Here is a 41,368-nt window from a genome sequence, read left to right as displayed (position 1 = left end):
CGCGGCCGGTCGGCTGACCGCAGGACGTGATCGTCCAGATGGACATAGAGTGCGGTCAGAAGGGCGTCCAGGTTTGTCTTCACACACTGATCATGGGCGCCCTTCGTCATGCCCGCAGCGGTTCAGAAAACCCCCATCAACGATCTAGGGCATGCCCGGCTTCTGCAGTTCCTTGCGGTAGATCCAGAACAGCATCCGCTGGCCGGGGCGTTCGGTGATGCCCCAGATGCGGTCGCCTCCCGAGTACGGGTCGAACGCCAGGGACTCCCCGCCGATCGGCCCGACCACGTGGAACGGCGCGTTCCCGTCGCCGTCGCGATCGCTGTAGACGCTGCCGGGCGAGGCGCCGTTGGACACGTCGTAGTAGAGGGTGTCGCCAGTCCCGCTGTGGTACACGGCGGCTCCCTGGACGTGGGTGAGGTTCGTCCCGAACACGGTCGTCGAGGTCACCCGTCCCGACCCGTCGGTCTTCAGCGACCCGTCGGCGTTGAGGGGCCAGCGCACCGCGCGCATGGGCTTGGCGGACGTCACCCCGCCCTCGATCTTGTACTCCGCGGTGAGCAGGCTCGCGGGCGAGGTCGTCGGGTCGTAGGTGACGGTGCTGAAGCACAGGTCCTTGTCCCTGGCGGACGGCACCACGTCCCAGGCCGGGCAGGCCCCGGCGTTCTCGGGCCTGTACATGCCGGTCTGGAACAGGGCGTACTTCTCGTTGTGCGCGTAGAACCGGCCGTCGGCGCCCACGCCCAGGATGTTCTGGCCCGTCGCCACCCGGTAGGTGCGACGGACGTCGTACACGCGCAGACCGGACGTGTCGGCGGTGTAGAGGAAGTTCCCGGCCAGCGCGACGCCGCCCTGGTGCTGCTTGGCGTCGTCGACGCCCTTGACCGAGACGGTCCCGGCCGGGGAGTTGGCGGGCGAGACCTCCTGGACGGCGAGCTTCCCGCCGGCGGTCACCGTGGGGATGGCCAGCGTGACCGGCTGGTAGACGCCCTTGGCGTCCACTCGGGGGCGGGGCCCCACCGTGACGCGCGACCCGTCCGTCACCCAGTCGGACCCCGACTTGTGCCGGTGGTACCAGCTGAGCGCCACGCCGTCGAGCTGCGCCGTCCGGCTGATGGCGACGCCCTGTGGGATCCAGTACTGGCTGCTCTTGTCACCGTTGTCGAAGCACCACGCGCCGAGCGTCACCTTCGCGTCGACGGCCTTGACCGCGTCGTTGGAACCGCAGCCGCTCTTCCAGGTGAGACCGTTCGCCGCGCCGGCCGCCGCCGCCGCGAGGTCCTTCTGCCGCGTCATGCCGCGCGCCGGGTCCGCGGCCATGGCGTCGAGCTGCCTCAGTGCCTCCGCCGAGACGGGGGCGGCCTTCAGGGTGAACGACACTCCGGGCAGCGGCGCGGTGTCGCCGGGGGCGGCGGCCGCGGCGACGGCCGAGACCGCCAGGTCGCGCGTCGCCCCGGACGGCGGGGCCAGCGCCACGGCGACGGCGAGCGAGGCGGCGCCCGCGCCGAGGCCGATCGCGGCCGTTCTTCCGCGGGCGGCCTTTCCGCGGCTCGGCGTCCTTAGGCGGGGGGACATGGAGTCCTTTCCGTGGAGGCGGGCAGGAAGTAGGACAGAACGGAGATGTTAGACACCACATGATCATCTGTCAGAGCGTTGTGAAAGGTTCCTGATTCCGCCCGCCGCCCCTCCGCCCGCGCCGGGCGTGGCGCACGTCACTTTGCGGTTCGTTTCCCACCCCAGGGGAATGTCTTAGCCGGGCCATAGGTTGCGCAATGCGGGCGAGCTTGCGAGGTGACCGGGACATGTACGAGGCAGTCACGGCACCGGTCCGTCCCCCGGCCGAAGCCGACCCGTTCCCGCTCCGGGAGGAGCCCGACGAGCAGGCCCCGCGGCGCCCGTGGTGGCGGCGCAAGGCCGGCCTGATCCTCCAGTGGGCCCTGGTCCTCGGCGCCCTCGCCGCACTCCCCCTCTACCGCGACGAGCTCCCCGACCTCGGCGCCATCTTTACGGCCGTGTCGCACGCCGACCCGGGCTGGCTGGCCGTGGTCGTGCTGGCCGTGGCGGGCTCGATGGGCGCGTTCGCCCGGCTGCAGCGCCGGCTGCTGCGCGTCGGCGGGCTGCGGATGCCGCTGCGCCGCGCGTTCGCGATCACCTACGCGGGCAACGCCCTGTCCACGACGCTGCCGGCGGGGCCGGCGGTGAGCGTCGTCTACACGTTCCGGCAGTTCCGCCGCGCCGGCGCCTCGGCGCAGCTCGCCACCGCGGTGATCCTGGCCGGCGGCGTGATCACCACCTCGGCCTACTCCCTGATCGGCCTCGTGGCGCTGGTGGCCGACCCGCACGCCCGCGGTATCGCGCTGCTGGCCCTCGCCGTCCCGCTGGTCCTGGCCGTCCTGCTGGTGCCCGCACTGCGGTGGCGCCCACTCCGCGCCCTGCTGACGGCGCCGCTGCGCCGCGGCTACCGGGCCGCGCTCGCCAACCCCAGGATCGCCCCGTACGCGGAGCGGCTGGCCGGCGTCCGCGACATCCTGCGCCCGACCCTGCGCGACTGGGCCGCGCTCATCGCGCTGGCCCTGCTGAACTGGGTGTTCGACATCCTGGCGCTGCTGTCGGCGGCGCACGCGGTCGGCATCCAGGTGGCCCCGAACGGCGTCGCCCTCACCTACTTCGCCGCCCAGGCGGCGGGCAGCCTGCTCCCGCTGCTGCCCGGCGGCCTCGGCGCCATCGAGGGCAGCATGGCCGCCTCTCTGGTCGCGTTCGGCGCGACGCTGTCGCCCGCCGCCGCGGCCGTCGGCCTCTACCGGCTCGTGTCCTACTGGGCCGTCGTCGCGGTGGGCTGGATCGCCTGGGCCGCGCTGCACGAGGGGCCGCGCGTCCCGGCCCGCGCCAAGGCGCGGCTGGCCGGTACCGGCCGCCTGATCGTCGACGGCATGTCCACGGTGGCGTTCCTCACGCCCTATGCCGCCGTCCCGTCCCAGACCCCCGCCGAGGCGCCGCGCCCGTAGGCTCCGCCTCCGTCCGGAGACCGACGACCCGGCGGGACCTTCGACCGAGATCGCCCTCCCGGGGAATCAGGGCCCCGCGACAAGGGCTTTAGTGGTCGTCGACGTACCCCCGCCACGGAACGGACCACCATGCACGGATCGCCCGACCGCTCGTCCGGACCCTCGGCGACCGGCCCCGGCCCGGCCGCGTTCCGCTCGGTGCTGAGCAGGTTCGCGACCGGCGTGGTCGCCGTCACCGCCATCGACTCCGCCTCGGGCCTCCCCGCGGGCCTGGCCGTGAACTCGTTCACGTCCGTCTCCCTCGACCCGCCCCTCGTGGCGTTCTGCGTGGCGCACACGAGCAGGACGTGGCCGATCCTGCGCGCCTCGGACCGCTTCTGCGTCAACATCCTCGCCGCGCCGCAACTGGAGGTCTCCGAGCAGCTCGCCTTCGGCAGCGGCCCCGACAAGTTCACCGGCGTCGACTGGACGCACGGCCCCGGCGGCGCCCCCCTGATCGACGGCGCCCTGGCGTGGATCGAGTGCTCGGTGGAGCAGGAGCACACCGCCGGCGACCACCTGCTCGTCGTCGCCCGCGTCCACGACCTCGCCGAGCACCGCGACGGCGATCCCCTGGTCTTCTACCGGAGCGGCTACGGCGCCTTCACGCGCTTCACACCGTCTCGGGGGCTCTGAGACGGGCCAGCACCTGGACGGGGTCGGCCAGGACCTCGGCGAAGGCGAACTCGGCCGCTCCCACCAGGGTGGTGTCGTCGCCCAGGGCGGCCGTGCGGAGCTTCACCTTCTCCCTGGGGGCGGCGAGGGCGCTGGTCGCGAGGACGCTGCGGATCTGGGCGGCGGCGCCCAGGTAGATGTCGCGGAGCGTGCCGCCGAAGATGACCAGGCCCGGGTTGAAGACGTTGACGAGGTTGGCGACGCCGAGACCGAGCCAGGTGCCGACGCGGTGCAGCGCCTCCCGGGCCGTGATGTCGCCGGCGTCGGCGGCGGCGACGATGTCGCGGACCGCGTCGCGCCCGGCCTGGCCGGGGATCTCCTCGCGGCCTGCGTGGGCCAGCAGCGTCCGCTCCCCCACCTCGGCCTCCAGGCAGCCCTTCGAGCCGCAGGCGCAGGGCCGGCCGTCGGGGTTGATGACCATGTGCCCGATCTCGCCGCCGAAGCCCTCGTCGCCGCCGAGCAGCCGGCCGTGCGCGATGATGCCGCCGCCGACGCCGACGTCGCCGTGCAGGTAGATGAGGTTGTCGCAGTTCACCCCCGCGCCGCGCTCGTGCTCGGCGAGGGCGCCGAGGTTGGCGTCGTTGCAGACCGAGACGGGGATGCCGAGGCCGAGGCGGCGGGACAGCGCGTCGCCGAGCCGTAGGTCGCCCACGTCCAGGTTCGGCCCGAACATGATCGTGTCGTCGGAGCGGCGGACGGTGCCGGGGAAGCCGAGGGCCGCCCCGACGCAGACGGCGTCGCGCTCGGCCTTGCGGACGAGGGACCGGGCGCCGGCCACCAGCACGCCCAGCAGGTCGCCCGGGTCGGCGTCGCGGGCACGGACGCCCTCCCGGCGGTCCAGCACGACGCCGCCGAGGCCGACGCGCGCGACGACGAGCCGGTCGACGCCGACCTCGAACGCCAGCACGTACACGCGGGTGGACTCGGGCCGCACCACCAGGGACGGGCGCCCGGCGCGGCGTCCCGGCCCGCGCGGCAGTTCCTCGCGCACCAGCCCGGCGGCGGTGAGGTCGGAGGTCAGCGCCATGATCGTGCTGCGGTTGAGGCCGAGGGACTCGGCGAGCACGGCCCGGGAGGCGGGGCCCCGCAGGTGCACGAAGCGCAGCAGCGTCCCGAGGTTGTGGCGCCGGATGTCCTCTTGTGACGGGCCCGCCTTCATCATCGGCGCAGCCCCAGCTCTCCGCTGGTCCCGGAGGTGATCAGCTCGACGACCTCCCGGTGGGTGACGTCGGCGGTGCGGACCTGGGCGACCATCCGGCCGAGGTAGAGGGCGGCGATCCGGTCGGAGACCGCGAACACGTCGTTCATGTTGTGCGAGATCAGCACGACGGCGAGGCCCTTGTCGGCGAGCCGCCGGACGATCTCCAGGACCTGCTGGGTCTGCGCGACGCCGAGCGCGGCGGCGGGCTCGTCCAGCACCACGAGCTTGCTGTCCCACAGGACGGCGCGGGCGATCGCCACCGTCTGCCGCTGCCCGCCCGACAGCGTCGAGATCCGCTGCCGGACCGAGCCCATCGTGCGGACGGCGAGCCCCGACAGTGTCGAGCGCGCCATCTCCTCCATGAGGGTCTCGTCCAGGGCGAGGCCGCGGCGCTCCTCGCGGCCGAGGAACAGGTTCTGGACGATGTCGAGGTTCTCGCAGAGCGCGAGGTCCTGGTGGACGATCTCGATGCCGAGGCGGGTGGCGTCGCGGGGGCCGCCGACCCGCACCGGCCGGCCCTCGAAGCGATACTCGCCCCGGTCGAACGGGTGGATGCCGCCGATGCACTTGACCAGGGTGGTCTTGCCGGCGCCGTTGTCGCCGACGAGCGCGGTGACCTCGCCGGGATAGGCGGAGAAGGCGACGTCCTGCAGCACCTTCACGGAGCCGAAGCTCTTGTCGATACCGCGCAGGTCCAGGACCGGCGTCACTGACATGCCGAGGGGCTCCCACCGTGCCGCACCGCCGCCGCGCGCCAGGCGGTCGTGATCAGTGAGGATATCAGCAGGATTGCCCGGCCCGATACCGCCGGAGGGCCGCTCTGGGCGGTCCTCCGGCCAGGCCGGGGAGCCGATGTCACGGGCCACCGGCTCCCCGGCCTCCCCGGCCCGGTTCACGGCGTCACCGCGCCCACGCGGTCACCGTCCAGTGCTGGAGCGGCGTCGCCGCGCCAGGGCGTCGATGCTCGCGGCGAGCAGCAGCACGACCCCGGTGATGAGGTAGCTCAGGTAGGCCTTGGTGCCGAGCAGCCCCAGCCCGTTGTCGATGAGCGCGATGACGAGGCCGCCGAGCACGGCGTCGCGGGCCTTGCCACGCCCGCCGAAGAGGCTCGTCCCGCCGATGACCGCGGCGCCCACCGCGTACAGCAGCGTGTTCCCGCCGCCCGCGTCGGTGGCGACCGAGTTGAGGCGGGACGCGGCGACGATGCCGCTGATCGCGGCCATCCCGGACGCGATCATGAAGACGGAGATCCGGATGCGGGTGACGTTGATGCCGGCCCGGCGGGCGGCCTCGGCGTTGCCGCCCACCGCGTAGATGTGCCGGCCGTAGGCGGTGCGGCCGAGTACGAACGTGCAGACCACGAGCAGGACACCGACGAGCAGCACGCCCCACGGGATCCCGCCGAGGTCGATCAGCGGGCTCGGGGCGCGGTCCAGGCTCAGCACGTAGGTGCTGATCAGGAGCGCGGCGGCGACGACGGCGCACTGGGCGATCACGAAGCCCAGCGGCTTGGAGTGCAGGTTGCGGAGGTGCTGGCGGCGCCAGCGCAGCAGCAGCGTCGCGGTGTAGCCGACGACGCAGGCGACCGCGAGCGTCCAGCCGAGCCAGACCGGCATGTTCTTGTTGGACAGCGCCACGACGAAGTCGTCGCGGACTGGCACCGTGCCGCCCTCGCCGATGAGCCGCAGCGTGATGCCCTGAAGGCCGAGGAAGAACGCGAGCGTCACCACGAACGAGGGGATGCGCAGGAAGGCGACGAGCCAGCCGATCGTGGTGCCGATGACGATGCCGATCGCCACGGAGCTGATCACCGCGACGTACCAGGGCTGTCCCGAGTCGACGATCAGTTTGGCCATCACGGCCGCGCAGACGCCGCTGGCCACGCCGGCCGACAGGTCGATCTCGCCCAACAGCAGGACGAAGACGAGCCCCATCGCGAGGATCGTGATCGGCAACGCCTGCGTGGACAGGTTGGCGATGTTGCCCTTGCTGAGGAACGTGTCGGGCTTCAGGATCGTGAACAGCACGACCAGGGAGATCAGGCCGAGGACGGCGGGCAGCGCGCCCAGCTCGCCGGCCCTGATCTTGTGCCAGTAGTCCAGCAGCGCGGACCGCGAATCGTGCCGGCGCCGGTCGGTCGAGAAATCCGAGTCCGCCAGCTTCATGGCGGTCTCCTTGCCATTGGGGAGGTCGGTGGACACCTGGCCCCCTTTCAGATGCTCTCGGCGGCGGTCTGCGGCGCGAGGCCGAGATCACCGGAACGGCCGGCGGTGATGAGCTCCACGACCTGGCCGTGGGTCACCTCGGAGCGAGCGACCTCCGCGGCGACCCGGCCGAGGTAGAGGGCGGTGATGCGGTCGGCCACCTCGAACACGTCGTTCATGTTGTGCGAGATGAGCACGACGGCGTGCCCGGTGTCGGCGAGGCGCCGGACGAGGTCGAGGACCTGCCGGGTCTGCGCGACGCCGAGCGCGGCGGTGGGCTCGTCAAGGATCACGACCTTGGACTCCCACAGCGCCGCCTTGGCGATGGCGACGGTCTGCCGCTGCCCGCCGGACAGGCTGGCCACCTGCTGCCGGACGGACTTGACGGTGCGGACCGACAGCCGGGCGAGGGTCTCCCGGGCCGCCTCCTCCATGGAAGGCTCGTCCAGCACGATGCCCTTGCGCCGCTCGCGGCCGAGGAACATGTTCTGCACGATGTCGAGGTTGTCGGCGAGCGCGAGGTCCTGGTAGACGACCTCGATCCCGAGGTCGGACGCGGTCCGCGGCCCGTCGATCGAGACGGGCCGGCCCTCGAACTCGATCCGTCCCGAGTCGATGGGGTGGATCCCGGCGATGCACTTGATCAGGGTCGACTTGCCGGCGCCGTTGTCGCCGACGAGGGCCATCACCTCGCCCAGCCGCACGGTGAAGTCCACGTCGTGCAGCACATGGACGGCGCCGAAGCTCTTGTTGAGCCCGGTCAGGCGGAGGACGGGATCTCCGTTTTCAGCCACGTGTTTCCTTCCACGGGTTCGAGCGTCATGCCCGTGGCGGGCCCCTGGCGTCCCGGGTTTCCGGGGACCCGGGGCGCCCTCAGCGGTGCGGGGCCCGCCACGAGGTCAGCGCGGGGCTCCTACTGGATGCCCGCGGTCTTGCACTTGGCCGCGAAGGAGCCCTTGCACAGGTCCTCCTTCTTGACGAAGCCGTCGTCGGTGACCTGCTTGACGTTGTCCTTGTAGACGCCGATCGGGGTCAGCAGCACCGAGGGGACGTCGCGCTTGCCCTCCGGGTCGTTCGTGGTCCCGTTGGTCTCGCCCTTCTCACCCTTGATGAGGGCCACGGCGAGCTTGGCGGCCGCGTCGGCCTCCTGCTTGACCGGCTTGTAGACCGTCATGCACTGGGTCTCGTCCAGGATGTTCTGCAGGCCCTGCAGGGTGGCGTCCTGGCCGGTGACGGCGACCTTGCCGGCCTGCTTGTTCTTCTTGAGGATCGAGATGACCGCGTTGCCGATGCCGTCGTTGGCGGCGAGCACACCGTCGATCTTGCCGTGCTGCTCGGTCCACATCTGCTCGAAGATCGTGGCGGCCTTCTCGGCCTTCCAGTCCGGGACGGGCTGCTCGGCGACCTTCTTGTAGGTGCTCGCCTGGTCGAGCACGTTGTGCGCGCCCTTGGCGAACAGCGTCGCGTTGTTGTCGGTCGGGGCGCCGTTGAGGTAGGCGATGTTGGCGCTCTTGTCGCCGAGGCACTTCTGCAGGCCCTTGCCGAGCTCCTCGCCGACCTTCACGTTGTCGAAGGAGACGTAGTAGTCGGCGACGCCGCCGAGGGTGAGCCGGTCGTAGTCGATGGTCTTGACGCCCTGCGCCTGCGCCTTGCGCTGGACGGCGGCCGCCGAGTTGGAGTCGATGCCGTCCACGACGAGGACCGTGACGCCGCTGGTGAGCATCTGGTCGGCGATCGTCTGGAAGCGCTGGGTCGAGCCTTCGGCGTTCTGGATGTCGTAGGCGACGCCGGCGGCCTTGAAGGCCTGCTCCAGGTACGGCCGGTCGAAGCTCTCGTACCGGACGGAGGAGGTGGTGTCGGGCAGGATCACGCCGACCTTGCCCTTCGAACCGGAACCGCTCTTGCTGTCGGAGTCGCCGTCCCCGCACGCGGTGAGGCTGAGCGCCGCCGCCGTCGTGACGGCCAGCAGGCTGAGGATCCCCTTGCGCATTGCCCGGGTCCTTTCTGGGGGTGGCCGCCGTGCCGCGGCCGGGGGGTGTAGCCGGTGCCGGTGAGCGAGATCACATGCTACCGACGGGAATGTTGTGTCCCGCAACTTATGTCGCGCTTGTCCGTCGCGCCAGACCTGAGACCGTGTTGATTTGTTGTCGGCGGTAACAATCACGTAACACGAGATCAACACGGGTGGAACACAAGGGGGCCGGAGGTGGGGGCGGGAAGGCGCCCGACGCCGCGCGGGCGCGCTCGCATGGGCCCAGGTCGGCGAAATGTTCCGCGGGTCAACATTCACCGCGGCCCGCGGTCACGGCATGGCTCACTCCGGCGGCACCGCACGCGCAGGGGCGGCGCCACCGCGATCCGAAGCGGCTCCGGGATCAGGCGGCTCCGGGATCAGGCGGCTCCAGGCTCGGGTTGTTCCGGGCTCGGGCTGTCCCGCGATCGGGTGGTCTCGGGCAGGGTCGGGCTCGGGCCCTGCCCGGGCCGCGCGGAGCCGGGCTCAGGCGGACAGGACGCGGGCGACGCGGTCGGCCGCGGCGGAGGCGTCGGCGGCGGGCGCGATGCGCTCGGCCCACGACCACCAGTACCACCAGCCGTCCGCGCCCTGCTCCGCCAGGATGTTCTCGGTCAGGGCGGCCGCTTCCGGATTCATCACGTGCAGGCTGGGCGACTGGCCGCGGGGCAGGGTGAGACGCACCCGGAGACCGCGCTTGACCAGCTCCTCGCCGAGTTCTTCCAGATATTCGATCCGCGTCTTCGAGGGCGCGGCTGTTCCCGTGTCGTCAGGCGTCATCCTTGTTTCCTCACGGACTCCGTGCGGCCCGACGTGCGATTCAGCCTCCCTCTTCACCCGCCCGCGCGCAAGCACCCCGGCCTGTCGGCGGGGAGGCGGACGGGGCGGGGCCGCGAGGGCGCACCGCGTTTCGGAGGTCGCCCGGACCCTATCCGGGATATCTTGCGCTTGGCAGATGAACCGGCAGATGGGGGCGACAATGACGGTGGGCGCGGGTGCCCAGCCAGGATCCGGGCCGTCCGCCGCACCGGCCGGCGGCGCGGCGCGGGGCGGGCGGACGTGGCACCGGTTCCACTACGCGGTCGGCGTGTTCGTCGTCGCCTACGGCGTGGCGAGCCTCGCGACCGCGGTGGCGCTGTGGGGCGACCGGCTGGACGAGGTGGAGGGCTACTTCGGGTCCGGGCCCGCCACGGGGATCCTCGTCTTCGTCAAGGCGGTCGAGGCGCTGCTCGTGCTCACCGCGGCGGCGGGGGTGGTGCTCCGCCGCGACCTGCTCCTGGTCCCGCCCGTCGCGGGGTGGATGGCCGGGTTCGCGATGTTCGCCGTCCTGGACGTCTTCACCGGCCGGTGGGGCGGTCTCGTCGAGCACCTGGCCTACCTGGCGGGGTTCGTCGTCCTGCTCTTCCTGTCCTACGGGCTTAGCGCGAAGGCCCAGCTCGCGGGCGCGCCGCAGGAGCCCGCGCCGGAGGGCTCCCCGCGCGGTCCGGGCGGGCTGACCCGGACGCAGGAGTTCGCGCTCCAGGCCATCAACCGGGCCGCGGCCCTCACCGGCCCGCGCCCGCGCCCGGAGAAGCGCGGCTGATCTTTCTTGGCAGAAGTTGCCCTTGGTGGCGGCCCCGGCCGGTGTCACGTTGTGGCTCATGAGAGCCCGAAAACTGGCACTGCCTGTGGTGATGGCGGTGTCCCTGGCGGCCCCGGCGTCGCTCGCCGCGCCCGCGGCCGCGCTGCCCGCCGCACCCGCGGCCGACTGCGACCCGACCCGGACCGCACCGGTCTACCGGGGCAAGGTCCCCTCCCCCGAACAGGTCCTCGGCTTCGACCTCGGTGAGCGGCCGGTCAGCGCCGCCGAGTCCGACACCTACCTGGAGACGGTCGCCGCCAAGAGCGAGCGCGTCGTGTCCGGGACGCTGGCCACCACCGCGCAGGGCCGTCCGCTGAAGTACGCGATCGCCGGACGGCCCGAACTGGTCTCCAAGGCGGGGCTGGCCAAGGTGCGGACGGAGGCCGGGCTCCTGCGCGACCCCCGCACCCCCGCCGCGCTCGCCAAGCGGATCACCGATCGCGGCGTCCCGATCCTGTGGGTCAGCGGCAACGTCCACGGCGACGAGCCGAGCGGCACGGACGCGGCGCTGCGGGTGCTGCGCGACCTCGGCGACCGCGCCGACTGCGCCGCGACCGGGATCCTCGCCAACGCGCTCGTGGTCGTCCTGCCGACGCAGAACCCGGACGGGCGCACGCTGGAGACGCGGCAGAACGCCTACGGCTTCGACATGAACCGGGACTGGTTCGCGCGCACGCAGCCGGAGACCGACGGCAAGCTCGCGATGCTGAACCAGTATCCGCCCGCGCTGTACATCGACGCGCACGAGATGGGCGGCGACTCCTACTTCTTCCCGCCGAACGCCGACCCGATCTACCACGAGACCCCCGAGCAGGCGGTCGGCTGGATCAACGACCTGTACGGCCCGGCGATGGCCGCCGAGTTCACGCGGCAGGGCATCGACTTCTTCAACCGCGACGTCTACGACCTCTTCTACCAGGGGTACGGCGACTCGGTGCCGACCAGCGCGTTCCACGCCGCCGGGATGACGTACGAGAAGGGCGACGAGAGCCCGTACCCGGACCGGGTGAAGGAGCAGTACCTCACCCAGTGGGTGTCGCTGTCGGCGGCGGCGCGCGGCCGGCACCGGATCCTCACCGAGTGGCGGCAGATGACGGTCGACGCCTACGAGCAGGGCAAGGCCGGGAAGCTCGAGCCCAACCAGGTCTACAACCCGCCGAACACGGTCGACCGGCAGGTGCCCGACCGGAAGGTGCGGAGCTACTTCCTGCGCGACGACGACCCGGCCAAGCGCGCGGAGACCGCCCTCATCGTGCGGCGGCTGCAGCGCATGGGCGTGCGCGTCGAGAGGCTGGCCAGGCCGCTGGCCGTGCCGGACTACAAGGCGTACGGGCGCCCTGAGGCCGCGACGACGCTGCCGGCGGGCACGTACTGGATCTCGATGGCGCAGGGCCAGAAGCACTGGATCCAGGCCATGCTGAACGAGGACTCCTACACGCCGTTCCCGTACTTCTACGACGTGACGGCGTGGAGCCTGCCACTGCTGGGCAACGTTTCCGGCGGGTCGTCCGGCGCCGTCCTGCACCCGCGGACCGTCCCGCTGCGGACGCTCCCGGCACCGCGTCCGGGGCACGAGGGTAAGGCGCCCAAGCTGGGCGTCCTCCAGCTGTCGGCCACGTCGTCGTCGGCGCGGCAGTCGGCCGGCTGGCTGAGGCACCGCCTCGACCGCGACTGGAAACTGCCGTTCACGCTGCTCACTCCGGCGGACGTCGCGGCGGGCAAGCTCAAGGGCGTCGAGGTCCTGGTCACGCCGAACGGCCCGGCCTCGTCCGCCTACACGGCCCTCGGCGACGCGGGGCGCGCCGCGCTCCAGCAGTGGACGCGGGACGGCGGCCGCTACATCGGCTGGCAGGGCGGCACGCAGCTCGCGGCGCGTCTCGGCCTGACGACCGCGACGCTCGCGGAGCCGACGTCCGACGTCCCCGGCACGCTGTTCCGCGTGAAGGTTGACAGGGCGAGCCCGCTGGCGAAGGGCGTCGGCGCGACGGCGTGGAACTTCACCTCCTACGACCCGGTCATGAGGGCGTCCAGCGGCGTCGTCGTGGCGTACCCGCAGGCGGACTCGCCCGACTGGTTCGTGTCCGGGTTCGAGCGGGGCGGGTCCGAACTGGGCGGCACGGCGGCGGTCGTTGACCAGCCCGTCGGGACGGGCCGGTCCGTGCTGTTCGCGGCCGAGCCCAACTTCCGCGCGTTCAGCGACGGGACGGCCAAGCTGCTCTACAACGCGATCCTCGGCCCCGACCCCGCGAAGGCCGCGGCGCCGCAGGCCACCGCGACCGCGAGGGCGGCCCAGGAGGCGGCGCAGCTTCCGTCGTACGAGTCGCCGATCCGCGTGTCGGTCAAGGCCGCGGACGCTGCCAAGACCGCGTCGCTGCTGCGGTCCGTCGGAGCGGCGTGGACGCGCAGCGGCGCCGGCGGCGTCGTCCACTACGTGATCGACAACCCGCGGGGCCTGCCGCTGGACCACCACCCGTTCGCCGGGCGCCTGCCGTCCCTGATCCGCAAGGCCGGGATCACACCGGTCGCGGTCACGCTTCCCTGACCGTTCCGCGCGGCGTGCCGGCCCGTCCGGCGCGCCGCGCCCTACCCTGCCCTGCGCCGCGCCCTATTTCCGGACCAGCCACGCGATCGCGGTCATCGTGCCGGGCGGGACCTCGGTGAAGCCGCCGTCCCGGACCGCGACCGCCGCCTTCTTCACGCACTCGCTCCACGGCACGTCCCGCGCCAGGTGGACGGGGGCGCCCGCCTCGACCCACGCCGCCACGTGCCTGCGGCGGCCCTGGCGGAGCAGCAGCTGGGCGGCGTGCCCGCACTGGGCGGCGGCCTTCCCCGTCGTCATCGTCACGTCAGGGTTGAGCGCGATCGCCGCGTACGGGGGCTCGGGCGGGGGCGCCGGCTCCTGCGCCTCGGCCAGTTCGAGGCCCGCGACCTGGAGCTTCGCCAGCTGGGGCGGGACGTCCGACACCGGTCCCGGCGGGAACGCCCGCACCTGCGCGCCCGCGTGCCGGACCGTGACGCCGGGCAGCGCCTCCGCCTCCGGCCACCGGACCCCGCGGGCCCGCCGCGTCACCTTCCTGATCCGGCGCGACTCCCACTCCCGGACGGCCTCCCGCCACTCCCCCTCGGGCTCGGCGGCGCGCGGGTCGGTCAGCAGCCGGACGACCGCGGTCGCCGCGGCCTCGCAGACCGCGCCGTGACTGGGCGGATCGGCCTTCTCGGCACGTACCACCAGTTGCATCGCCCACGGCGGATCGTCCAGGGGATCATAGTCGGGTCGCACGCGTGGAGTATTCCAAACCCCGTCCCGCTTCCCGGGAGCGGTAGTGGGTACTGCAACTCTTACCGTCCCCCGGACGTCGTTCAGGTACGGGAGGTCGCCGGTGACCAGTGGCGCATGGAGTGATTCCATACCGGGAGTCGGGACGTTCTTCGTCGGCATCGACGTCGCCCCCGGCCGCTACCGCTGCGAGGACGGCAAGGGCGGCTGGTGGGTGCGCTTCACCGGCCCCGGCGGAGGCGATCCCGTCGGCTCGTGGCCGCTGCCCGCCGGCCCCACCGAGATCGAGATCGCGCAGAGCGACTTCGCGTTCGAGACCCACGTCTCCACGTCCTGGCGGCGGATCGCGCCGCCGCGCGCCCCGGAGGACGGCGCCCCGGCCGAGCCGCGCCCCGTCGCCGACCCGGCGCTGCGCGCCGAGCTGGACACGATCGTCGCGCGCCGCAAGCCGCTGGTGTGGCTGGCGCCGCTGTCGGTGCTCGCCCTCGGCCTGGTCGGCTCCCCGCTGCTCGGCTCGCTGTGGCTGATCGGCCTCGGCATGCTGGCGGTGCTGGTCGCGCTCGGCACCCCGTCGGTCTCGCTGGACCTGCGGCGGGCCCGGGAGCTGGAGCGCCGCCGCGACCGCTACCTCGTCCCCGAGGACTTCGACGACGAGGGCCGCGTGCTGCTGGCGCGCGTCCAGGCGGCCGTCGACGCCGTCCGCGACTCCCAGGTCAACCGCGAGGGCCTGCTCGACGCGGTGGACAACGCCGTCACGCTGCCGCGCCAGGAATGGGAGATCGCGCAGGTCCTGGCGAAGCAGTCGAGGCTGCGCGCGGACCACGCCGAGATGGCCGAGACCGAGACGCTCCCGGAGGTGGAGGCGGCACTGCGGCCGCTGCGCGACAAGCTCGACACCTCGGTCGAGGCGGTGACGCGCCGCATCGAGGCCCTGGAGCGCTATGCGGAGCGCGCCAAGTCGGCCGACGAGGTCCTGCGCGCCCAGCGCCACCTGGAGGCGATCGCGGAGAAGGCGCACCAGTACGACGAACTGCTCGCCGACACCGTCCGCGACGACCTGGCCCTCCCCGCCATCGAGCGCCTGACCGAGCAGGGCGACGAACTCCTCCGAACCCTCCGCGAACGCCTCGCCCAGGCCGCCGAGGCAGGCGGAGAACTCCCGCCCCCCTCCTGAACCGCGGCCCCCGAGCCCCGTTCGCAAAGGCCCGATGGGTCGCTTGTCGAGATCGTGATCTTCCTGCGCCCACAGGCACCCGGAAAGGTGTCAAGATCACAACACAACTGAAACGGGCATGGACGGCGTTCCCTCCCCGCTGCGCCGCATGCCGCGACCAGGAGGTGTGGATGCGTCCACGTCGAACCATTCCGGTGCTGCTCGCCGCCCTGGCGGTGACGGTCCCGGCGTCCATCGCGGGGAGTGCGGGGACGGCGCTGGCCCAGGCGTCGATTCCGGCCCCCACCGTCACATCGGCCGACTACCCCGACGACGACGCCTGGCACGACGGTGTCGGGATCTACGGCGAGTTCACGATCGACGACCCCAGCGACCAGGCGGCGCGGTACTCGGTGTCCATCACCGGACAGCCGGGCCTGGATCTCGCCACCCGTGACGGCGCGCCCGTGACCGTGGCGATCGCCCCCCACCGCAGCGGGCCCGTCTACCTGACGGTCCAGTCCTTCGGCCCGGCGGGCGAGAACAGCCCGACGACGGACTACCTGTTCCTGGTGAAGGCGGGCAGCGCCCCGAAGGCCCACTGGAAACTCGACGAGCCCGCCGGGGCCCGCCAGTTCACGGCGGAGGCGCGGGAGGGCGACGACCCGGCCGTCGCGCAGGCGGCCGGAACGGTCTCCGCCGGCGCCGAGGGGCAGCTCGGGACGGCGGCGCACCTGGACGGCGGCCACGCCGACGCCGCGGCGCTCGTGGACACCGCCAAGAGCTTCACGGTGTCCGCCTGGGCCAGACCCGCGACGGATGGCGACTCCGTCGTCGTGGCGGCGACCGGTGAGGAGAAGAACGCGTTCTCACTCCAGTCGCGGGGCGGGCACTGGGCGTTCGTGAAGTCCGACGCGGACGCCCGCGGCGCGGCGATCAGGCAGGCCGTCGCGGAACAGCCCGTCTATCCCGGCACCTGGGCCCATCTGACCGGCTCCTACGACGCGACGCAGAAGAGGCTGCGGCTCTACGTGAACGGGGCCCTCGCGTCCGACGTCGCGTCCGGTGACCCGGCGTGGAGCGCGCAGGGCCCGCTGCGGCTCGGCGCCGGCGTCCGGCCCCGGGCGCACCCCTTCCTCGGTGATCTCGACGAGGTCCGGGTGTACGACCGGATCATCGTCCCGGCCGAGGCGGCGGCGCTCCCGAAACTCCCCAAGAAGGTGCACGGGCGCTGGAAGTTCAACGTCGACGGCGACGACGACTCCGCGCTCGGCAACGACATGGCGCTCCGGGGCGGGGCGGCGATCGACCCGAACGCCGGGTTCTACGGGTGGGCGTCTCCGGCCGGACTGAGGCTGGACGGCACGGCGGCGTACGCGGAGACCTCAGGGCCCGTCATCCGCACCGACCGGAGCTTCACCGTCTCCACCTGGGTGAACACGGAGCAGATGCCGACGAGGGCTTCGACCCTCCTCTCCCTCCCGGGGCGGAACATCAACCGCTTCGCACTCCGCTTCGTGCCGGGAGACGAGCCCGGTGCGCACACGTGGCAGTCGGCCATGGCCGACTCCGACGCCGCGGACGCGAAGGTCACCGTCGCCACGCACACGGTCTCCTCCCGGTGGTGGGATCACCTCGCCGTCGTCTATGACGCTCCCACCAGGACGATGACCTTGTACGTGAACGGTGAGCCCCAGGAGAACGGGTCGATCAAGGGCGGGGTCGGGGCGTTCGACGCTGGGGGCCCCCTCCAGGTCGGGCGTTCGGCGCTCGGCGACCCCGAGTACTGGCCGGGCGCCGTCGACGACGTCTGGGCGTTCCAGGGAGCGCTGGCGCAGCAGGACATCGCCACCCTCGCGGGCGGCGCCGAACTGGAGACCCCCGACCAGTTCGACTGAGGCCGCGCGAGCGGTGGCGGCTCTCCGGGGTCGCCACCGCTCGCCCGAGGACGGTCAGGCGGTGAGGGTGCGGACCTGGGTCAGGGACGTGAAGAGTTCGGCGCGCATGCCGGTCTCGCGGGCGGCGAGGACGTTGCGTTCGTTGTCGTCGAAGAAGAGGACGTCGGCGGGCTTGACGCCGAGGGTCTCGGCGCAGATCTCGTAGGCGCGGGGGTCGGGCTTGGCGACGCCGATGCGGCAGGAGTAGACGCGCGCGTCGAAGCGGGCGAGCCAGGCGCCGTGCCGGGCCTCGAAGCGGGGCACCAGGTCGCCGATGATGTTGGACAGCAGCCCGAGCGTGCGGCCCCGGTCGGCCAGCTCGCCGACCAGGGCGACCATCTCCTCGTCGACCTCGGTCCAGCTGTCGAGGTCGGCCTCGACCAGCGCGGGGACGTCGGGGAACGCGGTGCCGAGCAGGCCCGCGACGTCCGCCCAGTAGGACGCGCTCTCCTGGCCGGCGTCGTAGGCGGGGCGGCAGGCCCAGTAGGCGTCCCAGAACGCGGGGCCGGGGTCCCCGGCGGTCTCCTCGATGCGCCGCACCGCCTCGGGCGTCTGGGTGCGGGCGATCACTCCGTACAGGTCGAACACGATCACATCGGGCATGCCCCCGAGCCTAATCCGCCGCCGCCGCCGATCCCGGAACCGGCAGGTAGCAAGCGCTTGTTGCAACCCGTACGCTGGTCCGGCCGCCGAATCGAGCAAGCGGTTGGGCGACACGGCATAATGAGAGGGTGACGACCACGAGCGCCAAGTCCGGACGATCGAGAACCCGCGGCACCGGCGAGGACGCCCCCCGCCGCCGCGGCCGCGGAGCCCCCGCGCTGGCGTCCGAACGGCGCGCCCACCTGGTCAGGCTCGCTGCCGAACTGTTCGCCGAGAAGGGGTTCCAGGCCACCACCGTCCGCAACATCGCCGACGAGGCCGGCATCCTGTCCGGCAGCCTCTACCACCACTTCGACTCCAAGGAGTCGATCGTCGACGAGATCCTGTCCGGGTTCTTCACCGAGGTCATGGCCGCCTACCAGGCGGTGATCGACGAGAGCCTGAACCCGCGGGACACGATCGCCGGGCTCGTCCGCGTCGCGTTCGGCACCCTGGAGCCGCACCGGGCCGCGATCACGGTCATGCAGAACGACTGGAACTACCTGCGGGGCATGGACCGGTTCGCCTACCTGACCAAGTCCGAGGCCGAGATCGAGAAGATGTGGGTCACCACGCTCCAGGCGGGCCAGGCGGAAGGGCTGTTCCGTCCCGACCTCGACCCGAAGCTGACCTACCGGATGATCCGCGACACGGTCTGGGTGGCCGTCCGCTGGTTCCGGCCCGGCGGCCGCCTGAACGCCCAGGGGCTCGCCGAGCACTACCTCAAGGTGATGTTCGACGGCATCAACCTGCACTAGCCCGCACGCTCGGCCGCTCCGCCGCGACCGCCCGCGCGGGACGCGACGGCAGGATCCGCCGCAGCGGCCCGGGAAGCCACCAGTTCGCCTCGCCGAACAGCTCCATCAGGGCCGGGACGAGCACCAGCCGCACGACGGTCGCGTCGATCAGGATCGCGACGCCGAGGCCGAGCCCCATCTGCTTGACGGCGACGTCCGCGCCGAGGAGCACCGACAGGAAGACCATCACCATGATGGCCGCCGCCGCGGTGATCACGCGGGCGGTGCGGGACAGGCCGAGCGCGACGGCCTCGCGGGTGGCCACCCCCTCCTCGTAGATCTCGCGGACGCGGGACACCAGGAACACCTCGTAGTCCATGGACAGCCCGAACAGGATCGGGAACATCATCAGCGGCACCCACGTGGTGACGGGCATGTCCGTCGGAAACCCGAGCGCGCGCCCCGCCCAGCCCCACTGGACGACGGCCGTCAGCACCCCGTACGCGGACGCGATCGACAGCAGGTTCATGAGGGCGGCCTGCACCGCCACCGTGACCGACCGGACGAGCCCGACGAGCAGCAGCAGCGACAGGCCCACGACCACGGCGATCAGCAGCGGCAGCCGGGTGGAGACGCTCTCGGCGAAGTCGATCGAGGCGGCGTTCGGTCCGCCGACGTAGGCGCGGGCGCTCGTCCCGGCGACGGCGCCGGGGATGACGTCGTCGCGCAGCGTGTGGACGAGGTCGGACGTCCGCTCGTCGTGCGGGCCGGTCTTCGGGAACGCCATGACGATCGTGGCCTTCCCGTCCCGGCTGGGACGAGGCGGCTGGACGGCCGCGACGCCCGGCGTCCTCCCGACCGCGTCGGCGATCCGTCCCGCCTCAGCGAGCCCGCCGCCCTCGGTGACGACGATCAGCGGCGCGGCGGTCCCGGGCCCGAACCCCTCCGCCATGATCCGGCTCGCCTGGTAGCCGGAGTGGTCGTGCGGCTGGGTGCTGGAGTCCGGCAGGCTCAGCCGCATCGACAGCGCGGGCACGGCGAGGACCAGCAGGACGGCGGCCGCGCACAGGCCGGCGAGCACCGGGTGCGCCTGGACGACCCGCGCCCAGCGCTCGGCCAGCGGGCGGCGGGCCCGGCCGAGACCCGGGACGCGGAGCCGGTCGATGGCGTGCCCGGCGAAGCCGAGCAGCGCGGGCAGCAGCGTCACGGAGGCGAGCATCGTCATCAGCACGGCGACGCCGGCCGCGACCGCGACGCCGTTGAGCAGCTTCTGCTGCATGACGAACAGGCCCATCAGCGCGATCACCACGGTGGTGCCGGCGAACAGCACGGCCCGCCCGGCGGTGGTGACGGCGGTGACCGCCGCCTCCTCGGGGCCTGCGCCGGCGTGCATCTCCTCCCGGTGGCGGGTGACGATGAACAGCGCGTAGTCGATGCCGACGCCGAGCCCGATGAGCGCCGCGACGATGGGGCTGAACGCGGGCGCCGGCAGCAGGTGCCCGAGCAGCATGATCAGCGCGAGGCCGGTGCCGATGCCGAACAGCGCGGTCACGATCGGCAGGCCCATGGCGAGCACCGACCCGAACGCGATCAGCAGGATCACGACGGCGGCGAGCACGCCGATGCCCTCGGACGGGCCGCCGCCCGGCGTCTCGGCGGCGTCGACCGCCGATCCGCCGAGTTGGATCCGGACGGGTCCGGAGTCGGTGCGCACGTCGTCCAGGAGCGCGATCACGTCGTCCCGGGGCATGTCGTCGGACGAGATGTCGAGGCCGCCCGTCGCGAACGCCGTCCTCCCGTCCCGGGAGATCTGCCCGGGCGCCTCGTAGGGCGACGACACCGACGCGACATGCGGCGTCCTGCCGAGCCTGTCGATCGCCTGCTCGACCCGCGCCTTCACCCCCGGGTCCCGGAGGCCGCCCTCGGCGCGCACCGCCAGCGTGATGGAGTCGCCGCTGCGCTGCGGGAAGTGCTGCTCCAGCAGGTCCGACGCCTTCGCCGCGTCGGAGCCGCCGCCCGAGAAGTCGTTCAGGGGCTCGGCGGCGAAGCCGAATCCCAGCGCCATGACGGCGATCGTCCCGACGATCCAGCCCGCCACCGTCAGTCGCCGTCTCCGGTAGCAGAACCGGGCAAGTCTTGCGAGTCTCATGGGTACCGCCTCCGCGGACGCGCCTTCCGCGGTCGCGCCGCACCTGGGGATGTGCTGTCGCGCCCAGCGTCCTCTCCAGGTCGGGCCCCGGGCATCCGGCGGACGGCCTCACCCGTGGGCGCCCGCTACATCTGGCGGCGTACATCCGGCGCGGTATCCCATGGTTCGGCGCCCAGAAGGCCCATAGTGTGCTTAGTCACGATTTGCCGAGTAGGGGTGACGCTTTGGTCCGTGGGGACGCTGGTATGGGAGAGGTCTACGGGGGGAGGGCGGCATGACAGCTGACCAAGGGGCCGCCGGTCGCGACGAGCCCACGCCCGCGGCCCTGCGCGCGGCCACCGCGCGCACCCTTCAGGAGCAGTTCCCCGGCGTGCGGGTCTGGTACGGCGAGGCGACCGGGTCCTGGTGGGCGATGGTGCCGCTGCGCGAGGGCCCGCGGCTGCTGGAGGCGCCGTCCGCGCAGCAGCTCCGCGAAGAGATCATGAGTCTGCGCAGGTGGGGGTGACCTCGGCTCGCCGCCCGCCGGGAACGGGGCGCGATCCGTTCCCAGCGGGCGTCTCTGAGGAAACTAACCCGAAAAGTCTTTCAGCACAAGCGCTTGCTCGGTTTCAGTATCGGGCGGCCCGCCGGCGCCGCCGCCGCGCGCTCCGGCGGGCCGCCCCTTGAGCTGGAGCGTTGCATTCCGTACCGCTTACAACTCGTACTGGATGGACGCGCGCTCCGCCGTGATCGGCGTGATGTAGTCGTTGACCGTCGCCCGGTGCAGGGGGTTGTCGCGGTAGGCGAGGTAGGCGTCCCGGTCCGCGAAGTCCGCGACCACCGCGAAGTCGTATGCGCCGGGGTTGAGCCCCGCGTCCGCGCCCACGCTGTACTCCCGGATCTCCGGGATCGCGCCGGGCAGCCCGCGCAGCTTCGCCGCCACCTCGTCCTGCTGGCCGGTCGTCGTGCCTTCGATCCATCTGAACAGCGCTATGTGCCGGAAACCACTCATGGTCGGCACGCTACAGGCGCCCCACCCGTCTCAGACGTCACCGAGCTCCGCAGCCGTGACCGCGCCGAGTTCCCAGCACGCCTCCAGGTCGGCCTTGCTCGGCTCGCCCGTCACCACCACGTGCGGCTGGACGGCCTTCCACTTCAGCCCCGTGGTGATGGAGTCCAGGGCCCGCACGGCGCCGGTGGCGTCGTTGTTGCCGTGCAGGAAGGCCCCGAACGGGCGGCGGACCGTCTCCTCCAGGCACGGGTAGTAGATCTGGTCGAAGAAGTGCTTCAACGCCCCGGACAGGTAGCCGAGGTTGACCGGGGAGCCCAGGAGGTAGCCGTCCGCCTCCAGGACGTCCACGGCGGAGGCGGTCAGGGCCGCGCGCGACACGACCTCCACGCCCTCGATCTCGTCGGTCGACGCGCCGGCGCGCACCGCCTCGAACATCGCCTGGACGGACGGCGACGGCGTGTGGTGGACGAGCAGGAGCCTCTTCATCACTCCGAGGCTAGCGGTGTCCTACCGCCCCCGGCCGGGTATGGCCGAGTTGAAGCGCCCGGCCTGGGGATTCGGCCGTACGCTGATTTCAGGCCCCATAGGAACGACCGAACCCGGGAATGAGTTCCGGAAGATCTTGGTTGGGGGCTCAGCGGAGGTGTGCTTCGTGCTGACGGACGAGTCTTCCCGCAAGGGCGGGCCGGGGGCGCCGCCCCATGCGCGGCCCGTCTGGCCGCTCGCGCTGACCGCGGCCCTGGTCGCCGCGCTGATCGCGGTGCCCGCGTTCTCCGGATCCCCGCACGTCCTCGGACGGCTGTCGCAGCTCGTCACCGGGAGCCCGCTCAGGCCGGAGCACGCCGTCGTGCTGGCCCTCGCGCTCGCGCTGGTCGCCCGCGGCGTGCTGCTGCGGCGCCGCGCCGCCTGGTACGGCCTCGCCACGCTGGTGGTCCTCGGGCTGCTCGCCGTCGTGTCCGGCGACGACCCGCTGTGGCGGCTGCCCCTGCTCGCCGCCGTCCTCGGCGGGCTGTGGCTGGAGCGCGACCGCTTCCCGGTGCGCCCGCATCCCGAGCGCGTCCGCGCGGCCGTGAAGACCGGCGCGCTGCTGCTCGCCGCCGCGACCGCGGTGTCGCTGCTCTTCGGCGGGGTGTCGGTGCGGTCGGTCGGCGACGTCGCGAGCGGCCTCGGCGCCACCGGCGCGCCCATGGACGGGGCGTCCTGGCTGCCGGGCGTGCTCGGCCTCGCCGGCGCGGCGGGGCTGCTCGTGCTGGTCATCACCCTCCTGGCGCCCGACCCGGCGCCCCCGCCCGGCGACGAGGCCGAGCGCGTCCGCGTCGCGGGCCTCGTCCTGCATCCCGGCTCCGACACCCTCTCCCCGTTCGCGCTGCGGCGCGACAAGGCGTACGTGTTCAGCGCGGACGGCCGCGCCGCGATCGGCTACCGGGTCCTGTTCGGCATGGCGGTCGCGGGCGGCGACCCGGTCGGCGACCCCGCCTCGCACGCCGACGCCGTGCGGGCCTTCCTCGCGATGTGCCGGACGACGGGCTGGCGTCCGGCCGTCCTCGGCGCGAGCGACGCCCTGCTGCCCGCCTGGGGGCCGTGCCGCTCGATCGGCTTCGGCGACGAGGTCGTCATCCGTCCCGGCGAGTTCACGCTGTCGGGGCGGAAGATGCGCAACGTCCGGCAGGCCGTCAAGCGCACCGAGAACTTCGGCGTCTCGTCGGAGATCCTCCCGGAGCGGGAGCTCACGCCCGCCCTCCGCGAGAAGCTGCTGGACGTCGCGTCCCGGTCCCTCGGCGGTGCGGCCGAGCGCGGCTTCTCCATGAACCTGGACGAGCTGCTCACCGGGTACCACCCGGGCGCGGTCGTCGCCGTCGCCTACGACGAGGACAAGGAGCCCATCGCGTTCCAGCGCTACGTCACCGCGGGCGAGGGCATCAGCCTGGACGCGATGCGCCGCACCCCCGGCGGCCCGAACGGCGTGAACGAGCGCCTCATCGTCGAGATGATCGAGTACGCGGCCCGGCGCGGGCACGGGCTCGTCTCGCTGAACTTCGCCGCCTTCCGCGAGCTGCTGGACGCCGACGAGCGCGGGCCGCTGGAGAAGGCCGGCTACCGGGCCCTGCACCTGCTCGACCCGTGGATCGCGGTCGAGTCGCTGTACCTGTTCGACAAGAAGTTCAGGCCGTCCTACACGCCGCGCAACGTGGTCTTCCGGTCCTGGTTCGACATCGCGTGGCTGGCGGCGGCGCTGCTCACGCTGGAGTTCGGCTGGACGCGTCCCGCCCAGCGGGCCGCCGGCCCTGTCACCGAACCCGTCCACCACCTGGGCCGGTACTGAGGCGATCCCGGTTCGGGTGGGCCTCCTAGAACGTGATTCTATGGAGGCCCCCGCCTGAGAGGATCGCGCATGAGCAGCACGGTGCAGGGCCACTGCGATCCGGCGTTCGCCGGCGTCCGCGAGGTGTTCGAAGCGAACTTCGCCGAGGGCCGCGAGCTCGGCGCCGCCGTGGCCGTCTACGCGGGCGACCGCAAGGTCGTCGACCTGTGGGGCGGTGTCGCCGACCGCCGCACCGGACGCGCGTGGCAGCCCGACACGCCCTGCTTCGGGTTCTCCTGCACCAAGGCGGTGACGGCCGCGGCCGCGCTGCTGCTCGCCGAGCGCGGCGCCTACGAGGTGGACGGCCCGGTGACGGACTGGTGGCCGGAGTTCGGCGCCGCGGGCAAGGACGGCGCGACGGCCGCGCACCTGCTGTCGCACCAGGCGGGCCTGCCCGCGTTCGCGCGCCCCGTCTCGGCCGAGGAGGCCGCGGACGCCCCCGCCCGCGCGGCCGAGCTGGCCGCGCAGGAGCCCGAGTGGGCGCCGGGCGAGGCCCACGGCTACCACGCGCTCACCTACGGCTGGCTGGCCGGTGAGATCGTCCGCCGCCACTCCGGTGGCCGGACGGTCGGCGCGTTCGTGAAGGACGCGTTCGCCCGCGACCTCGACCTGTGGGTCGGGGCCCCGGACTCGGTGATCGAGCGGGCCGCGAGGCTGTCGTCGGGCCGGCGCTCGGGCGGCGGGGCCGACGCGCCCAAGACCACCGAGCCCGACGTCCTGACCCGGCTCGCCGAGGCCTACCTCGACCCGGGGAGCCTGATGAACCGGTCGCTGAACAACCCGGACCCGGGCAAGGGCGGCTACAACAACCCGGTCGTGCTGCGCGCCGGATGGCCGGCCGCCGGGATGACGGCGACCGCGCCCGCGCTCGCCGGCTTCTACCGCGACCTCGTCGCGGGCCGGATCCTGCGTCCCGACACGCTGCGCGAGGCCGTCCGCCCGCGCGTCGGCGGCCCCGACCGCACGCTGCTGGTGCGGAGCTCCTTCGGCCTCGGCTTCATGCGCCCGTCGCAGACCTTCTTCACTCCGCGGGCGGGCCGGGAGTCGGCGTTCGGCCACACCGGCGCGGGCGGCTCGATCGGCCTCGGCGACCCCGAGGCCGGGCTGGCGCTCGCCTACCTGCCGAACCTGATGGGCGACCAGGCGTCCGGCGACCTGCGCGCGTACCGGCTGACGCAGGCGGCGTACGCCTCGCTGGCGTGACGGGACGGTAGCGTCCGGGCCATGGACGTACGCGAGCTGCATCCCTGGCCGGCAACACCCGCGGAGGCCGAGGCGATCCAGGACCGGCTGCGCCCGATGCTCGAACTGGACGTCCCGGGGCCGGCCGCGCCGCGCACGGTCGCGGGCCTGGACGTGTCCTACGCGGGCGACGGCGGCGGCTCCGGCGACCGGCTGGCCGCCGCCGCGGTCGTCCTGGACGCGGCGACGCTGGAGGTCGTGGAGGAGTCGGTCGCCGTGGGGACTGCCGCGTTCCCCTACGTCCCGGGCCTGTTCGCCTTCCGGGAGCTGCCCACGCTGCTGGAGGCCCTCCGCGCCCTGGAGACCACGCCCGACCTGCTCGTCTGCGACGGATTCGGGATCGCGCACCCGCGCCGCTTCGGGCTGGCCTGCCACCTCGGCGTGCTGACCGGCCTGCCGTCCATCGGCGTCGGCAAGACCGCGTTCGTCGGCGCGTACGAGCAGCCGGGGCTGCGGCGCGGCGACGCGAGCCCGCTGGTGGACGGCGGCGAGACGGTCGGCCGGGTGCTGCGGACCCGGGACGGGGTGAAGCCGGTGTTCGTGTCCGTCGGGCACCGGGCCGGCCTCGACGCCGCGTGCCGCGCCGTCCTCGCCCTGACCCCCGAGTACCGGCTGCCGGAGACGACGCGCAGGGCCGACCGGCTGTCGCGGGACGCACTCGCCGCGCGCTCCGGGTAGCGCATCCGGCCCGTCAGATGGCACGCTCGTCCAAAGAAGCAGGCCGGGGGCCGCGTCAGGCCACCCGCGACCGCTGGACGGTGCCCATGGAGACCCGGCCGATGCGGGCCGACGCCCGCCGCAACTACGAACGACTCGTCACGACGGCCCGCACCGCCTTCACCGAGCACGGCACGGGCGCGTCCCTCGACGACATCGCCAAGCGGGCGGGCGTCGGCTCGGGAACGCTCTACCGCCACTTCCCCACCCGGGACGCGCTGCTGCACGCCGTCCTGCGCGAGCGGATCGACGGGCTGCTCGGGCACGCCGAGGCGCTGCTCGCCGAACCCGACCCCGAGGCCGCGCTCGGCCGCTGGCTGCGCACCTACCTGGCGGGCGCGGCGACCCCGCGCGGCACCTGCACCCTGATCATCGAGGCGATGGGCGCGGAGTGGGCGGACACCGGGCTCGGCGCCGCGGCCGCCGCGATCCGCGCCGCGCTCGGCCGGCTGCTGGAGCGGGCCCAGCTGGCCGGGGCGGTCCGCGCCGAGATCGACCCGGGCGACCTGCTGCGGCTCGCGAACGCGATCGGCGTGGCGTCCGAGCGCACCCCCGACCCGGGCGGATACGCCGACCGGATGCTCGCGCTGCTGTTCGGGGGGCTGCGCGCGGGATAGGGGCCGCCTTGTTCGGTTTACCAAGCGTTCGCTAGGTTGGCCGGGAGGCAACGGGCGACGAGGAGCGTTGATGGGGCAGCTTGACGGCAAGGTGGCGCTGATCACCGGTGGCGCGCGCGGCATGGGCAAGGCGCACGTCCGCCGGTTCCTGGACGAGGGCGCCAAGGTGGTGTTCGGCGACGTCCTGGAGGAGGAGGGCGCCAAGCTGGCCGCCGACCTCGGGGACGACGTCCGCTTCGTCCGGATGGACGTGTCCCGGGAGGAGGACTGGCAGCGTGCCGTCCAGACCGCGACCGAGACGTTCGGGGCGCTGAACGTCCTGGTCAACAACGCCGGGATCCTCCGGCACAAGACCATCGAGAACATGGCGGTCGAGGAGTTCCGCCAGATCCTGGACGTGAACCTCGTCGGCCAGTGGCTCGGCGTGAAGACGGTGACCGCCCCGATGCGCGCGGCGGGCGGCGGCTCGATCGTCAACGTCTCCTCGACCGAGGGCTTCATCGGCGCGGCCGGCCTCGCCGCCTACAGCGCGAGCAAGTTCGGCGTCCGCGGGCTGACCAAGTCCGCCGCCCGCGAGCTCGGCCGGTACGGCATCCGCGTGAACTCCATCCACCCCGGCGGCGTGCTGACGCCCCTCACCATGCAGGACGACATCGTCTCGGCCACGGCCGACAGCGCCGACGCGTTCATGAAGGCGCTGCCCCTCGGGCGCATGGGCAAGGCGCAGGAGATCACCGGGCTGGTCGTCTTCCTCGCCTCGGACGACTCGACCTACTGCACCGGCAGCGAGGTCCTGGTCGACGGCGGCATGCTCACGGGCGCCGGCTACTGAGCGCGGCAGGCCGCCGGTGCCTGCTCGCACGCACCGGCGGCCCGTTCGCGGGGCCTAGGGGCGCCGCTCGGCCCATCCTTCGACCGACTCCAGCTGCGCCGCGAGCGAGATGAGCGTCGCCTCGTCGGAGTCGTGCCCGAGCAGCTGGGCGCCGATCGGCAGCCCGTTCTTCGTGAACCCCGCCGGCACGTTCACCCCGGGCCATCCCAGGACGTTCCACGTCCACGCGTACGGGCACGCGGCCGCGACACCCGACTGCGTCTTCTGGTAGCCGGCCCCGTCGAAGGCCCCGACGCGCAACGGCGGCTGCGCGGTGGTGGGCGTCATCACCACGTCCGCGACCTGGAAGATGCGCCCGACCCGCCTCCTCAGGTACGGGTCCATCCGCTTCGCCACGGGCAGCAGCCGCCGGCCGAGGACCCGCCCGATCCGCGCCTCGGCCTCCGTCCGGGGATCGGGCCGCGGGTTGGGCAGGGACTCCAGCCAGTCGGCGACGCCGGCCGTCCCGCGCGGGACGAGCCCGAGCGCCACCGGCCCGTAGTCGGGGTCGGCGGGGAACACCTTGTGCCCGAGGGCGGTCAGCCTCCGCGCGAGCCGCTCCACCGCCGACCGGATCTGCGGGTCGAGCCTCCCGCTGACCCCGAGGGCCGTCCGGTAGGACACGGCGATCCGCAGCCTGCCCGGCTCCCGCTTCGCGGCCTCGGCGAACGGGGTGATGGGCGGGTCGAGCTGGTGGACGTCCTCCGGGTGGCTGCCGGTCAGCACGTCGAGCAGCAGGGCGGCGTCCCCCACGGTCCGCGCCAGCGGCCCCCACACGGTGATCCCGTTGAACGGATCCGTCTGCGGATAGGCGGACACCCGCCCGCGCTGGGGCTTGATGCCGACCAGGCCCGTCCACGCCGCCGGGATGCGGACCGACCCGGCCCCGTCGGAACCGACCGCCGCCGCGACCATGCCCGCCGCCACGGCCGCCGCCGACCCGCCCGACGACCCGCCGGGCGAGTAGTCGGGGTTCCACGGGTTCCGCGCGATCCCGTACTCGCGCGACTCGCTGAACGGCCACAGCCCGAGCTCGCACGTCGTCGTCTTCCCCACGATGACGGCCCCGGCCGCCCGCAGCTTGCGCACGACCTCCCCGTCCCGCGTCACCGGCCGGTGGTCCGCCGCGACCGCGAAGGGCGTGGTCTCCCCCGCCAGGTCCGTGTCGTCCTTGATGGCGACGGGCACCCCGAGCAGCGGCAGCCGCTCCCCGTCCGCCAGCCGCTTGTCGGCCTCCAGCGCCTCCTGCGCGGCCGCCTCGGCCCGCACCACCCGGAACGCGCCGAGCGACTCCTGCCGGCCGATGGCCTCCAGGCTCTCCTCCACCAGGTCGCTCGAGGAGACCTCCCCCTTCGCCAGCGCCTCCGCCTGCCCGGCCAGTCCCGCTTCCACCGCAGCCTCCCGCTATCGTTCGTTCGAACGAACGATACTGAAGGCACCGGTACTAGGGAAGACTGTGCACCGATGAGCGCCCGCGACCAGATCCTCCACGCCACCCTCCGCCTGATCGGCGAGCAGGGCATCGGCGCCGTGACCAACAGGGCCGTCGCCCGCGCGGCCGGCGTCTCCCTCGGCTCCCTGACCTACCACTTCCCCAGCCAGGAGGACCTGCTCCGCGAGGCGCTGCACACCTTCGTCGAGCAGGAGATCGCCCGCATCACCGCCTACGTCCAGGCCCTCGCCGAGTCGGGCATCGCGCCCGTCGAGGCCGCCGACGAGGTCGAGAAGGCCGTCCTCGGCGTCGCCCACGACCCCGAGCAGCTCGCGAACCTCGAACTCCACCTGCACGCCGCCCGCAACCCGGCCCTCCGCGAGACCTCAACGCGCTCCGTCGAGGCCTACGACCGCCTGGCCGCCGCCATCCTGACCGCCCTCGGCATCCCGGACGCCGAACGCCACGCCCCCGCGGTCGTCGCGATGCTCTACGGCCTCGCCGTCCGCCGCCTCGCCACCGGCGACACCACCGCCACGGGCACCGCCGACGCCTTCCGCCTGCTCCTGCTCGGCGCCCTCCCCCGCCCCTGAAAAGACTTCTGGCCCGCACGGCCCCAGAGCGGGGTTACGGGGCCGTGCGGGCCAGAAACCTGTCTCAATCAGGAACCTCAGTCGGAACCTCAGCCGACGTCTCGCTCTGCGCTCTCCGCCTGTGCACCTCCGCCGTGTCTCCGATCTGACACCCGCAACGCTAAGCCGCCCCACCCCCCACCAGAACCCCTTTAAGCCTCACTTAGGGAACCCCTGAGTCAGCCTTATTCGCGCCCCGTCTGTGGTCGTCTGGGGAAGTCGGCCAGAGAGCCGCTCACCTGCGAAAACAAGGGAAGGAGCCCACGGGACCAGTCCGGGCCCGTCCAGCACCGTCGAACCAAATCGACTGGCGCTGGCTCCCCGGATTGGCTCCCGTGGCTCCCCCCTCTCAGCAGGGAGGAGGCCACACCCATGGCCCTAGAAATCACCGCAACCACGATGACCGCCACGGCAGCCGGCAAGGTCATCGCCACCGCCACACACACCGACTGCGGATGGCATGTCACCACATGCCCACGCCCCGTCGACCGCAACACCGCAATCACGGCCCTGATGCTCGCCGAACGCCTCATCACCCACGGCGAGAACGACCCGTGCGCGCAGGACTTGCGACGGGAGCTGGGCCGTGACTGACCGCCTCATCCGCATCACAACCGCGCTCGCCGTCGTGGCAGTAGCCGCCGTGGCCGCCGTCATCTCGTACCGCCACGCCTACGAACTGGTCCACTCGCACGGCGAGTCCGGCCCAACCGCCCGCCTCGTCCCGTTCACAGTGGACGGCCTCATCTGGGCAGCCTCCATGGTGATCCTGGACGCCAGCCGCCGAAAGCACCCCGCACCACCCTTGGCCAAGTGGAGCCTCGCCGTAGGCATCGTGGCCACGGTAGGCGCCAATGTGGCGCACGGCGCGACTCACGGCCCCATAGGCGCGATAGTCAGCGCCTGGCCGGCACTCGCCCTCGTCGGGAGCTTCGAACTCCTGATGACCCTCACCCGCGCCGCAGCCAGCCCAGACCTCCCGCAGAACGAGCAACGCACGGAACCGGTGCAACCCAGCACCGAAGTGGAGCAGACGCCGGAGGAAGCGGTGCGGGACGAGTACCGGGCGAGCCTGGCCGGCCCAGGCCGGCCCCTTTCCCAGCGCTACCTAGCAGAGAAACACGGCATCGACCGCCGGAGGGTCAAGCGGGTCATCATGAACACGAACTCGGAGCCGATCTAGAGATACAAGGCTGCACCGCTGACGCACAGGAGGCCTCGGCGGTGCAGCCCTCCCTCGTCCTCATAGATCGGCGCAAACCCCACCGCCGTCCCATCGATTTGCGAAATCCATCAGACTCGGGTGGATATATGGCAATACCCAGCCCGACGCCTCACAAAACAGATCGGTTCACAAGATGCACCTGACCCAATGTGGCCAACTTTAGAAGGACAGACGGGATATATAATCGATGGCTATGGCAGGAGAGGATTCCCAACTAATCGGCCAAATTGGTCTTCACAATGCGAAGCGATGGCTGGACAAGTCAACCCGGGTCGCTAAAGCATGGTCCCACGAAGACCTTGGACTAAAAGAACTACTAGAATTCACTTGGCCACACGACAATTCATTCTCATTCGACCTGGGCGGGCAGTTTCGAGGCGAAAAACTAGAAGGACAATATTTTCTTGCCGAGATCAAGAACTACAAAAGCGAGAGCAATCTGCCCGAGCATTATCGGTCCTTCCTCGCCAAGTGCTATGTCGCATTCACCAAAAAGCCTCAACTCTGTGATCATTTTCTATGGATCTCTTGGTCGCCTTTCCAGGCGCGAAAATGGGATCACCACACGACAGCCGCGACAGTAAAGGAGTCTGTTCTCCACGAGAGGAAGAGAATATTTGACACGGACGATCAGGGACAGGCCCTCGCGCTTCTTGACGTGGCCGCCGTTAGCGCGGTTGCGGACAGACTTTGGCTAATAACTCTGTGCGACAAGCAGTTGCAGTTGGTCCTTTCTCCTGAACATCACGGAGAAGTCCTGAAGCTCATGAAGGTGAACGAAGGATAAGAAAGTGTCTCAAGTTCTTTCTCGCGCCCTAGAAGTGGCTTTTTCTCATCCTTCTCCTGACGACAGAGTTGCTGCGATAAAAACCGCAATCACTGGCCAACTAGAGCAAACAGATACCGGCGCACAGGTACGTCACACCGAGTATTTTAACAACACCATTGCACCCGATCTCGTTATGCACTGGCCGCGCGAGAATCGAGAGCGATTGGTTTTTCTTCGGCCGAGTCCTGCGCCAACCTACTTCACCGAAGATCTCGAATGGATCTCTCCCAGCAAGCCACTTGTCATCACACTGAACACTGCATTTGATAACGGAAATAGAGAGAGCTTTGATGAGCTACGACAGCTCGCCGTTAGCAGTGACACCCTAGTTGCCGACCCAAGAGCAATCGGCGAACTTGGTGAGCGAAATGCCACCGAGCCAGCCGCAGGACTGATGGCCCAAGCTGTACTTCGAGGAGGACGAGGCCTCCTGGATGAAAAGACGACGCGTGAAGCTATCTCGAAGACTGTGGAAGGATTCCACGGAGCCGAGTTTGTCAATCTTGAAAAAACACGTCAAGCCACTAACCTAGTATCTTCTCTGCTTCAGCCCGAGCAAGCTGGCCGAATCAGTCGCGTGCTGCAATCTGTTTGGGAGGGGCACGGCGGAAGCGCTTCGCATTTCCCTGGCTCGCCCGACCTGGCTGGGGCAATGAGCGAAGGAGATATTGAATTTCTCATAGAGAACGTTCCTGCAAGAAGCACTGACTTTTGGCACAGGATCGGGCGCGGGATCACAGCGACCCAGATCGGACGTCTACAAATAGAAGCCTACTCGACAAACTTTCAGCTTCTAATTACAGCGAACAGCGATGTTCTCCTCGCTAAGGCAATGCGGGTCTTCCGCGGGCAGCGCCGACTCGATGAAGAACACGAGACTTCCACCCCTTATTGGATCACCTCTCGCGGATGCATTGTTCTCAGAGGGGACGGCTGGGAAGCACACATCGCACCGAACAGTATCAACGACCTACCGAAGAGCCTTAGGCAAGACGGACCTTCTCTCGACGACGTCAGAGATAGAGCTGACAGTCATGGGACTGTCATTGGAAACTTGAAGCTCGACACCGGCGATCGCCTCATTTCTTATTCATCTAAGGCAGGAGAGGATGTCCTGCATGATGAGAGAATCGCGCAACTGGTAGGTCAACCGACCGTACGCGTCAGCCGAGCCACACTTGCCCTTCCCGGAGGAAGTCGACTGATCTGCGACTTCAATACGATGACAGCGTCCGGCCAAACGAGCGCCACGTTCGCGGTAGGGAATATCTCCAAATTTGCCCTCCCCATTCTAATGAAATTGCGTGAAGAAGATGATGCCTACCTTGAAAGTCTCAACGTTTCTCTCGCTCAATCTGGGGCCGCTGAACAGCAAGAGCTGGACCTAGATCTAGACTTGGATTAAGCCCTTTTCCTTGCAAAGGGCTCTGAGTCATACACTAGAGGAGCACGCCCAAACGCGTTCGAAGCTCTCCAGGTACGTGCTCGCCATGTCACCGTCTTCTGTCCGCCGCAAGTGAAGGACAGGAGCGTGGGCTGCGGCGATGCCGTAGGCGTGCGGGTTGATCAGTAGGTCGTCATCGGCGCGGTAGACGGAGTTATAGAGCACGGTGTCATGAAGCCGGATATCAACTCCCGCCACCTCGCGTAGGGCGCGGTAGTGGACCAGGGCGTTCCGAATCTTCGCGGCCATGGATTCGCCTACGCCCTCGTCGCTCCCGCGCTCGGCCACGCACGCGCCATCCGGGTCGCCTAGCAGGATGCGAACGGCGACGCCGGCGCGCGCCCGCTGTGCGAGCACGCGCATGATGCCCATGTCCTCGGCGAGGAAGAGTCCCGCGTAGGCCAGGACGCCGATCTCCTCGCGCGCGGCCCGGAAGAGCTGGTGCCACACCGGACGAGGCACGGCCCATCGGTGGGGGTAGGTCGCCAAGACGTCGATCGCTGGCGGCTCTACCCGGACGTTCGTCATGGCGAGGTGCGGCCACAGGTCGGCCTCGTCTCGTCCGACCAGTGAGGCAACCCGCGTCCGGTGGCGAGGGTAGGGCACGCGCCCCGCGACCCACCGTTTGACGGTCTTGGGGTCCACACGCAACCGCGCCGCAACGTCAGCTTCGGTCAGGCGCGCGTCGGCAAGGGCACGTCGCAACAAGTCGTTCACCGGGCCTCCCGCGATGCAAGTGAGAACGACGCATGAACGACACTAACAGAAGACGTCCCTAGACGTCCCTAGATGCCGATGGAGAGGTCCCGCACCAGACGGAAGGCTCAGGACACAGGCGAACACGCCACCTCGTATCAACCAACCCGCAAGACGAGGAGCCCACCCCATGGCCACCGAACAGCCCCGTCAGACCAATCCCGACCCCTTCAAAGCCGGAACAGAGGCGGCAGAGAAGGCGCTCGCCGACTTGCGCCGGGATTTCACCGGTTACCGCATATGGCGCGCCACCCGGTGGGACGGGCGTCTCGGAGACTGGGTGGCGAGCTTGCACGACCCGCGCGCCGGCGTGGACCCGACGGTGATCGCATCGAACCCCAGCGCTCTGCGTGAAGCACTCGTCCACGAGGGCGAGCGCGCCAGGAACGCGCGCCCAAGGACCCGGTGATGGCACAGGAGCGAGCCCCGCAACTGTCACCGGAGGAGGCCGTGATGGGGAGCACGGCCTCATGGGGTGGGGAGGAGGTGGCGCGGTTGGTGCTGCTTCCCCCGAACGCACCGACCGCCCTCCCTCCGCCCACCTACAGCGGCCCGTGGCGCGCACGCTGGCACCTCACGCGGCTCGCCCTCGTCCTGCGCTGTGACGGCTGGACGACCCAACTCCGCACCGAGACACCCCGCGCCCTTCTACGCGTCTACTCCAAAGGCGCGCCCACCATCGGGGAGAGCATCTCCGTGGCCTGGGGGAACGGCACCTGGTGGTACCTGTCCAGCGCCGGCCTATGGCTCACGCCGTGCAAACGCCTCTGCCTCGCCGCGGACAAGCTGAACATCCTGCTCCAACCCTGGGTTGCGGCGGCATTCGATCCCCTGAGAGACGAGCAGCTCTGACATGACCCGCCGTACGGCATGGGGAACCCACATGTACATCACCCGCGTGCTACGGCACCGCCTCACAGATGGCACCTACGCCCCTGGCGCCCGTCTACCGAGCGAGGCCACCCTCTGCGCCGAGTTCGACGTCGTCCGCAACACCGTGCGGCGGGCCCTGTCAGCCCTCCAAACCGAAGGACTCATCACCGTCCGCGCTGGCGTGGGCCGATTCGTCGCAGACCCCGGCACCCAACCGTGCACGAGTACAGAGCACATCGCCGCGACCCTGCGCCACCAGATCGAGACCGGACGCCGCCAAGCTGGCGACGCGCTCCCCAGCGAGCAACAACTCGCTCGACGCCACGGAGTATCCCGCTCCACCGCCCGCGCAGCCCTCATCACCCTCGAAAGGGCCGGCCTCGTCGTCTGCGTCCACGGCAAAGGACGCTACGTCAGCCAAGACGTCCCCACATGAGCCGTGCACGCCCGTGGACGTCCGCAGATCTCCCCATAGCGTCGAGCCCATGAACAAGAACACCTCAGCATGGGCCCGCGACCTCGCACGCAAGCACTTGGAGGACCTGCTCCCGCGCCGCTGGGCACACACTCAAGGCGTAGCCCGCCAGGCGCGCACACTCGCGCCAATACTCGGCGACCGAGCAGACCTCCTTGAGGCCGCCGCCTGGCTTCACGACATCGGCTATGCCCCGGACCTCGTAGTCACGGGCTTCCACCCCCTAGACGGTGCCCGCTACCTCCGTGACACCCACCACACCGACTCCCATCTATGCCGCCTTGTCGCACACCACTCCTGCGCGCTAGTCGAAGCACACGAGAGAGGTCTAGCTCACGTTCTGGGCCAGGAATTCGGCGCTTCGTCTCCAGAACTGGCGAAGCCCTTGATCTACTGCGATATGACAACTACGCCAGAAGGCAACACGGTAACTGTCCAGGAAAGACTATCGGAGATACGACAACGGTACGGACCTAAACACGTCGTCACCCACTTCATAAACCTCGCGGAACCGCAACTCATAGCAGCAGTGCTCGAAATTTACGACGTCGCCTTTAAGGGCGCTCCAGTGCCCGTCAATCGCTAGCTTCGATCACATCGCTAGAGAGCCAAGTATCGAGTCGGCAAATCGATCACTCAACTTCTATGTCAAGAGCATTCCAAGCTCTTAGACCGTCGTAGCTAAAGCCAATGTTGCAGGTGACTCGTTTGTTAAGCGAGCGCATTGAGTGCCCCAGTCTTGCTGGGACATAGAATGCAATGAGGCCAGAATTAATCAATTGAAGCGTGCCCGCCTGCGGTCCTTTGTAATCAATCACGCGCGCCTCTAGGCGTGTAAGCAACCCTGTATTTCCGTAGAACTGAGATACCTGGTCCCACTCGCCAAGATCAGATTGGTGGACCAGCGCTTTTACCCCTTCACCCCTCCCTAGCCACTCGATGCTCTTGGTCCGGTCGCGACGGGTCCAGGCCCGGCGACTGCATTCCTGGATTTGGCGCTCGGCTTGATCGAAGGCGAGGCGAGACCCCTCCAGGGCACGGATTGAATTAAATACATATAGATAATACAAAGCTTCGAGCGAATTGCTTGAATCTTTCCAGTATTCCACTCGTTCAATTATCTCATCTAGCGTTGGAGCTGCGGTCATCTGTCGAATAATTCTGATCCACAGGCGCATATTTGCATCCTTTTCTGGCTCCGCGTCCAGATTATCCTCCAGCAATCGCGCAATATTCCTAACCTCCTTAGCGCTGAGTCGATTCCAATTACGATTGCGGTGGTGTAGGTAGGCCCAAACCAGTCTACGCCGTAGAGCAGGTTTATCTACATCATCTCGCTGAAGTAGCTTGTAAAACCCCTGCACTGCACGGTCATGAGCGCCATACAAAGAGTCCAAGTCGGCGCGGCAAGTACTTTCATAATGGCTAGCCTCTTCCCCCTCTCTCATACTTCTGACCTGAGCGAGCAAGTCTTCCGCTTGATTCATTGCATTAGAAATTACGTCATTTCCCCCGCTAATATAGACGACTCCCTCCTGCAGTTGCCCCTGCCGACGAGCGTGGTCCAAGACTCGAATTAGCATCTGAATTTCACTTACATAACCGTGCTCATTATCTGGCCGAATGTCACGTGAAGCTTGAAAAGACACTGCCGCCGACTCGATCAGTTCGGCCATCGACTGAACTGGAGCTCGTTGGGCGATAAGATCGTATACCTGCTCACGAATGATCATTCCTCGCATGTGATACAAGACATGGTCTCGCCCACTTGAGGTGTAGATAGCGCGATCTATCTCCCTTGTAGCCATAGCATAGTCTCGAATTTTGAAAGCGTACAGACGGGCCAAATGCGCCGAGAAATGGGTCTCCTCAGGATAGAGATCTGTCAATCGCGACAGAACCAACACAGCCGCATTCGCAGTTGGCAAATCCTCAACCAATTGAGAAAAACGACGAGCACCTACCCGCTCAGTACCCAACAGCTCGGAGTTATCTCGGTATACGAATGTCCGACGCGCCACTTCGAGTAGTTGTTCACTCGGTACAACTGAGACTCCTCGACATGACTCAGCAAATTCTATAGCCGCAGCAGAAAGGGCATTCTGCCATGGCCTACCCTCATCACTGAGGGCGCACCGAAGAATTTCCTCTGCGAACAAGTCATGAGCGGTCCTATACGTGCCCGGGCCGATCTCAATAAGAAGATCGAAAACTTTCTCTGGCAGATGATCTCGCAGTTCAACGGCCGAGTTGGCCGGCACATCGAATGCTGCTGCGAAGATTTGGGCAGGAAGAGGTTGTTGAGCATAGTGGTGAGCTATTGCTGTCTGCACCAGTACAGTGCGCTGTGCTGGCGTCAAACCTTCGAGTCGAGCCTCAACATATCGAGACAGCCCGAGATAGTCTCGGCCGAATGCCGCAAGGCCAAAATGGAATGCTGTGCGCTCCTTTGCAGATATCGAGTTCGCGACCCCCTGAAGCTGATTCACTCGAGCTGGCTCGGCACGGGAGTAGATCTCCAGAAAACGCTGCGCTTCAGCATCTGTGAGCATGTCCATAAGTTGGACTACTCGCTCAGATTCTTGTTGTGCAGAGAATCTACGTAGAACCTGAATAATAATAACAGGAAGCTGTCGCACTCGAAGAATTTCAAATAGGTCATCGAGTGTCCGCTCAGATACCCGCCCACTATCTGCGACAAGGAGCATAGTCTTACCAGTAAGACTATGAATTCGCGAGAGACGCTCCGCTGTTTCCACAGGGTTGCTTTGCTGAAGCACTGCACATGGATATGAGTGATGCATGTCCCAAAGGACCCTATGGGCGAGAGTCGTACCGCCACTACCAGGCTTGTGATACAGATTGATTCGAACCGTCTTTGCGCGCTCAGCCAGCTGCCTTTCCAAGATCTCGCGAAACCTGATGTATTTGTCTCTATCCACGTCGACGTGAACGGCGTACTCGTACCAGTCAGCCTCACCTCCGCGGTAGAACGATCGGCCTACGGTGTCTTTGGACTTCGGATTTGAGCCGGCATCCAGGTACACAAGTTCGAGTTCTTCCTCAAGCCAAGGGCGGTCTGAGGGATTGACTTGTACAGGTGCGCCCGAACTGGAGGGGAGGCTTTGGGTCGACCGCGTATCCTCGTGCCGACTCAACGTGTTCAATCCTGAGCTAAGCTGAGGAAACGGTATCTCTATTACGGTAGCATCAAATTCATCGGCATAATGGCCATATGTCGCAAAGTCTTCAGTCGCTATCACGACGTCAAGTGAATCCCCGAATACCCCTAGCAAGGATTCCAGAACAGATCTAATTTGAGAAGAAAACGCGGCATCGTAAGCGAGAACTATTGCGACTACAGGAACAGGTAGCACCGTTGAAGCAACTTGCTGAATCTTCCTATTAATTCGCGCATGAGAGGTCCGTAGCCACTCGCGATATGAAGTCGGGGTCGGCACATCAGTGCGCCCAGGCAGTCCCTGCGCAAAAATCCAGTAAGTCGCATTGGAGCCACCTGCAACCAATTCATCATTGATAGTGATCGAATATAGACTCCGATTCTGAGCCAACAGCCGGTTAACGGAGGAGTAGAGTCCAGAAAGCTCGCTGTTTAGATCAAAGTCAATACATACTTCCCAAGGAACTGTCGCAAAGCCTGTGAGATCCGCAGAATCGTGATTGCTTATAGGAGTCGCAATGAGCGCGTATTTGCGTAGGGGATCGAATCTCTGAACTGCATTAAGGAAACGATCCCAATCAGGCATAGGACTGTGCTTGGCCGGAGAGGAAATGCCGGTCGCCTCCCTCCTCAGCCAGGAAAAGAAGTAATTAAGGTCAGTGGAATCTCCGATACTATTGCGCGAGCCTCGGCGCAGGTAGTACGTACCCCGACGCAGCAATTGCTGACGGGGCTTAGGAAGGTCTCTTGTGGGGAGAGAGGGCCCGTATTCTGCGGGTGGAATAATTAGAAGACCAAAATTTTGACTTTCGTAAGAAATCAACTCAAATCGGAACCGCGGTATCGGGTCTACTTTACCTTCAAATAGTTGTTGAAGGTTTGCATCGTCCTCGGTACGGTCAGAACCGAGGAGTTCCTTCGATCCATCCGCTGCGACCCGTACGCCGACAACGATATAGGCGTCCACCTCTCTTGGCGTATTGGCCATACAGACAATATCTTTAATAAAGTCTGCTTTCCCTTCCTCGGTATCGACCTTGTGAAACCTAGCCTTGAAGTCCAGCGTCTCGCTTTCAGAACGACTCAACAACTCTGAAAATTCAGCCTGATTCAACTTACCTCTCCCGTTCGTCACAATGGGCGATTTACACGCCACGCGGTAGAATCTTTACAGACGCAGATCTATTGCACGGCCTCAATGGATTTGAATGGATGCGTCACAACACTACGGGATAATCAAAATGATTCAAATAGTGATTAATTCTGACTCGCATAGAATCATCCATTTGAAGTCTTTGGACTGCATCTGAACCCAGCCATTCTACCCTACTTGTCTCGTCACTCAAGGTTGGATCTCCAGTGCACGCCTTCCCGATCAGAAGAATTGAGAATTCTTGGCGAACCTCATTGTTGCTAGTGTAGTGGATTACATGTCTGGGGTCGCTATAGACACCCACTAGGCCGGTGATTTCTACATCAATGCCGGTTTCTTCCTTTGTTTCGCGTACACCAGCTTGTGCCACAGACTCGCCGATGTCGATCGCGCCACCTGGCAGTGCCCAGTTGTCGTTGTCGGTCCGGCGGATCATGAGGATCTCTCCTTTGTCGTTCTCCACGACGACGTTGACGGAGGGGACGAGGCTGTTGGCCTTGGGGGCGTTGGGGTCGTTGTAGTAGTCGATTCTGCGGCCCATGTCAGTCCCCCGGTATGGGTGTGGCGCGTTCCCAGACGCGTTCGAAGCTTTCTAGGTAGGTGTTGACCAGGTCTCCGCCGGCTATGCGGCGGAGGTGCCAGACGGGGGCGTGGGGGCCTGTGACGCCGTAGACGTGTGTGTTTACGAGGAGCTGGTCATCGGCGCGGTAGATGGAGTTGTAGAGGACCGTGCGGTGAAAGCGGAACTCGACGCCGTCTTGCCTGCGCAGGTTCTTGTAGAGGACCAGGGCGTTGCGGATCTTTGTGGCCTGGGCGTCGCCTACGCCTTCGTCGTCGCCTCGTTCGGCTACCTGCGGGCTGTCCGGGTCGCCGAGGAGGATACGGACCCGGACACCGGCCTCGGCCTTTTCGGCGAACGTGCGTTGGATGCCGGAGTCTTCGGAGAGGAAGAGGCCGGAGTAGACCAGGACGCCGATCTCTTCTTTGGCGGTGGCGAAGAGACGTCCCCATGCGTCCCTCGGGACGGATGTCCGGTGCGGGTAGATCGTCACTAGCTCGCTGCTGGACGCTGCGGTGACCTGCTCATTAGAGAGGGCGTCCGGCCAGAGGAACGTTTCGTCTACTCCCAAGCGTGAAGCTACTGCGTAGCGATGCCGCCGGTAGGGGGTGCGGTCCTTGGTGATCCACCGTTCTACCGTTTTTGGGTCCACATCGAGGGACTCGGCGAGCGTGGCGATAGTGAGGCCCTGCTCTAGTAGAGCGGCGCGTAGGCGTTCGTTTGGCATGCACCCGTCCGGATTCCGGGACGTCCTAGGACGCGGTCAAGCCTATGAGGACGTCATGAACACGTCCAGTCATGTAGTGATCTCGTCCCGCAGGTCAGGCGCACTCTCTTTCTCGTAGACACCGACCGCCCGGACCGTCCCCGCCGGATACGGGCCTTACGAGAGGAGTGGTCACAGATGATCTTTGTTCTGGCAGCGATCCTCGCCGTCTTCCTCGCTGGCTCCACCTGCGGAATCTTCGCGATGCTCGTCATCGGCATCCACGCCGAAGAGCGCCGGACCGCGCGGGGGCTCGCTGAGACGTCCCGTGTCGGTACCGCGTCCAGGCGGGTGCTCAGCACCCGCACGTGTGACGACGCGCCGGCCCGCGTACCGGCGGGGCGGTGACCATGCGGATGCCTCGCGCCATCACCGGTCACACGTGTCCCTGCGGTGCTCGCGTCGAGCCCGGTAGCCGGAGGTGCCGCAGGTGCCGCGCCCGCGCCCGGTGGCTCCGCCGCGGGCGCGGCCCGCAATACCCCGTCCCGTGGCTGTGAGGAGGGTGCGTCAGTGAACGTCTCTGTTCCCCTGGTGGCGATCCTCGGCGCCGTGGTGTGGGTCGCGTGGCGGTACATGGGGCTTCGCGGTTGGC

General features: G+C 68.8%; 40 protein-coding genes. 23 read left to right on the top strand and 17 right to left on the bottom strand.

Annotated elements, in window-relative coordinates; translation table 11 throughout:
* Nucleotides 1–144: 144 nt before the first annotated feature.
* Entirely contained in the window at nucleotides 145–1,575 is a 1,431-nt protein-coding gene (locus ABWI07_RS41030; protein ID WP_353821847.1) for a hypothetical protein, read from the bottom strand.
* Between the two features lie 227 nt (nucleotides 1,576–1,802).
* On the opposite strand from ABWI07_RS41030, the gene ABWI07_RS41025 reads away from it, so the two are divergent.
* Both ABWI07_RS41025 and ABWI07_RS41020 read left to right on the top strand, forming a co-directional pair.
* On the top strand, nucleotides 1,803–3,005 hold the full coding sequence (locus ABWI07_RS41025) for a lysylphosphatidylglycerol synthase transmembrane domain-containing protein (RefSeq protein WP_353821846.1): 1,203 nt from the start codon (nucleotides 1,803–1,805) through the stop codon (nucleotides 3,003–3,005).
* Nucleotides 3,006–3,134: 129 nt separating this feature from the next.
* The gene (locus ABWI07_RS41020; RefSeq protein WP_353821845.1) at nucleotides 3,135–3,680 is read left to right on the top strand and encodes a flavin reductase family protein; all 546 of its coding nucleotides are present in this window, start codon (nucleotides 3,135–3,137) and stop codon (nucleotides 3,678–3,680) included.
* Here ABWI07_RS41020 and ABWI07_RS41015 read toward each other — a convergent pair.
* The 6 genes from ABWI07_RS41015 to ABWI07_RS40990 all read right to left on the bottom strand — a co-directional run bounded on the left by ABWI07_RS41015 (nucleotide 3,658) and on the right by ABWI07_RS40990 (nucleotide 9,915).
* On the bottom strand, nucleotides 3,658–4,878 hold the full coding sequence (locus tag ABWI07_RS41015; RefSeq protein WP_353821848.1) for an ROK family transcriptional regulator: 1,221 nt from the start codon (nucleotides 4,876–4,878) through the stop codon (nucleotides 3,658–3,660). The genes ABWI07_RS41020 and ABWI07_RS41015 overlap by 23 nt on opposite strands.
* On the bottom strand, nucleotides 4,878–5,636 hold the full coding sequence (locus tag ABWI07_RS41010) for an ATP-binding cassette domain-containing protein (RefSeq protein ID WP_353821844.1): 759 nt from the start codon (nucleotides 5,634–5,636) through the stop codon (nucleotides 4,878–4,880). Before ABWI07_RS41010 ends, ABWI07_RS41015 begins: the two co-directional genes overlap by 1 nt.
* A gap of 201 nt (nucleotides 5,637–5,837) precedes the next feature.
* A complete protein-coding gene (locus ABWI07_RS41005) occupies nucleotides 5,838–7,121 on the bottom strand; it encodes a sugar ABC transporter permease (protein WP_353821843.1) in 1,284 nt (427 codons plus the stop codon).
* Between the two features lie 11 nt (nucleotides 7,122–7,132).
* Complete coding sequence (locus ABWI07_RS41000) at nucleotides 7,133–7,918, bottom strand: ATP-binding cassette domain-containing protein (protein WP_353821842.1); 786 nt, start codon at nucleotides 7,916–7,918, stop codon at nucleotides 7,133–7,135.
* 119 nt (nucleotides 7,919–8,037) lie between these two features.
* Entirely contained in the window at nucleotides 8,038–9,114 is a 1,077-nt protein-coding gene (locus ABWI07_RS40995; protein ID WP_353821841.1) for a sugar ABC transporter substrate-binding protein, read from the bottom strand.
* 507 nt (nucleotides 9,115–9,621) lie between these two features.
* Nucleotides 9,622–9,915, bottom strand: a complete 294-nt coding sequence (locus tag ABWI07_RS40990; RefSeq protein ID WP_168221011.1) for a hypothetical protein — start codon at nucleotides 9,913–9,915, stop codon at nucleotides 9,622–9,624.
* Nucleotides 9,916–10,090: 175 nt separating this feature from the next.
* Here ABWI07_RS40990 and ABWI07_RS40985 point away from each other — a divergent pair, with 175 nt between their 5' ends.
* Nucleotides 10,091–10,717, top strand: a complete 627-nt coding sequence (locus ABWI07_RS40985; protein WP_149257717.1) for a hypothetical protein — start codon at nucleotides 10,091–10,093, stop codon at nucleotides 10,715–10,717.
* 58 nt (nucleotides 10,718–10,775) lie between these two features.
* Nucleotides 10,776–13,298: a M14 family zinc carboxypeptidase gene (locus tag ABWI07_RS40980; protein WP_353821840.1), complete on the top strand. Its 2,523-nt coding sequence runs from the start codon at nucleotides 10,776–10,778 to the stop codon at nucleotides 13,296–13,298.
* A gap of 63 nt (nucleotides 13,299–13,361) precedes the next feature.
* Here the strand turns inward: ABWI07_RS40980 and ABWI07_RS40975 are convergent, their stop codons facing one another.
* Nucleotides 13,362–14,036, bottom strand: coding sequence for a hypothetical protein (locus tag ABWI07_RS40975; protein WP_353821839.1), 675 nt, complete (start codon nucleotides 14,034–14,036; stop codon nucleotides 13,362–13,364).
* Nucleotides 14,037–14,136: 100 nt separating this feature from the next.
* Between ABWI07_RS40975 and ABWI07_RS40970 the strand changes: the two genes are divergently transcribed.
* On the top strand, nucleotides 14,137–15,207 hold the full coding sequence (locus ABWI07_RS40970; protein ID WP_149257720.1) for an Rv1352/Rv1906c domain-containing protein: 1,071 nt from the start codon (nucleotides 14,137–14,139) through the stop codon (nucleotides 15,205–15,207).
* A 170-nt stretch (nucleotides 15,208–15,377) separates the two neighbouring features.
* Nucleotides 15,378–17,084, top strand: coding sequence for a LamG domain-containing protein (locus tag ABWI07_RS40965; RefSeq protein ID WP_149257721.1), 1,707 nt, complete (start codon nucleotides 15,378–15,380; stop codon nucleotides 17,082–17,084).
* 54 nt (nucleotides 17,085–17,138) lie between these two features.
* Here ABWI07_RS40965 and ABWI07_RS40960 read toward each other — a convergent pair whose 3' ends face one another.
* Nucleotides 17,139–17,726: an HAD family hydrolase gene (locus ABWI07_RS40960; protein ID WP_149257722.1), complete on the bottom strand. Its 588-nt coding sequence runs from the start codon at nucleotides 17,724–17,726 to the stop codon at nucleotides 17,139–17,141.
* A 128-nt stretch (nucleotides 17,727–17,854) separates the two neighbouring features.
* Between ABWI07_RS40960 and ABWI07_RS40955 the strand changes: the two genes are divergently transcribed.
* Nucleotides 17,855–18,523: a TetR/AcrR family transcriptional regulator gene (locus ABWI07_RS40955; protein ID WP_149257723.1), complete on the top strand. Its 669-nt coding sequence runs from the start codon at nucleotides 17,855–17,857 to the stop codon at nucleotides 18,521–18,523.
* On the opposite strand, the gene ABWI07_RS40950 is transcribed toward ABWI07_RS40955, so the two are convergent.
* Nucleotides 18,510–20,651: an MMPL family transporter gene (locus ABWI07_RS40950; RefSeq protein WP_353821838.1), complete on the bottom strand. Its 2,142-nt coding sequence runs from the start codon at nucleotides 20,649–20,651 to the stop codon at nucleotides 18,510–18,512. The genes ABWI07_RS40955 and ABWI07_RS40950 overlap by 14 nt on opposite strands.
* A 274-nt stretch (nucleotides 20,652–20,925) precedes the next feature.
* Here ABWI07_RS40950 and ABWI07_RS40945 point away from each other — a divergent pair, with 274 nt between their 5' ends.
* Nucleotides 20,926–21,156 (top strand): hypothetical protein, encoded by a 231-nt coding sequence (locus tag ABWI07_RS40945; protein ID WP_149257725.1) that lies wholly within the window; start codon nucleotides 20,926–20,928, stop codon nucleotides 21,154–21,156.
* A 186-nt stretch (nucleotides 21,157–21,342) separates the two neighbouring features.
* On the opposite strand, the gene ABWI07_RS40940 is transcribed toward ABWI07_RS40945, so the two are convergent.
* Complete coding sequence (locus tag ABWI07_RS40940) at nucleotides 21,343–21,642, bottom strand: Dabb family protein (protein ID WP_149257726.1); 300 nt, start codon at nucleotides 21,640–21,642, stop codon at nucleotides 21,343–21,345.
* Between the two features lie 30 nt (nucleotides 21,643–21,672).
* Entirely contained in the window at nucleotides 21,673–22,128 is a 456-nt protein-coding gene (locus ABWI07_RS40935; protein ID WP_149257727.1) for a flavodoxin family protein, read from the bottom strand.
* 166 nt (nucleotides 22,129–22,294) lie between these two features.
* Here ABWI07_RS40935 and ABWI07_RS40930 point away from each other — a divergent pair, with 166 nt between their 5' ends.
* From ABWI07_RS40930 to ABWI07_RS40910, 5 genes are all read left to right on the top strand, one after another.
* Nucleotides 22,295–23,965 (top strand): bifunctional lysylphosphatidylglycerol flippase/synthetase MprF, encoded by a 1,671-nt coding sequence (locus ABWI07_RS40930; RefSeq protein WP_353821837.1) that lies wholly within the window; start codon nucleotides 22,295–22,297, stop codon nucleotides 23,963–23,965.
* Between the two features lie 69 nt (nucleotides 23,966–24,034).
* Nucleotides 24,035–25,207: a serine hydrolase domain-containing protein gene (locus ABWI07_RS40925; protein ID WP_353821836.1), complete on the top strand. Its 1,173-nt coding sequence runs from the start codon at nucleotides 24,035–24,037 to the stop codon at nucleotides 25,205–25,207.
* A 21-nt stretch (nucleotides 25,208–25,228) separates the two neighbouring features.
* Nucleotides 25,229–25,924 (top strand): endonuclease V, encoded by a 696-nt coding sequence (locus ABWI07_RS40920; protein ID WP_353821835.1) that lies wholly within the window; start codon nucleotides 25,229–25,231, stop codon nucleotides 25,922–25,924.
* A gap of 86 nt (nucleotides 25,925–26,010) precedes the next feature.
* On the top strand, nucleotides 26,011–26,580 hold the full coding sequence (locus ABWI07_RS40915; protein WP_353821834.1) for a TetR/AcrR family transcriptional regulator: 570 nt from the start codon (nucleotides 26,011–26,013) through the stop codon (nucleotides 26,578–26,580).
* Nucleotides 26,581–26,650: 70 nt separating this feature from the next.
* Nucleotides 26,651–27,412 (top strand): glucose 1-dehydrogenase, encoded by a 762-nt coding sequence (locus ABWI07_RS40910; protein WP_149257731.1) that lies wholly within the window; start codon nucleotides 26,651–26,653, stop codon nucleotides 27,410–27,412.
* 54 nt (nucleotides 27,413–27,466) lie between these two features.
* Here ABWI07_RS40910 and ABWI07_RS40905 read toward each other — a convergent pair whose 3' ends face one another.
* On the bottom strand, nucleotides 27,467–28,843 hold the full coding sequence (locus ABWI07_RS40905; RefSeq protein WP_353821833.1) for an amidase: 1,377 nt from the start codon (nucleotides 28,841–28,843) through the stop codon (nucleotides 27,467–27,469).
* Between the two features lie 72 nt (nucleotides 28,844–28,915).
* Between ABWI07_RS40905 and ABWI07_RS40900 the strand changes: the two genes are divergently transcribed.
* The 5 genes from ABWI07_RS40900 (at nucleotide 28,916) to ABWI07_RS40880 (ending at nucleotide 32,974) form a co-directional block, all read left to right on the top strand.
* Complete coding sequence (locus ABWI07_RS40900) at nucleotides 28,916–29,476, top strand: TetR/AcrR family transcriptional regulator (protein ID WP_353821832.1); 561 nt, start codon at nucleotides 28,916–28,918, stop codon at nucleotides 29,474–29,476.
* A gap of 411 nt (nucleotides 29,477–29,887) precedes the next feature.
* Nucleotides 29,888–30,109 (top strand): hypothetical protein, encoded by a 222-nt coding sequence (locus ABWI07_RS40895; protein WP_353821831.1) that lies wholly within the window; start codon nucleotides 29,888–29,890, stop codon nucleotides 30,107–30,109.
* Nucleotides 30,102–30,698 carry a DUF2637 domain-containing protein gene (locus ABWI07_RS40890; protein ID WP_353821830.1) on the top strand — a complete coding sequence of 199 codons (597 nt, stop codon included), beginning with the start codon at nucleotides 30,102–30,104 and terminating at the stop codon, nucleotides 30,696–30,698. The genes ABWI07_RS40895 and ABWI07_RS40890 overlap by 8 nt, the downstream gene beginning before the upstream one ends.
* Before the next feature lie 235 nt (nucleotides 30,699–30,933).
* On the top strand, nucleotides 30,934–31,527 hold the full coding sequence (locus tag ABWI07_RS40885) for a hypothetical protein (protein WP_353821829.1): 594 nt from the start codon (nucleotides 30,934–30,936) through the stop codon (nucleotides 31,525–31,527).
* Between the two features lie 4 nt (nucleotides 31,528–31,531).
* Complete coding sequence (locus ABWI07_RS40880) at nucleotides 31,532–32,974, top strand: hypothetical protein (protein WP_353821828.1); 1,443 nt, start codon at nucleotides 31,532–31,534, stop codon at nucleotides 32,972–32,974.
* A gap of 27 nt (nucleotides 32,975–33,001) precedes the next feature.
* On the opposite strand, the gene ABWI07_RS40875 is transcribed toward ABWI07_RS40880, so the two are convergent.
* The gene (locus tag ABWI07_RS40875; RefSeq protein ID WP_353821827.1) at nucleotides 33,002–33,730 is read right to left on the bottom strand and encodes a DUF5919 domain-containing protein; all 729 of its coding nucleotides are present in this window, start codon (nucleotides 33,728–33,730) and stop codon (nucleotides 33,002–33,004) included.
* 169 nt (nucleotides 33,731–33,899) lie between these two features.
* On the opposite strand from ABWI07_RS40875, the gene ABWI07_RS40870 reads away from it, so the two are divergent.
* From ABWI07_RS40870 to ABWI07_RS40855, 4 genes are read left to right on the top strand one after another with little or no spacing between them, the layout of a single operon-like run.
* The gene (locus ABWI07_RS40870) at nucleotides 33,900–34,178 is read left to right on the top strand and encodes a hypothetical protein (RefSeq protein WP_353821826.1); all 279 of its coding nucleotides are present in this window, start codon (nucleotides 33,900–33,902) and stop codon (nucleotides 34,176–34,178) included.
* Nucleotides 34,178–34,621 carry a hypothetical protein gene (locus ABWI07_RS40865; RefSeq protein WP_353821825.1) on the top strand — a complete coding sequence of 148 codons (444 nt, stop codon included), beginning with the start codon at nucleotides 34,178–34,180 and terminating at the stop codon, nucleotides 34,619–34,621. The genes ABWI07_RS40870 and ABWI07_RS40865 overlap by 1 nt, the downstream gene beginning before the upstream one ends.
* 1 nt (nucleotide 34,622) lies before the next feature.
* A complete protein-coding gene (locus tag ABWI07_RS40860; RefSeq protein ID WP_353821824.1) occupies nucleotides 34,623–35,078 on the top strand; it encodes a GntR family transcriptional regulator in 456 nt (151 codons plus the stop codon).
* A gap of 49 nt (nucleotides 35,079–35,127) precedes the next feature.
* A complete protein-coding gene (locus ABWI07_RS40855; protein ID WP_353821823.1) occupies nucleotides 35,128–35,703 on the top strand; it encodes an HD domain-containing protein in 576 nt (191 codons plus the stop codon).
* A 46-nt stretch (nucleotides 35,704–35,749) separates the two neighbouring features.
* Here ABWI07_RS40855 and ABWI07_RS40850 read toward each other — a convergent pair whose 3' ends face one another.
* The 3 genes from ABWI07_RS40850 to ABWI07_RS40840 all read right to left on the bottom strand — a co-directional run bounded on the left by ABWI07_RS40850 (nucleotide 35,750) and on the right by ABWI07_RS40840 (nucleotide 40,737).
* Nucleotides 35,750–39,412 (bottom strand): ATP-binding protein, encoded by a 3,663-nt coding sequence (locus ABWI07_RS40850; RefSeq protein WP_353821822.1) that lies wholly within the window; start codon nucleotides 39,410–39,412, stop codon nucleotides 35,750–35,752.
* Nucleotides 39,413–39,515: 103 nt separating this feature from the next.
* Nucleotides 39,516–39,992 carry an NUDIX hydrolase gene (locus ABWI07_RS40845; protein ID WP_353821821.1) on the bottom strand — a complete coding sequence of 159 codons (477 nt, stop codon included), beginning with the start codon at nucleotides 39,990–39,992 and terminating at the stop codon, nucleotides 39,516–39,518.
* A gap of 1 nt (nucleotide 39,993) precedes the next feature.
* A complete protein-coding gene (locus ABWI07_RS40840; RefSeq protein ID WP_353821820.1) occupies nucleotides 39,994–40,737 on the bottom strand; it encodes a helix-turn-helix domain-containing protein in 744 nt (247 codons plus the stop codon).
* Nucleotides 40,738–40,914: 177 nt separating this feature from the next.
* On the opposite strand from ABWI07_RS40840, the gene ABWI07_RS40835 reads away from it, so the two are divergent.
* Nucleotides 40,915–41,124 carry a hypothetical protein gene (locus ABWI07_RS40835; RefSeq protein WP_353821819.1) on the top strand — a complete coding sequence of 70 codons (210 nt, stop codon included), beginning with the start codon at nucleotides 40,915–40,917 and terminating at the stop codon, nucleotides 41,122–41,124.
* The last annotated feature ends 244 nt before the right edge of the window (nucleotides 41,125–41,368 follow it).

This window comes from Actinomadura sp. NPDC000600, assembly GCF_040492135.1.
GTDB lineage: Bacteria > Actinomycetota > Actinomycetes > Streptosporangiales > Streptosporangiaceae > Spirillospora.
Note: the sequence above shows the minus strand (reverse complement) of the source record. Positions and strands in the feature narration are given on the sequence as shown.

Bases quoted from the DNA above. Each gene is read 5' to 3' on its own strand.
- ABWI07_RS41030 (WP_353821847.1), bottom strand. From the start codon at position 1,575: ATGTCCCCCCGCCTAAGGACGCCGAGCCGCGGAAAGGCCGCCCGCGGA.
- ABWI07_RS41025 (WP_353821846.1), top strand. From the start codon at position 1,803: ATGTACGAGGCAGTCACGGCACCGGTCCGTCCCCCGGCCGAAGCCGAC.
- ABWI07_RS41020 (WP_353821845.1), top strand. From the start codon at position 3,135: ATGCACGGATCGCCCGACCGCTCGTCCGGACCCTCGGCGACCGGCCCC.
- ABWI07_RS41015 (WP_353821848.1), bottom strand. From the start codon at position 4,878: ATGAAGGCGGGCCCGTCACAAGAGGACATCCGGCGCCACAACCTCGGG.
- ABWI07_RS41010 (WP_353821844.1), bottom strand. From the start codon at position 5,636: ATGTCAGTGACGCCGGTCCTGGACCTGCGCGGTATCGACAAGAGCTTC.
- ABWI07_RS40995 (WP_353821841.1), bottom strand. From the start codon at position 9,114: ATGCGCAAGGGGATCCTCAGCCTGCTGGCCGTCACGACGGCGGCGGCG.
- ABWI07_RS40990 (WP_168221011.1), bottom strand. From the start codon at position 9,915: ATGACGCCTGACGACACGGGAACAGCCGCGCCCTCGAAGACGCGGATC.
- ABWI07_RS40985 (WP_149257717.1), top strand. From the start codon at position 10,091: ATGAACCGGCAGATGGGGGCGACAATGACGGTGGGCGCGGGTGCCCAG.
- ABWI07_RS40980 (WP_353821840.1), top strand. From the start codon at position 10,776: ATGAGAGCCCGAAAACTGGCACTGCCTGTGGTGATGGCGGTGTCCCTG.
- ABWI07_RS40965 (WP_149257721.1), top strand. From the start codon at position 15,378: ATGCGTCCACGTCGAACCATTCCGGTGCTGCTCGCCGCCCTGGCGGTG.
- ABWI07_RS40960 (WP_149257722.1), bottom strand. From the start codon at position 17,726: ATGCCCGATGTGATCGTGTTCGACCTGTACGGAGTGATCGCCCGCACC.
- ABWI07_RS40950 (WP_353821838.1), bottom strand. From the start codon at position 20,651: ATGAGACTCGCAAGACTTGCCCGGTTCTGCTACCGGAGACGGCGACTG.
- ABWI07_RS40945 (WP_149257725.1), top strand. From the start codon at position 20,926: ATGACAGCTGACCAAGGGGCCGCCGGTCGCGACGAGCCCACGCCCGCG.
- ABWI07_RS40940 (WP_149257726.1), bottom strand. From the start codon at position 21,642: ATGAGTGGTTTCCGGCACATAGCGCTGTTCAGATGGATCGAAGGCACG.
- ABWI07_RS40935 (WP_149257727.1), bottom strand. From the start codon at position 22,128: ATGAAGAGGCTCCTGCTCGTCCACCACACGCCGTCGCCGTCCGTCCAG.
- ABWI07_RS40925 (WP_353821836.1), top strand. From the start codon at position 24,035: ATGAGCAGCACGGTGCAGGGCCACTGCGATCCGGCGTTCGCCGGCGTC.
- ABWI07_RS40920 (WP_353821835.1), top strand. From the start codon at position 25,229: ATGGACGTACGCGAGCTGCATCCCTGGCCGGCAACACCCGCGGAGGCC.
- ABWI07_RS40915 (WP_353821834.1), top strand. From the start codon at position 26,011: ATGGAGACCCGGCCGATGCGGGCCGACGCCCGCCGCAACTACGAACGA.
- ABWI07_RS40910 (WP_149257731.1), top strand. From the start codon at position 26,651: ATGGGGCAGCTTGACGGCAAGGTGGCGCTGATCACCGGTGGCGCGCGC.
- ABWI07_RS40900 (WP_353821832.1), top strand. From the start codon at position 28,916: ATGAGCGCCCGCGACCAGATCCTCCACGCCACCCTCCGCCTGATCGGC.
- ABWI07_RS40895 (WP_353821831.1), top strand. From the start codon at position 29,888: ATGGCCCTAGAAATCACCGCAACCACGATGACCGCCACGGCAGCCGGC.
- ABWI07_RS40885 (WP_353821829.1), top strand. From the start codon at position 30,934: ATGGCAGGAGAGGATTCCCAACTAATCGGCCAAATTGGTCTTCACAAT.
- ABWI07_RS40870 (WP_353821826.1), top strand. From the start codon at position 33,900: ATGGCCACCGAACAGCCCCGTCAGACCAATCCCGACCCCTTCAAAGCC.
- ABWI07_RS40865 (WP_353821825.1), top strand. From the start codon at position 34,178: ATGGCACAGGAGCGAGCCCCGCAACTGTCACCGGAGGAGGCCGTGATG.
- ABWI07_RS40860 (WP_353821824.1), top strand. From the start codon at position 34,623: ATGACCCGCCGTACGGCATGGGGAACCCACATGTACATCACCCGCGTG.
- ABWI07_RS40855 (WP_353821823.1), top strand. From the start codon at position 35,128: ATGAACAAGAACACCTCAGCATGGGCCCGCGACCTCGCACGCAAGCAC.
- ABWI07_RS40845 (WP_353821821.1), bottom strand. From the start codon at position 39,992: ATGGGCCGCAGAATCGACTACTACAACGACCCCAACGCCCCCAAGGCC.
- ABWI07_RS40840 (WP_353821820.1), bottom strand. From the start codon at position 40,737: ATGCCAAACGAACGCCTACGCGCCGCTCTACTAGAGCAGGGCCTCACT.
- ABWI07_RS40835 (WP_353821819.1), top strand. From the start codon at position 40,915: ATGATCTTTGTTCTGGCAGCGATCCTCGCCGTCTTCCTCGCTGGCTCC.